The 47,249-nt window shown below is 37.2% G+C and carries 47 protein-coding genes and 3 riboswitches; of the genes, 31 read left to right on the top strand and 16 right to left on the bottom strand.

Annotated features, from left to right (window positions below; translation table 11 throughout):
• Positions 1-134: 134 nt before the first annotated feature.
• From ACQKIH_RS19840 to ACQKIH_RS19815, 6 genes are all read right to left on the bottom strand, one after another.
• Positions 135-845: a hypothetical protein gene (locus ACQKIH_RS19840; protein WP_427768377.1), complete on the bottom strand. Its 711-nt coding sequence runs from the start codon at positions 843-845 to the stop codon at positions 135-137.
• 187 nt (positions 846-1,032) lie between these two features.
• Positions 1,033-1,800 (bottom strand): IclR family transcriptional regulator, encoded by a 768-nt coding sequence (locus tag ACQKIH_RS19835; RefSeq protein ID WP_057981994.1) that lies wholly within the window; start codon positions 1,798-1,800, stop codon positions 1,033-1,035.
• Positions 1,801-1,845: 45 nt separating this feature from the next.
• On the bottom strand, positions 1,846-2,988 hold the full coding sequence (locus tag ACQKIH_RS19830) for a CaiB/BaiF CoA transferase family protein (RefSeq protein ID WP_427768375.1): 1,143 nt from the start codon (positions 2,986-2,988) through the stop codon (positions 1,846-1,848).
• Positions 2,989-3,006: 18 nt separating this feature from the next.
• Positions 3,007-3,816, bottom strand: a complete 810-nt coding sequence (locus ACQKIH_RS19825; RefSeq protein WP_427768373.1) for an enoyl-CoA hydratase/isomerase family protein — start codon at positions 3,814-3,816, stop codon at positions 3,007-3,009.
• A gap of 11 nt (positions 3,817-3,827) precedes the next feature.
• Positions 3,828-4,892 (bottom strand): acyl-CoA dehydrogenase family protein, encoded by a 1,065-nt coding sequence (locus ACQKIH_RS19820; protein ID WP_427768371.1) that lies wholly within the window; start codon positions 4,890-4,892, stop codon positions 3,828-3,830.
• Positions 4,889-6,043, bottom strand: a complete 1,155-nt coding sequence (locus tag ACQKIH_RS19815; protein WP_427768369.1) for an acyl-CoA dehydrogenase family protein — start codon at positions 6,041-6,043, stop codon at positions 4,889-4,891. Before ACQKIH_RS19815 ends, ACQKIH_RS19820 begins: the two co-directional genes overlap by 4 nt.
• A gap of 178 nt (positions 6,044-6,221) precedes the next feature.
• On the opposite strand from ACQKIH_RS19815, the gene rpoN reads away from it, so the two are divergent.
• From rpoN to ACQKIH_RS19790, 5 genes are all read left to right on the top strand, one after another.
• Positions 6,222-7,574, top strand: coding sequence for an RNA polymerase factor sigma-54 (rpoN, locus tag ACQKIH_RS19810; RefSeq protein ID WP_427768368.1), 1,353 nt, complete (start codon positions 6,222-6,224; stop codon positions 7,572-7,574).
• Positions 7,575-7,861: 287 nt separating this feature from the next.
• Positions 7,862-9,286 (top strand): amino acid permease, encoded by a 1,425-nt coding sequence (locus ACQKIH_RS19805; RefSeq protein ID WP_427768366.1) that lies wholly within the window; start codon positions 7,862-7,864, stop codon positions 9,284-9,286.
• Positions 9,287-9,367: 81 nt separating this feature from the next.
• Positions 9,368-11,014 (top strand): sigma-54 interaction domain-containing protein, encoded by a 1,647-nt coding sequence (locus ACQKIH_RS19800; RefSeq protein WP_427768364.1) that lies wholly within the window; start codon positions 9,368-9,370, stop codon positions 11,012-11,014.
• 233 nt (positions 11,015-11,247) lie between these two features.
• Positions 11,248-12,573, top strand: coding sequence for an aminotransferase family protein (locus ACQKIH_RS19795; protein WP_427768363.1), 1,326 nt, complete (start codon positions 11,248-11,250; stop codon positions 12,571-12,573).
• Positions 12,574-12,607: 34 nt separating this feature from the next.
• Entirely contained in the window at positions 12,608-13,999 is a 1,392-nt protein-coding gene (locus ACQKIH_RS19790) for an aldehyde dehydrogenase family protein (RefSeq protein ID WP_427768362.1), read from the top strand.
• 257 nt (positions 14,000-14,256) lie between these two features.
• Here ACQKIH_RS19790 and ACQKIH_RS19785 read toward each other — a convergent pair whose 3' ends face one another.
• From ACQKIH_RS19785 to ACQKIH_RS19775, 3 genes are read right to left on the bottom strand one after another with little or no spacing between them, the layout of a single operon-like run.
• Positions 14,257-15,018, bottom strand: a complete 762-nt coding sequence (locus tag ACQKIH_RS19785; RefSeq protein WP_427768360.1) for an ABC transporter ATP-binding protein — start codon at positions 15,016-15,018, stop codon at positions 14,257-14,259.
• A gap of 5 nt (positions 15,019-15,023) precedes the next feature.
• On the bottom strand, positions 15,024-16,091 hold the full coding sequence (locus ACQKIH_RS19780) for a FecCD family ABC transporter permease (RefSeq protein ID WP_427768359.1): 1,068 nt from the start codon (positions 16,089-16,091) through the stop codon (positions 15,024-15,026).
• Positions 16,063-17,217 carry an ABC transporter substrate-binding protein gene (locus ACQKIH_RS19775; protein ID WP_427768358.1) on the bottom strand — a complete coding sequence of 385 codons (1,155 nt, stop codon included), beginning with the start codon at positions 17,215-17,217 and terminating at the stop codon, positions 16,063-16,065. The genes ACQKIH_RS19780 and ACQKIH_RS19775 overlap by 29 nt, the downstream gene beginning before the upstream one ends.
• A gap of 167 nt (positions 17,218-17,384) precedes the next feature.
• Positions 17,385-17,570: riboswitch (cobalamin riboswitch) on the bottom strand.
• A gap of 216 nt (positions 17,571-17,786) precedes the next feature.
• A riboswitch (cobalamin riboswitch) is annotated at positions 17,787-17,964 on the top strand.
• Positions 17,965-18,085: 121 nt separating this feature from the next.
• Here ACQKIH_RS19775 and ACQKIH_RS19770 point away from each other — a divergent pair.
• The 8 genes from ACQKIH_RS19770 to ACQKIH_RS19735 all read left to right on the top strand — a co-directional run bounded on the left by ACQKIH_RS19770 (position 18,086) and on the right by ACQKIH_RS19735 (position 24,077).
• Positions 18,086-18,829, top strand: coding sequence for an energy-coupling factor ABC transporter permease (locus ACQKIH_RS19770; RefSeq protein ID WP_057982021.1), 744 nt, complete (start codon positions 18,086-18,088; stop codon positions 18,827-18,829).
• Position 18,830: 1 nt separating this feature from the next.
• A complete protein-coding gene (locus ACQKIH_RS19765) occupies positions 18,831-19,118 on the top strand; it encodes an energy-coupling factor ABC transporter substrate-binding protein (RefSeq protein ID WP_057982023.1) in 288 nt (95 codons plus the stop codon).
• Positions 19,105-19,884 carry a cobalt ECF transporter T component CbiQ gene (gene cbiQ, locus ACQKIH_RS19760; RefSeq protein WP_427768357.1) on the top strand — a complete coding sequence of 260 codons (780 nt, stop codon included), beginning with the start codon at positions 19,105-19,107 and terminating at the stop codon, positions 19,882-19,884. The genes ACQKIH_RS19765 and cbiQ overlap by 14 nt, the downstream gene beginning before the upstream one ends.
• A 13-nt stretch (positions 19,885-19,897) precedes the next feature.
• Positions 19,898-20,782, top strand: a complete 885-nt coding sequence (locus ACQKIH_RS19755) for an energy-coupling factor ABC transporter ATP-binding protein (protein ID WP_057982027.1) — start codon at positions 19,898-19,900, stop codon at positions 20,780-20,782.
• Positions 20,757-20,897 (top strand): hypothetical protein, encoded by a 141-nt coding sequence (locus ACQKIH_RS19750; protein ID WP_160320425.1) that lies wholly within the window; start codon positions 20,757-20,759, stop codon positions 20,895-20,897. Before ACQKIH_RS19755 ends, ACQKIH_RS19750 begins: the two co-directional genes overlap by 26 nt.
• 341 nt (positions 20,898-21,238) lie before the next feature.
• Positions 21,239-21,481, top strand: a complete 243-nt coding sequence (locus ACQKIH_RS19745; RefSeq protein WP_057982029.1) for a hypothetical protein — start codon at positions 21,239-21,241, stop codon at positions 21,479-21,481.
• A gap of 532 nt (positions 21,482-22,013) precedes the next feature.
• Positions 22,014-23,432, top strand: a complete 1,419-nt coding sequence (gene dacB, locus ACQKIH_RS19740; protein WP_427768356.1) for a D-alanyl-D-alanine carboxypeptidase/D-alanyl-D-alanine endopeptidase — start codon at positions 22,014-22,016, stop codon at positions 23,430-23,432.
• Between the two features lie 21 nt (positions 23,433-23,453).
• The gene (locus tag ACQKIH_RS19735; protein ID WP_427768355.1) at positions 23,454-24,077 is read left to right on the top strand and encodes a pyroglutamyl-peptidase I; all 624 of its coding nucleotides are present in this window, start codon (positions 23,454-23,456) and stop codon (positions 24,075-24,077) included.
• 89 nt (positions 24,078-24,166) lie between these two features.
• Here ACQKIH_RS19735 and ACQKIH_RS19730 read toward each other — a convergent pair whose 3' ends face one another.
• Positions 24,167-24,406 (bottom strand): hypothetical protein, encoded by a 240-nt coding sequence (locus tag ACQKIH_RS19730; protein WP_057982035.1) that lies wholly within the window; start codon positions 24,404-24,406, stop codon positions 24,167-24,169.
• 105 nt (positions 24,407-24,511) lie between these two features.
• Between ACQKIH_RS19730 and ACQKIH_RS19725 the strand changes: the two genes are divergently transcribed.
• The 14 genes from ACQKIH_RS19725 (at position 24,512) to ACQKIH_RS19660 (ending at position 35,710) form a co-directional block, all read left to right on the top strand.
• Positions 24,512-25,258 carry a metal ABC transporter ATP-binding protein gene (locus ACQKIH_RS19725; protein ID WP_427768354.1) on the top strand — a complete coding sequence of 249 codons (747 nt, stop codon included), beginning with the start codon at positions 24,512-24,514 and terminating at the stop codon, positions 25,256-25,258.
• 13 nt (positions 25,259-25,271) lie between these two features.
• Positions 25,272-26,138: a metal ABC transporter permease gene (locus ACQKIH_RS19720; protein ID WP_057982040.1), complete on the top strand. Its 867-nt coding sequence runs from the start codon at positions 25,272-25,274 to the stop codon at positions 26,136-26,138.
• A complete protein-coding gene (locus tag ACQKIH_RS19715) occupies positions 26,135-26,551 on the top strand; it encodes a Fur family transcriptional regulator (protein ID WP_427768352.1) in 417 nt (138 codons plus the stop codon). Before ACQKIH_RS19720 ends, ACQKIH_RS19715 begins: the two co-directional genes overlap by 4 nt.
• 377 nt (positions 26,552-26,928) lie before the next feature.
• Positions 26,929-27,417 (top strand): P-loop nucleotide/nucleoside kinase family protein, encoded by a 489-nt coding sequence (locus tag ACQKIH_RS19710; protein WP_427768351.1) that lies wholly within the window; start codon positions 26,929-26,931, stop codon positions 27,415-27,417.
• Between the two features lie 552 nt (positions 27,418-27,969).
• Positions 27,970-28,692: a glycine-rich domain-containing protein gene (locus tag ACQKIH_RS19705; protein WP_427768350.1), complete on the top strand. Its 723-nt coding sequence runs from the start codon at positions 27,970-27,972 to the stop codon at positions 28,690-28,692.
• 170 nt (positions 28,693-28,862) lie between these two features.
• Positions 28,863-29,044, top strand: a riboswitch (cobalamin riboswitch).
• A gap of 330 nt (positions 29,045-29,374) precedes the next feature.
• The gene (locus ACQKIH_RS19700; protein WP_057982047.1) at positions 29,375-29,923 is read left to right on the top strand and encodes a hypothetical protein; all 549 of its coding nucleotides are present in this window, start codon (positions 29,375-29,377) and stop codon (positions 29,921-29,923) included.
• Entirely contained in the window at positions 29,920-30,876 is a 957-nt protein-coding gene (locus tag ACQKIH_RS19695; RefSeq protein ID WP_057982049.1) for an ABC transporter substrate-binding protein, read from the top strand. The genes ACQKIH_RS19700 and ACQKIH_RS19695 overlap by 4 nt, the downstream gene beginning before the upstream one ends.
• A 67-nt stretch (positions 30,877-30,943) precedes the next feature.
• The gene (locus ACQKIH_RS19690; RefSeq protein WP_427768349.1) at positions 30,944-31,486 is read left to right on the top strand and encodes a bifunctional adenosylcobinamide kinase/adenosylcobinamide-phosphate guanylyltransferase; all 543 of its coding nucleotides are present in this window, start codon (positions 30,944-30,946) and stop codon (positions 31,484-31,486) included.
• 12 nt (positions 31,487-31,498) lie between these two features.
• Positions 31,499-32,272: an adenosylcobinamide-GDP ribazoletransferase gene (locus ACQKIH_RS19685; protein ID WP_427768348.1), complete on the top strand. Its 774-nt coding sequence runs from the start codon at positions 31,499-31,501 to the stop codon at positions 32,270-32,272.
• Positions 32,245-32,841 carry a histidine phosphatase family protein gene (locus tag ACQKIH_RS19680; protein WP_057982055.1) on the top strand — a complete coding sequence of 199 codons (597 nt, stop codon included), beginning with the start codon at positions 32,245-32,247 and terminating at the stop codon, positions 32,839-32,841. The genes ACQKIH_RS19685 and ACQKIH_RS19680 overlap by 28 nt, the downstream gene beginning before the upstream one ends.
• Complete coding sequence (locus ACQKIH_RS19675) at positions 32,793-33,218, top strand: bifunctional adenosylcobinamide kinase/adenosylcobinamide-phosphate guanylyltransferase (RefSeq protein WP_427768347.1); 426 nt, start codon at positions 32,793-32,795, stop codon at positions 33,216-33,218. The genes ACQKIH_RS19680 and ACQKIH_RS19675 overlap by 49 nt, the downstream gene beginning before the upstream one ends.
• Complete coding sequence (locus ACQKIH_RS19670) at positions 33,211-33,702, top strand: ECF transporter S component (protein WP_427768346.1); 492 nt, start codon at positions 33,211-33,213, stop codon at positions 33,700-33,702. Before ACQKIH_RS19675 ends, ACQKIH_RS19670 begins: the two co-directional genes overlap by 8 nt.
• The gene (locus tag ACQKIH_RS19665; protein ID WP_427768345.1) at positions 33,699-34,367 is read left to right on the top strand and encodes a hypothetical protein; all 669 of its coding nucleotides are present in this window, start codon (positions 33,699-33,701) and stop codon (positions 34,365-34,367) included. Before ACQKIH_RS19670 ends, ACQKIH_RS19665 begins: the two co-directional genes overlap by 4 nt.
• 272 nt (positions 34,368-34,639) lie before the next feature.
• Positions 34,640-35,710: a branched-chain amino acid aminotransferase gene (locus tag ACQKIH_RS19660; protein WP_427768344.1), complete on the top strand. Its 1,071-nt coding sequence runs from the start codon at positions 34,640-34,642 to the stop codon at positions 35,708-35,710.
• An 89-nt stretch (positions 35,711-35,799) separates the two neighbouring features.
• On the opposite strand, the gene ACQKIH_RS19655 is transcribed toward ACQKIH_RS19660, so the two are convergent.
• The 4 genes from ACQKIH_RS19655 to ACQKIH_RS19640 form a co-directional block, all read right to left on the bottom strand.
• Positions 35,800-36,624, bottom strand: a complete 825-nt coding sequence (locus tag ACQKIH_RS19655; RefSeq protein ID WP_427768343.1) for a pentapeptide repeat-containing protein — start codon at positions 36,622-36,624, stop codon at positions 35,800-35,802.
• 285 nt (positions 36,625-36,909) lie between these two features.
• A complete protein-coding gene (gene floT, locus ACQKIH_RS19650; protein ID WP_427768342.1) occupies positions 36,910-38,460 on the bottom strand; it encodes a flotillin lipid rafts scaffold protein FloT in 1,551 nt (516 codons plus the stop codon).
• Between the two features lie 24 nt (positions 38,461-38,484).
• Complete coding sequence (locus ACQKIH_RS19645; protein WP_427768341.1) at positions 38,485-39,012, bottom strand: NfeD family membrane protein; 528 nt, start codon at positions 39,010-39,012, stop codon at positions 38,485-38,487.
• A 129-nt stretch (positions 39,013-39,141) separates the two neighbouring features.
• Positions 39,142-40,587 (bottom strand): bifunctional metallophosphatase/5'-nucleotidase, encoded by a 1,446-nt coding sequence (locus ACQKIH_RS19640; protein WP_427768340.1) that lies wholly within the window; start codon positions 40,585-40,587, stop codon positions 39,142-39,144.
• Between the two features lie 277 nt (positions 40,588-40,864).
• Between ACQKIH_RS19640 and ACQKIH_RS19635 the strand changes: the two genes are divergently transcribed.
• Entirely contained in the window at positions 40,865-41,191 is a 327-nt protein-coding gene (locus ACQKIH_RS19635) for a heme oxygenase (protein WP_427768339.1), read from the top strand.
• Between the two features lie 24 nt (positions 41,192-41,215).
• Here ACQKIH_RS19635 and ACQKIH_RS19630 read toward each other — a convergent pair whose 3' ends face one another.
• Positions 41,216-41,845 carry a hypothetical protein gene (locus ACQKIH_RS19630; protein ID WP_427768337.1) on the bottom strand — a complete coding sequence of 210 codons (630 nt, stop codon included), beginning with the start codon at positions 41,843-41,845 and terminating at the stop codon, positions 41,216-41,218.
• Positions 41,846-42,202: 357 nt separating this feature from the next.
• Between ACQKIH_RS19630 and ACQKIH_RS19625 the strand changes: the two genes are divergently transcribed.
• Positions 42,203-42,904: a tetratricopeptide repeat protein gene (locus ACQKIH_RS19625; protein WP_427768336.1), complete on the top strand. Its 702-nt coding sequence runs from the start codon at positions 42,203-42,205 to the stop codon at positions 42,902-42,904.
• 171 nt (positions 42,905-43,075) lie between these two features.
• Here ACQKIH_RS19625 and ACQKIH_RS19620 read toward each other — a convergent pair whose 3' ends face one another.
• Positions 43,076-43,849: a glucose 1-dehydrogenase gene (locus ACQKIH_RS19620; RefSeq protein WP_057982079.1), complete on the bottom strand. Its 774-nt coding sequence runs from the start codon at positions 43,847-43,849 to the stop codon at positions 43,076-43,078.
• A gap of 865 nt (positions 43,850-44,714) precedes the next feature.
• On the opposite strand from ACQKIH_RS19620, the gene ACQKIH_RS19615 reads away from it, so the two are divergent.
• Entirely contained in the window at positions 44,715-46,031 is a 1,317-nt protein-coding gene (locus ACQKIH_RS19615; protein ID WP_427768335.1) for a hemolysin family protein, read from the top strand.
• A gap of 43 nt (positions 46,032-46,074) precedes the next feature.
• Positions 46,075-47,133, top strand: a complete 1,059-nt coding sequence (locus ACQKIH_RS19610) for a hemolysin family protein (RefSeq protein ID WP_427768334.1) — start codon at positions 46,075-46,077, stop codon at positions 47,131-47,133.
• Positions 47,134-47,249: the final 116 nt, after the last annotated feature.

The raw sequence follows: 47,249 nt of genomic DNA, 5'->3' as shown, positions 1-47,249 counted from the left end.
AAGCGAAATTAAACAACCAGTCGCCGGTTCAATACCGACAACTGGTTGGATAAATGCTTTTTTGACCTCTGTCTTATATACGGGGGTCAGTCCCATGAAGGGTTAGAAGCTTTTTATTATGTTACAGGAAAATTTCAACACATGTAGGGACATTTAAATAAATAAAAAAACTGCTGGACAATAGCTGAAGCAATCATATCCGACATAGCCAATGCCTCGGCTTCAATTTCATCAAAAACAGCAACATCTTCCTTGTACTTTTGTTGAATCATTGTGACAGCTTCAATTTTTGTTAACTCTAAATGTTTATAAAGCATTTTTTGTAAAGCTTCATAAGATAAGTATGGATTAATGCTGCTCAAAAATAAGGCAATGTCATCTGCATTTTTATACCATGCTTTTTCTTTGACCTCTGCTGTAATTGCATCGCCTTTTGCAGCTGCTGTCACGAGCTCGGCTGCAATGACTAAATGTTCATGAATCAACTTTGCATAATGATCTGCAATTTGGTCGCCATAAAAAGGACGGAGACAATTGCCTAAATCGGTTGCATTTTGTAAAAGGCGTTGCTCTACAAATGGCAAATCGGGCAACTGGAAGACAATGCTAGTAATCGTCATTCGGGTCCAGTTAACATGCTCCAGCCACAGTAACCGATTCATCGCCATATAATCGGCTTCGGTTTGACTTATACAACGCTGCTGATTGTAGCTTGGTTGTTGGGTCATAAAATGCCGAATCGGTGCAGTATATTGCGTGTATGGTTGTCGGTAAGAAGCGCTTAGTGGATTCGCGAAAGAGTTATTTGTGTAATAAGGATACACTTTTCCATCATTCCTTTTCATGCCTCATTGTATAACAGCTTGCAATAAAATAGGCGTTTTTACTAGCATATTCAATAACGTTACTTAATGTGCAAATTGGAAAAGTTCAAAATGATCTTTAGTGAATCACGAAAAATTTACTATGTATTATGGATAGAAAAAACAGCACAAATACTCTAAGTAAGAGATTTGTGCTGTAATTGCGTCATTAATACAATTGATTTTCAATTTCCAATGCTGTGCGTGTAATGCTATCGATTAATTGTTGTTCGTCATAATCAGCGTACCGTACTTCCGGAATGAGAATGGTTACGGAGGCGATGATTTGATGAGAAGCATTTAAAATAGGTGCCGTAACAGAGCATGCACCTCGGACACGTTCGCCATTACTTTTGGCGTAGCGTAAAGAACGAATTTGTTGTAATTCTGAAATCAGTAAGTCTTTAGAAAGGATTGTCTGATTTGTAATTGGTTCAAGCACTATATTTTCTAAATATTGTTCAAGATGTGGCATAAATGCGAGCAATATTTTAGAAGACGCACCTGCATAAAGAGGGGAAGTGTCTCCAACAAACATTTTCGTGGATAGTGGATAGGTTGAATCATAGTTTAAAATGCACCGTCTCTCTAATCCATCGATAATACTCATAGAAACACTTTCGCCGATTTCTTCATTTAGCTTTTTTAGTAACGGGTCAGCTACAATGATTAGACTCGATTCTTGCTTGACTAAGTTACCTAAGTACAGCAGGGAATGCCCTAATTGATAGCGTTTCGTAAGCTCTTCTTTATGCAAAAATCCCTCGTATACAAAGGTGGAAACGAAGCGTTGCAAACTGGAAATACTAATGCCCGTCTTTTTACTTAGCTCAGTTAAAGAAAGGCTTGGTTCTTCTTTCGTAAATGCCTTTAAAACTTTGATCGCTTTGTGCAGCGACGACATGGTGTAGTTTTTTTCGAAAGTCTCTTGATTCAATACGTCACCTACTCAAATGATAAATTACTTATAGTATATCGCACTTTATTTTGAAAGAGTGGATTTCTGGAAAGTTTTCGTATGTTCTCCTAAAGTAGGAGGGGCTAAATTATATTGAATATTTAAGTCAGAAAACTGTAACGGATTTTTGACGAACTTGATTTTACCATATTGTTCGTGCTCTAATTCGCCAATCATATCACGTGCGAGAATTTGAGGCTGTTCTAGTGCTTCAGCAATCGTATTCACACGGCCACCAGGAATCTTATATTGTTGTAATAATTCGAGCCATTCATCTCGCGTTTTCTTTATCGTCAATTCAGCAATCATCTCAACAAGCTCCGTCTCGTGCTGTTTACGTAACGTATTTGTTACAAATCGCGTATCATTTGCCCATTCTTGACGGTCTAATATGGTGCAAAGCTTTTGGAACTGACCGTCTGATCCAGCGCATATCATTAATGGACCATCTGAACAGTTAAATACTTGATAAGGTGCTACATTATTATGGCGATTACCTAAACGCTCGGAAGAAAAGCCTGTATTTAAATAAGCACTCGCCACATTCGCCAAGCTACTCATTTGCACATCAAGTAGAGATAAATCAATAAATTGCCCTTCATTTGTTTGATCACGCATGCGCAGTGCAGCTAAAATACTAATGACCACGTAATTAGAAGTTAAAATATCGGCAATAGGGACACCCACTTTTGTTGCTTCACCATCAGATGAGCCAGTTACACTCATTAGCCCGCTCATTGCTTGAATGACAGGGTCAAATCCTGGTTCATAAGCAAGGGGGCCTGTTTGACCAAAACCAGTTACCGCGCAGTGAATAATGCGCGGGTTTATTTTCTTTAACTCGCCATAACTTAGTCCCATGCGCGCCATATCGCCGGTTTTAAAGTTTTCGAGTACGATATCTGCATCTTTGACAAGTTCCTTAAATTGGACTTTGCCTGCTTCCGTTTTTAAATCTAGCACGATCGATTTTTTATTGCGATTCGCACATAAATAATACGTGCTTTGGTCATTCAAAAACGGACCCCAGTCACGCATACTATCTGAGCCGACGGGATGTTCTACGCGAATTACTTCTGCGCCTAAATCTGCTAGCATCATTGAGCCAGCGGGGGCAGCATAGACACGAGATAAATCTAACACTCGAATATTTTCAAGAGGTTGCATCTGTTCTTCCTCCTTTGCTCATCTATTATAAGTAGGTTTGCGTTTTTCTACGACCGCACTAACGCCTTCTTTAAAATCATCTAACTCGGTTACAATAGCCATTTGTGAAGAAATATAGTCAAGAGCAGAACGTAAATCCATCTTTTGACTTTGGTAGACAGCACGCTTAATAAATTGTAATGTCGTTGTAGGACGGCTTGCTAAATCTTTTGCATAATTGAGTGTGTATGCCTCTAGTTCATCGTCTTCCACAACAAATGTAACGACACCTTTATCTTTCGCTTCATCAGCAGTTAAGACACGAGCAGTCCAAAACATGTCTAATGCTTGGTCGATCCCGATTAATTTCGGTAAATAGTAAGCACCACCGTCACCTGGCACGATCGCCACATTAATGTAACTTTCTGAAATCTTCGTTGACTTTGCTGTAATGCGAATATCACACATTAACGCCATATCCAAACCCGCACCCATAGCAAAGCCGTGAACTTGTGCAATGACAGGCTTATCAATTTCTTCAAGAAGAAGGGGAATACGTTGAATCTTTTTCCACAGTGAATTTTTTCGTGCTAAGCCAGTAGAAGAAATGTCCTCTTCACTTTTGAAGAAACCTTCACCTGCTTGCATCGCTTTAATATCGCCACCTGCACAAAATGATTTGCCGTTACCTTTTACGATAACGACACGAATATCATCCGAATCACGAACCGTTTCGAGTGCTTTAATCCATTCTGCAATCATTTCTTCACTGAAGGCATTATACGCTTCCGGTCGGTTTAACGTAATTGTTGCAATATGATCTTTCACTTCAAATAGTAAATCAGCCATTGTAATTCCCCCTATAATTTAATTACCGTATTTTTTGTATCAGTTAAGTAGTCCCATAAACGATCACCGCTATTTTCTAAAAGCTGTGTTGCCACAACATCCGTCCAATAGGAAGTGTTCGCGCCCTCATCGCGCCATGCCCAAAGTCTACGTGTATATTGATGCAGGGCATGTTCGTGTGTCGTACCAATTGCAGCATGTACTTGATGTGAAATCGTTGCTACTGCTTGAATAGCTTCTTCAAAACGAATACGTGCATAAGCTACTTCGTTATTTTGATGATTGTTCAGAAGTGCATCCGTAATGTTATTAAATGCTGCTAAAGCAATCGCCGTTTCACCTGCTAAGTTCACAATATGTTGCTGAACGAGCTGGAAACGATGAATCGGGCGCCCGAATTGTTCGCGTTCTTTCGTATATTGAACGGTTAAGTCGTTGATTTTATCAATGGCACCCGTCATGCTTGCTAATTGAAAGGCAGTTTCAAGAGTTGTCATCGTACCAATTTCATCAAAGGATAACGTGGCAGATACTTGTGAAACAATCGCATTCTGAAACTTTACCGTATCACGTGGTTCGCCCGCTAAGTTCGCATAATGAGTAATTTCAGCTTGCCCTAAATCGATTTCTACCAAATGGATGCCATCCACACTATTGGCTAATGTTACGAAATGCTTTGTATGACGCGCCCAAGGTACATGAATCGCTTCACCCGATAATTTGCCGTCTTCTAATACAAATGCTTGAGTATTAGAAAGCATATACGTCGCTAAACCATTCGCCACATGTAAGTTCGTTTGTTCAAGTAAATAGTTAGCGAATGTTGTTTCTGAAAATGGAATAGGGGCAGCATATTTTCCTGTTAACCGCACGATATTTAGTAAATCTTCCAAATCACCACCTGCACCGCCGTTCGCTTCAGAAGTGGCAACCATCGTCATACCGTTTTCTTCTAATAAACCCCATAAGTTTGATGCCCATTTGCCTTGCTCAATTATATCTACTAAATCTTTATCCACATTTTCTTTTAACATACGTTCTACAACATCTAAAATCATATCTTTCATTTCACTCATTGTGTTACAACCCCTTTCGCTACTACACCATAAAGTACTTCCGAAGTTCCACCGCGAATTGTAAAGCCAGGTGCATGTAAAATGGACTCTGCCATGAAGCGATCAATTTTCCGCGTGGCATCTAGCGTTGGATACGTTTGCACTAAAAGCCGCGTGATTTCAGGAATGCTTTGCTCGAATTTCGTACCAAGTGCTTTTACAAGGGCAGCAGGAATGGCCACGTTCTCACTGTCACCTGATTCTAATAATTGTGCTACTCCAATCGATAGGTTACGAAGCGCCCATAATCTTGAAACAACTTTAGATGCTTGCTTTAACCCTTCAGAATTGTTTTGGCGTTTTAGCTCTTGAATGAGCTCATCAATTAATGGAAATGTGCTTAAAATACGTTCTGGACCACTACGCTCATAGGCTAGTTCGGCAAGACCTTGTGTCCACCCGTTACCTATTTCTCCTACAACCATATTGTCAGGTACAAAAACATTGTCAAAGAACACTTCATTGTAATGGGATTCGCCTGTTAAAAATTTAATTGGCACAATCGTAATACCATCTGCATGTAAATCGACGATGAGCTGACTAAGTCCAGCATGTTTACTTTTTCCATCAAAAGGACTTGTTCGCACTAAAGTGACCATATAGTTACAAATGTGCGCGTTACTCGTCCATATCTTTTGTCCATTTACAAGCCAGCCGCCTTCCACTTTTTCAGCGCGTGTACTGACGGAGGCGAGGTCAGAGCCACTATTTGGTTCACTTAAACCAATTCCAAAGTAGCAATCACCTTTAATGATTTGCGGTAAGAACAATTCTCGCTGCTCTTCTGTCCCATAACGTAAAAGAAGAGGGCCGGTTTGACGATCAGCAAACCAATGAGCTGCAACAGGTGCACCACTAGCTAAAAATTCCTCAGTTAAAATGTAACGGTCGATTGTACTGCGCTCTTGCCCACCATATTTCTTTGGCCAAGTAATACCAATCCAACCTTTTTGCCCGATTAATCTTGAAAATGATGGGTCATCCCCGCTTAACCATGAATCACATTTTGGTATGAATGTACCCTTTGCGATTTCTTCTTGTAAAAATTCGCGAACTTCTAAGCGAAATTGTTCTTGCTCTTTTGTAAACTGTACAGTTGGTAATTGAAACATAAAATTAACCCTCCTATTTTACCGTATTGTAATAACTATTATTATATATGTGTATTTTAATCGCATATTCCACAATTAGTCAATTGTTTTTTGAATATTAAAATAGTTTTATTAAAATTGGTAAATTAGAGAATAAAAGTGTTAATATGTAGAAAAAAAGGTTTCTGGGGGTGTGGGTATGCAAATGACAATTAATACTACACAAAAAGTAACACAAATATTGACGACACAAATATTGACGACACAACTTGTGCAACATTTAGAAATACTACAATATTCAATTAATGAACTAGAACAATATATTTATGAAAAAGCAAATGAAAACCCATTATTAGTCGTGACAGATGCAAAAGCTAAAAGTCAATATGAGGAAATCATGAAATTAGCCGGTTGTGATTTCAAAGCATTTTCACCACAACATTCGGCATCTAAAAATGAAGATTTCAATATGATTGAGATGAAGCTTGCTCAAAAAGAAAGCTACGAGCAATATTTATTAGAACAAGTGCCGATGCATAAAAACCTATCTGTGATTGATTTAAGAATTTTAAAATTTTTAATTCAATCTTTAGATAATCGATTATTTTTAGATGTTCCATTAGAAGTCGTAGCGGAAAAATTTAAAACGACCCTATTTCATGTAGAGGTGATATTGGATTTACTGCAAACTTTTGAGCCAGTTGGGGTAGGTGCACGTAGTTATCAAGAGTATTTACTAATACAAATAGATTTTGACTTATTTGCACCTAAAATGGCCTCACAATTTATACTTTCGGATTTAGAGTTAGTAGCTGCGCAAGCCATGAAACAACTCAGTAAAAAATATAAAATGCCTCTAGCAGAAGTGAAGGAAACGATTCAATATATTAAAAAACTAAAACCTGTGATGCCTGGAAATCAATTCGAAACGACGCCATATGTCATTCCGGATATAGAAATAAAGGAAATGAGTGGGGAGTGGATTGTTAAATTAAATCGTCACTATTTACCCGCTATTTCAATTGATGAAGAATATGTAGCATTGCTCAAAAATGATTCAGATTATAAAGAGTACTATCAAAAGACAATGAACGATGCGCTTGTGTTACTACAAGGAATCGAACAACGTGATAAAACACTTTACGGATTAGCAAGATGGTTAATACAGCTGCAGGAGGATTTTTTTACAACGGGGCTAGAGGCAATAAAGCCGATGCGTTTAAAAGATCTAGCCGATGTGTTAGGAGTTCACGAATCAACTGTTAGTCGTGCGATTCGCGGGAAATTTGTACAAGTCCCACATGGTATTTATGCTTTACAATCTTTATTTACAAAAGGACTCGTGAATAGTTCTGGGAAAATCGATTCAATCATGCATATTAAAAAACGATTAAAACAACTGATTGAAACGGAAGACAAACACAAACCATTAGCTGATCAACAAATTACTAATATACTATGTGCGGAAGGTATTCAAATTTCAAGACGTACAGTGGCGAAGTATAGAGAAGAAATGAATATTGTAAGCTCATTCAATCGAGCTTACGGATAATGTGATGCATTTATAATTGTAGTGATGCAATTTTGAATCAAAAATGCTAAAATTCACCACGCCTATTAACGAGAAAGTAGACGTGAAATCTAAAAAGGCTAAACTTTCTCTTTTTTGTCACATTAATTTGGCTTTGGCATTAAAATTGCTTGATTAAGTTTTGAGGACATGGATTTTTAAGAGAGCTTTTCGACTAGGCTCAAAAAAATCTAACCATAATGACGCTGTTGCATATTGATTTGGAAGGGGCAAGTAATGTCAACAATCAAAACTTAAGGAGTGGTTGAATGGGAACTTTGCAAAAGTCACTAAAAACACGGCATATTACGATGATATCTATTGGAGGAGTTATTGGTACAGGGCTATTTGTTGGTACAGGGAAAAATATTTTAAGTACAGGTCCAGCAGCGGTTGTATCATATGCGATTGCCTGTTTACTCATCGTTTTAATCATGCAGATGGTTGGAGAAATGGCATCTGGAGAAATGGTTTTAGGAAGAAAATCTGGTAGTTCGGCTGAGCTCGGTTCTTTTGCTTCTTATGCGGAAAAATATATTGGGCCGTGGGCAGGCTTTACAGTAGGTTGGTTGTATTGGGCAAGCTGGGTATTTATTGTCGGATTAGAAGCTGCTCTTATTGGTGGCATGTTGCATAATTGGTTTCCATTCATCCCAGTTTGGGTTGGTGGTGTAGGTATTACATTATTAATGACGATTATTAATATTTATTCTGTTAAATCATTCGGTGAATTTGAATACTGGATATCATTTATTAAAGTAACCGCAATTATTGCATTTTTAGTTGTCGGTACAGCGATGGTTTTAGGAATTTGGCCAAACTATGAGCCAAAAGGATTTGGTATTCTAACAGAGTTTGGTGCCTTTGCGCCAAATGGTATTATTCCGATATTTACAGCAATTGTATTTGTAATCTTTTCTATTTGTGGTGCTGAAGTTGCAGCTATTGCAGCAGCAGAGTCTGAAAACCCAGCGAAAAATATTGTTCGTGCGATCAAAAATGTCGTATTCCGACTGGGATTATTTTTCGTTGGTTCGGTAGCAATCATGATCATGATTTTACCGTGGAACGATTCAACAATGCTCGCAGCGCCGTATGCAAATATATTATCGATGGCTGGGCTTCCAATTGCAGCTCAAATTATTCAAATCGTCATTTTTGTATCCCTTATTTCGGTGTTGAATTCGGCACTTTATACGAGTTCACGGATGTTACTTGAAATGTCACGCCAAGGTAACGCACCAAAAGTATTCTCACAAATTAAAAATCGACGGGGAGCACCAGTGCCGGCTATTCTTGGCAGTACGGTAGTCGCATATGTTTGTTCTTTACTATACTTTGTCTCACCTGAAGTTATTTTCTACTTTTTAGGGAACTGTGTGGGAGGCTTAATGATTGTTGTTTATATTTTTATCGCCATTTCACAAATTCGATTCCGCCGTTCTTATGATTTACAAACGACTGAGCCATTAGCGATAAAAATGTGGTTATTCCCAGGTTTATCGTATATAACAATTGGCATTTTAGTCCTCATTTATTTCTGCCAAGTATTAATTGAATCTTTACGTACACAGTTCTACTTAAGTTCGATTGTAGTAGTGGGCTCTATTTTGTTGTTCTTTATTCTAGGTAAATTAGCTTCAAAAAAGACAGAGCAAATCGAGCGAATAGAGGAAAAATTCGCATCGGAGTAGAACTGTAAATAGAATGAGGAATACCCTTAGATAGCATCATGCTATCTAAGGGTATTTAAGTTTTGAGAGGAGGCGATCTATATGTCGACAAAAGTACAATATAAAGAAGAACAATTTTTTGTTGTCAAAAATCAGGAGTTAATTGTAAAAAGCGACCTACCAAACGAACTAATTGAAAAAATAGTAAACGAGTATCGTAAGGGGAAAGAAACATTTGAAGTAAATGGCAATTTTGTGCATGTATTAGAATCGATGCAAGAGAACTTATTTTATGTAAGACCAATGAAGCAATTTAGCGATATTGATTTTATGAACCCGTTATCGTCTAAAGTTTTAAACTCCATTTCAGATGGCATTACGATTTGTGACGGTCAAGGCAAAATCTTATTTCAAAATGAAATAGATATTGAAATAGTCGGTATGGATTTAATGGGAAGATACGCAAAAGACGTTATCAATGAAGGGTTAATGAGTGATTCTATATCGATGAAAGTAATCGAATCACAAGAAAAAGTAACGATTTTGCAAACATTCATTAACGGGAAATGCCTGTTAGTTACAGGAAATCCGATTTTTGATGAAGATTTTCAGTTGCAATATGTAGTAGCGATTACACGCGATATGACGCAACTAAATCGCTTAGAAAAAGAAGTAAAAAAATTAGAAGTTCAAAATAAAAATTTTAAAAGTAAACTGCAAACGTTGCAAACTGAAGAGTTTATAAAAAGTAGTTTAATAGCCGTGTCGCCTGCTATGAGACAAGTCGTGGAACGTGTTATGAGAATTGCAGAAGTAGATTCTACTGTATTGATTGGTGGCGAATCGGGCGTAGGGAAGGAAGAAATTACAAAGCTTATTCATGCATATAGTAGACGTAGCCATAAGCAAATATTAACGATTAACTGTAGTGCTATTCCAGAAACATTACTAGAATCAGAGCTTTTTGGCTATGAGGCAGGGGCATTTACAGGAGCGGTAAAAGGTGGAAAAGCTGGACTCTTTGAAATTGCATCGGGGGGAACTGTTTTTTTAGATGAAATTGGTGAAATGCCATTGCTCATGCAGGCGAAATTATTGCGCGTGCTACAAGAATCCGAAGTGCAACGTATCGGGAGCGGTAAGCCGATTGCCATTGATGTTCGTATTATTGCAGCGACGAATCGAAATTTAGCAGAAATGGTTCGACAAGGTAGTTTTCGTGAGGATTTATATTACCGTTTAAATATTATTCCGATTGAAATCCCGTCATTAAGGCAACGACGCGAAGACATTATTCCGATGGTCAATCATTTTTTAACTTTAATTGAAGAGAAGTATGGAATCTATCGGACAATTGAATCATCTGCCTTGAAATTATTAGAAAGATACGATTGGCCAGGCAATGTTCGCCAAATAAAAAATACGGTGGAGCGTATGTGCCTATTAACAACTCAACCTGAAATAACAATAAATAACGTGCAAGAGGAATTAGATAGTAATCCTGTTATGGTGAAAAATTCGGAGCAGATTGATTTTGAACCCTCTTTACGAGAACCCACAGTGTCGCCGTTTTCAAGCGGTACATTGAAGGAGCAAGTAGAAGCATTTGAAAAGTTAATGATTAAGCAAGCCTTGTCTGAACATACAAGTATACGCCAAGCCGCAAAAACACTAGGCTGTAATCAATCGACTTTAGTAAGGAAAATACAAAAATATCAATTAACACGCCACGTTACATACGAGGATTAATGATGCGATTTTGCATCAATTGTGCGTTTATGCATGAGAGTTGCGAAAGTGAAATGCACATGGCTTTGGAAAAGATTCTAAAATAATTGAAATGACTAAATGCATTAGCCTTTAGATCGAAAGAAGAAACAACTTTAAATAAAAGTGTTTCTTTTTTTGTTTTCTTAGTAGTTGGCACGGAAATTGCTTTTAATAAAGTGTATAAAACTATTAAGGGAAAGAGGTTGGTATTTATGACAATTAAACTAAAAGAAGAGCTAAAGGTATTAGATCAGAAGCATTTTCTACATCCAACTACATCCATTGAACAGCAACAAACACAAGGACCTGCTGCGATTTTCACAGAAGGTAAAGGGATTTATTTAAAAGACATTGAAGGCAATACATATATTGACGGTATGTCTTCTTTATGGAATGTAAACGTCGGTCATGGTCGTGAAGAAATTGCGGAAGTAGCCAAAGAACAAATGGCTAAATTAGCATTCAGTTCATGTTTTGCGACATTTAGCAACGAACCAGCAATTCGTTTAGCGACTAAAATTGCTTCTTTAGCTCCTGGCGATTTAAATTCAGTATTTTTCACTTCAGGTGGTTCAGAATCAAACGATACAGCGATTAAATTGGCACGTCACTATTGGTTACTAAAAGGGCAACCAAAGCGCCAAAAAATTATTTCACGTACGCAATCTTACCACGGTGTAGCCATGGGTGCTACAAGTGCGACAGGTTTACAAGCGTTTCGTGACTTTACGAACTCGCATGCACCCGATTTCCACTATGTATACAATCAATCCGCGCGTAATTTACGTGAAACGATTGAAGCGCTGGGACCAGAAACAGTAGCAGCCTTTGTGTCAGAGCCAATTCAAGGTGCCGGTGGTGTGAACATCCCACAACAAGGCTATTTTAAAGAAGTGCGTGAAATTTGTGATGAGTACGGTATTTTATTCATTGCAGATGAAGTGATTACAGGCTTTGGTCGTACAGGTAAATTTTTCGGTATGGAGCATTATGATGTGGTACCGGATATGATGTCGTTTGCTAAAGGTGTATCAAGTGGCTATGCACAGCTTGGTGGTGTAGTAATCTCAGAAAAGCTTCATCAAGATTTCTGTACTTTATCAAAAGGTACATTAATGCACGGTTATACGTACAGTGGACACGCACTGGCCTGTCAAGTTGGGCTGAAAAATATTGAAATAATCGAGCGTGAAAACCTTGTAGAAAACGCTGCAAAAATGGGTGAAGCGTTGTTAGAAGGCTTTAGAGCGCTACAATCAAAATATAGCTTTATCGGTTGCGTTCGTACGATAGGTTTACTCGGCGCGATTGAATTAGTAAAGAGCCGTGAAACAGGGGAATTATTCGAGACACCATTAAGCCCAATTTTCGTACAAGAAACGATGAAACGCGGTTTAATTTTACGAACGGTCACGTATGATCAAGATACAGTTGTATTCTCACCACCTCTAATTTTATCGAAAGCAGAATTAGATGAAATGTTACGCATTTTAGATGAAACATTTGAATATGTACGTAAAACAATTGTAGAGAAATAGGGTTGAAAATAGTATCAATATAAGGAGGGGTTTTATGGCAATCATTACAAGAGCAATCCGAGAGCAATTTAATCCAGCAAAGCCATCTGAATGTGTCGGTCAGATAGAGCTGATAACGACTGATGAAACAAAAGCGGTTGTTGTAGCAGCACATGCCTCATTTGAAAATTGGAAAAATACATCTCCGGTAGCGCGTGGAGAAATATTACGTGTCACGGCAGATTTACTTGAACAAAATATCGATATCGTGGCTGAAACGGCTTCACGTGAAATGGGTAAAACTAAAAACGAAATGATTGGTGAAGTGAAACGTGGTGCTTCCATTTTACGTTATTTCGCACAAGAAGGAATGCGTGCCACGGGTGAAGTATTACCTTCTGCGAGTGAAACAAAAATATTGTACTCCATGCGCGTACCACTTGGTGTTGTCGCAGCGATTACGCCATGGAACTTCCCTGTTGCTATCCCATTGTGGAAAATAGCACCAGCATTAGTGTATGGCAATACCGTTGTTTGGAAACCTTCTATTGAAGCAGCTTTAACAGGAAAGCTCATTGGTGAACTGTTTGAACAAGCAGGCATGCCGAAAAATGTATTAAATATTGTGCAAGGGCGAGGCTCAAGTGTGGGACAAGTTTTACTTGAAGCTCCTGAAGTTAAAGCGATTACATTCACTGGTTCTAATGGTGTAGGGCAAAATATTTTAAATACAGCAGGTCATACGAATAAAAAAATCCAACTAGAGCTAGGTGGAAAAAATGCGGCCATTATTTTGGCGGACGCGGATTTAAATATAGCAGCCAAGTTGACAATTGAAGGTGCGATGAAACAAACAGGCCAGCGTTGTACTGCTACTAGTCGAGTATACGTTGAAGAAGCTGTTTATGAAAAAGTTTTAGAGCAATTAATTGTAGAAGCACAAAAAATTGAAGTTGGTGTTACGATGGGTCCTGTTTCATCTAAAGGGCAATATGACAATATTTTAGCTGCTATTGAAAAAGCAAAAACTGATGGGGCACAACTAGTGTTTGGCGGTGGTCCTACAGAGGGGCAGTCGGAAGGATACTTCATTGATCCAACGATTTTCACAAATGTAACGCATGACATGGCGATTGCACACGAAGAAGTTTTTGGACCAGTTTTAGCTGTCATAAAGGTAAAAGATTATGAGGAAGCCCTTCAATTATCGAATGATTCACAGTTTGGTTTAAGTGCCTCTATTTATACAAGTAATATTCAAAAAGCATTTGATTTTATCAACCGTAGTGAGGTAGGCCTTGTTCAAGTAAATGATGAAACAGGTGGAGCAGAGCCTCAAGCGCCATTTGGTGGCGTGAAAAATTCAAGTACTGGCGCCCGTGAACAAGGTCAGGCTGCAAAAGAGTTTTTCACAACAATGAAGACCGTGACGATTAATACAAAGTAAAATGTTCAGATGAGAAGTTAGGCAACGTGTCCATTATGTTGCACAGTAAGACATGATTTTTATATCGAACTAATGAGAATATGGATCAAAATGACAAGTGTCTAATGTTATTTTGATTCATATTTTTATTTGACTGCTTTTACCATAATTAATTGCTATTCTCCTTGTCCAACACTAAGTCCGTATAAAGTTCCAATTGTTCTTCTTTAAAATAAAAGCCCTGAACCACAAAATTTGCAGTACAGGACATTTCAGTTTTAAACGGCTTCTATCACTGTAATAGATAGCCCAAATTCGGTTGGATGAACTTTTGCATGCACATCATAAACATCACGTAAACTTTGTTTAGTAATGACTTCAGAAGGACTACCTACTTTATAAATTTTACCTTGATTCATTAATACGACATAATCTGAATACCTAGACGCCAGTTCCAAATCATGCAGTACGACAATGACTAAACGATTTTCATTTGCCAATTGTTTGATTGAATTTAATACTTGAATTTGATGTTTGATATCTAATGCAGAAATTGGTTCATCAAGCATTAAAATAGTTGGTTGTTGCACTAATGCACGGGCTATCGATGTTCTTTGGCGCTCTCCGCCACTCAATTCATCGACATAATTCTGTTGTAAACTCTCTAACTTTAAATACTGTAACGTCTCATTCACCACTTGTTGATCTAAATCCGTGACATTCCATTTAATATACGGCTTTCGCCCAAGCATGACGTATTCTTGAACCGTCATCGGAAAGCTTTGTAAAAAATGTTGTGGGACGTATCCAATTTTTTTTGCACGATCCTCACCCTTCAAGTAATTTAAAAGAACACCGTCAATTGAAATCGTGCCAGATGTAGGCTTTGTTACAGCTGCTAAACATTTAAGAAACGTTGATTTTCCGGCACCATTTGGTCCAATAATCGCCACAAATTTTCCATGTGATAATGTTAAATTCAAGTCATGTAAAATTTGCTTTTTCCCCGCAGAGAATGATAGATTTTGTACGTGTAACAACGATTTTACCCCCAATAATCCTTTTTCTTTTGTAATAGAATATAGATGAAAAATGGCGCACCAATACAAGATGTTATAATTCCAACTGGGATCTCAATCGGAGCAAGTATAGTTCTTGCTACCGTATCACTTACTAGTAATATCAAAGCACCTAGTAGACTAGAAACCGGAATTAAAAAACGATAGTCTACACCAACGAGTATGCGACCTATATGCGGTGCAACTAAGCCAATAAACCCAATAATACCAACAAAGGCAATAGAACTTGAAGCGAGTAATGTAACGAGTAATAAACTGCCGATTTTTAGTACCTTTACATTAACACCTAACGTCTTTGCTACTTCATCACCTGCATTAAGAGAATTAAAACTCCAACTTAAACGAAGTAAAATCAATAAGCCAATTGTTAATAAGGGAGCAAGTATATAAACGACTTCCCAGCTTGCCCCCCAAAAACCGCCCATAAGCCAAACGACTAGATTTTTTAATGCTTCGTTATCTGAAAAATATTTCATTGCTGAAACGCCCGCTGAGAATAAATTGCCGATTGCCACACCTGCTAATAATAAAACGGTCGTTGATCCATTTTTAATTGTGGCGATTCCATAAACGATAAAAACAGAGATACATCCAAAGAAAAAGGCGTTAAATGCAATGAGCCATTTACCTGAGGCAACTAAATCCATACCGAAAATACTCGTTCCTAAAACAATGGCTAACGCAGCTCCAAAAGAGGCACCACTTGAAACCCCTAATGTAAACGGACTAGCTAATGGATTTTTCAATAACACCTGCATAACAACCCCTGCAACGGCTAAAGACATACCTGTTATAATTGCTAGTAAAATTCGGGGCATTCGAATTTCTTTGATTATGTATCGATTGATTTCATCCGTCATCGGTTCAAGACCTATTAACTGCTTAACCGGGATATTTGCACTGCCTGATAACAAGGCATAGCATACGGCAACAGCTAATAAAACGATTAATAAACTTAATACGATCCAAGCTTTTGGAGAAGTCAATTTGCCTTGTTTCAACCAACTATTTTGCACCATGGAACCAAATTCCACTTGCTGTAACCCCTAACCAGTTTTCAAAATACTCTTTAATGTAATCTTCTACAATAATATCTTCAAATCTATCTGGATATAAATATTTTCCTAATTGTAAACGACCAATAAATCCTTTATCAGAACCGAAGAAATTCGTATAGAACATATAAACATCTTTATTTTTTCCGGCTGTCATTTGGCTAACCGCTGTATTAGTAACAACATTGTCTAATAATCCAGTAAAGCTTGTTGCATCCTTTGCATCATAGCCCCCAAAGAAATTACCATGTAACGTAATGACATCTGGATTTGCCGTTAAGACAAATTCTTCTTCAACGTTTACAGTTGTAGACGACTTTGTAGACTCCCATAAAATATCTGGCGTCGGATCAATACCACCTGCTAAAATAGTGGCAAAACCTTCCCCTGGACCAGCTTGTCCATCTAGTGTTGCCGTTGGATAAATATTATATTTTCCATTTGTATTGAGTGCACCAGCAGATAATGCTAATACGGATTTCTTTTGGTCTGTTGGAATATCTTTTGTACGTTGTGTTAATATTTGTTCAATATTTTGCTTCCACGTAATGTACTCTTCAGCGCGATCTTCTTTTCCGAAAATTTTTGCTAATATACGTAGTTCCTCATCCATTTGATCTGCTAAATAGTTATTTAAACGAACCACTTTAATTCCTACAGGTTCTAATTTTTCCTCAAGCGTATTATCTGGACGATTTGTAAATGTAAAGACAACTTCAGGTTTTAAAGATAAAATCGATTCAATATTTAGTTCGTCTGTTTTCCCCACATCTGGTAAATCATTTAACCCTAAATAGCCGTTATTTTTAATTGTATTGTCACCTGTTGCGATAATCGCGTCTTGTGCACCCAGTAATGTAATAGCTTCTGCTGTATTACGGTTAATAACAACAGCCTTTGTTACTGGTAAAGATAGTGTAATTTCTTTTCCTGTTGTATCTGTGAAAGTAATCTCATTTGCCTCTTCATTCACATTTTCATTTGCTTGTGATGTTCCAGTCGATTCTTTATTTGCATTTACCTCAGCAGGTTCTTCACTAGAGCAACCTACAAGTAAAAAAGTTAATAAAAAACCGTAAACTAGAGTTTTTACATAGTTTTTCACTAAATAACTCTCCTTCAAAATGTTTTATTAAGTGCTAACACACGAAATACCCCTAAACAAAAAAAGCCTATTTCCAGTAAGAACTAGAAATAGGCTTAGGCATCCTAAAAAATATGTAATGGAATACAAAAAACTGTATTTGTCGCCGCCCTTCTCCCACCGAAAAGTCATGTTGCTGTAACAAAGCAGGTTTCCTGGCTAAAGCGTCATTTTACTTTTACATCTTCCCATCAATTTGACAGTGATTGATTGTAATTTCATCAGCTATTACAGTTGCGGGGGCAGCATTAGATTTTAACTAATTTCCCTTTTACCTCTTACAAAATAAGAGCACTTTACTACATTCATTATGAAATTAACGTAACTTTATCATTTTATTTCCATTTTTACAATAACAATTAATTAAAAATTATCACTATTCAGAAGAGAAAAGCGTTTATGGGAGAACATACTTCTCAAATTTGACAAGTAAATTACCAATTTTCTTATTTCATTCAATTTATTTAAAGAATAATCAAAAAATTAATGATGACAAATATTAGTTACAGTGATACTATTTTTCACATGATGAAAATTGAATGATTTTTGGTGCTTTTTAAGCTTAATAGGGAAACCAGTGAGATTCTGGTGCTGTCCCGCAACTGTAACTTGGAGTATTACATATTACGTCACTGCATTTTTTTATGTGGGAAGGCATGGAATACGTTGAAGAGAAGTCAGGATACCTACCAAAAATTTATTGATTCAGACCTACGAGGATAGGTGCGTGAAACAAGCAATAAGCGCTTGTTTTTGTGATGCACTTTTACTCTTAAAAAGTGTATTTTTTTATGCACTTTTTCATCAAATATGAAAAAGGAGTAAAAACATGAAACAATTATTACCAAAACTTGCTTACTTCGGTATCGTTTTATTATTTATACCAAAGCAAGCGCATGCCATGCACATTATGGAAGGATTTTTACCGATAGGTTGGGCTATCTTCTGGTTTGCACTATGCCTACCGTTTCTTATGAAGGGGCTTCAAGTCATTCGCATAGTCGTAAAAGAAAACCCAGAAAGCAAACTACTACTTGCTTTATCAGGTGCATTTACATTTGTTTTATCCGCATTAAAAATTCCATCGGTAACAGGTAGCTGTTCCCATCCAACTGGGGTTGGATTAGGTTCTATTTTATTTGGACCATTTGTTATGAGTGTACTTGGATCAATCGTTTTACTATTTCAATCGATTCTACTTGCACATGGAGGTCTTACAACATTAGGTGCGAACATTTTCTCAATGGCGATAGTTGGACCATTTATTGCCGTTGGAGTTTTTAAATTAGCAACAAAATGGGGATTATCATTTAGCGTAGCTGTATTTTTAGCGGCGATGCTTGGTGATTTTGGTACATATGTCATGACATCTGTTCAATTAGCATTAGCGTTCCCTTCTGAAGTTGGTGGTATTTTAGGTTCATTCCAAAAATTCGCAAGCATCTTTGCATTAACGCAAATTCCGTTAGCAATTAGTGAAGGGTTATTAACTGTGATGATTATGAACTTCTTACAAAAATATAATATGAAAGAATTAGTTCAACTACGTATTTTAAAGCCAAAGGAGAGCTAACATGTTTAAGAAAAATTTACTTTTACTGATTGGCGTTGTCATTTTAGCCATTTTACCACTCTTATTTTTACAAGATGCAGAATTTGGCGGTGCTGATGGTGAGGCTGAAGAAGCAATTACAGAAATCGCAGCAGATTATGAGCCTTGGTTTAGTGCAATTTGGGAACCACCAAGTGGTGAAATCGAAAGCTTATTATTCGTTTTACAAGGTGTCATTGGCGCGCTAATTATAGGCTATTTCATCGGCTTTATGCGTGGAAAGCATACGAAAGAACATGCTAAAAATTGATTTTATTGCGAGCCATAATGCGATACAAAAAGTAGCAGCTAGCCAAAAGATGGCGTTTAGTTTCATTACGTTATTGTTAGCAACACTATTACGAAATAATAATTATTCGGTTTGGACACTGTTCTTTATGAGTGGTGCCATTATCTTTTATGCAAAAATCCCTTGGAAAACATATATCATATTACTTCTTGCGCCAATTGGTTTTATTTCGGCTGGGATGGTCGCCATTGTGCTATCTATTACATTTACACAGGATGTTCCTACATCAGTTTTATGGCAAGGTTCGCTTTTTACGATGCAACTATTTATTTTACCAAACGATGGAATACGTGCAATTACGATATTTTGTACTTCGATTAGTGCGACCAGTTGCTTATATTTTTTAATATTAACAACACCGATGTATGAAATTAGCCCGGTACTTGCGAGATTAAAAGTGCCAACGATTATTATTGAATTAATCGAGCTCATGTATCGCTTTATTTTTTTGTTTTTAGAAATGGTCGCGCAGATTTATACAGCGCAGCACGCTCGTTTAGGGTACAGAACATACAAAAAAGGCTTTCAATCATTAAGCTTACTCATTAACGCTCTATTTCGATCAATTTTTTTCCGTTATCAAGCGATGTCGTATGCGATGGCCGCACGAAATATTGAACAATTCATTATTCCACAACAATTTTTAATCGACAAAGAATGGGATCAAAAGTTAACATGGCTAGCGATTATTTTTATCGTAGTTGGTATAGCGATACTTGTTTTGTAAGGAGGTCTTGATTATGACAGAAAGCTTTTTTAGATTTGATCATGTCTCATTCCAATATAGCAATGGTACAAAGGCATTACATGAACTTTCACTATCTATTCCAAAAGGAAAAAAAGTTGCTATTCTCGGTGAAAATGGTTCAGGCAAATCAACATTTTTTAAGTTACTCATCGGACTTGAAAAACCAACTAATGGCGAAATTCAATTTTTAAATGAAACCTTACATTATTCAAAAAAACAATTAATTAACTTGCGAGAGCGTGTTGGCTTTATTTTTCAAGAGGCGGATAATCAGTTATTTGCCTCTACTGTCAAACAAGATATTTTATATGGACCTATTAATTTAAAATGGCCATATGAAAAAATTGAGCACAATGTTTCAAGCGCCATACAGTTAACAGAACTTGAAGACTTAACCGAGCGCCCTATTCATTTTTTAAGTGGTGGACAAAAGAAGCGTGTAACGATTGCAGGCGTTTATGCGATGGATCCAAAAATTTATATTTTAGATGAGCCAACGAGCAGTTTAGATTACTATTTTTCAAATCAACTTACGACGTATTTAGATGAACTTGATGATGGAGAGCGAACATTTTTATATTCCACGCACCAAGTCAATTTAATTTATGAATGGGCCGATCATTTTATCGTCTTTCATAAAGGACAATTACTTTATTCAGGACAACGAGATGCGCTATTTTCAAATGACGCACTGTTAGTAAAAGCGCATATTGAAAAGCCATGGCTCGTAAAATGTTATGAAACAATGTTACATGAGGGGTTAATTCAACAACAGTCATTACTTCCCCGCTCAATGGGAGAATTAATGGATCTTGTGAAAGGGCGTAACTATACAACCGCGGAGGCAATCGATGAAAAACGACTTAGAACAACCTAACGAAATACAAGGATTAAACATTCATGTTGAAGATGATATTGATATAGACTCAGAAACATGTTTTCTTCAATATGTAATGGGCACCTTTTTCAATGAATCTAATCAACCAAAATAAAAAGCTGAGTTTGCAGACTCAGCTTTTTTAATACTTTAGCTTTTGCAACATTGCTGATTAAGGTTTTATAGTTGAATCATAAAATGCCAAAGATGTGCAGTATTTTGAGCGTATAAATTTTGGTAGGAAGTACAAAGTGAATATGTGAAAAAATGTTTGGGTGATAAAGATACACTTTTCAATCATTCCTTTCGATATCTGATTGGCAGTTGAAACCCTAGGATTTTTCTAACTGTGCAAATTATGAGAACTTCAAAAATGTCCATATTTACCTTCGTATAAATTAAATAAAGCAAAACAAACTAATGAAGCAATTCAAAATAATTATGGAGGGGAAACAAATGGACAATCAAAAAATACAAAAAATGAGTAGCAAAGCGAATAATGCACTTAGTGTTGGCAGGATGATTAAAAATACGAAAGCAAATATGGAAGAGGCTGAAATTGGCATGGAGTTCGCGATGCCTGAAGAACTGGAACACTTACAAGAAAAAAATGCACGGCGAAAACGTTCAGTCGAAATTATGGAAAAACAAATGAGGGATGAAGCAGCGTTTAAAGCGAGAAAAAAGAGTTTTGAATAAGGAAGTTTAATGACAATCCTCCTGCAAATTTTAATGCAGGGGGATTGTTTTGGGTAATTATGGTATTTCGTACGGGGAAGGGACATAAAATGGTGGTACTGTTAAAGACTTCTGGATATTTGTAATGAAATAAACTGTCTTTTTTAATTAAAATGTTGTTAATAGACAAATTACTTAGGGTAATAGACAATTTCCCTTTAATAATCGCCATTTGACTAGCATTAATAGACAAAATACTTCGGCTATTAGACAAATTGATACAGTTAATAGACAAACTAAGTTTTAATAGACAATTTTACTCATTTAATAGACATTTCCGCGACCTCACCCCGCTCTACTTGCCATCCCAAACATAATTTTTAAGTGATATAACGACAGCATGCAAGACCACATAAATTTATTACAAGGGGAAATTTAGTGGTTGACCAACCCTTTTTTGCGCGCCTTCATGTAAAATTTCAATCTCTGTTTGCTATAATTGAATTAAAATGAATATACTGAAAACTATACAAGTTAAAACGGAGGGGAAAGTTTGAAAAAAATTGTTTCATTGATTGTGCTTATCACATTATGCATGGCGTTTCCACTGCAATCTTTCGCTTCTATTGATGAGGTGATTACACAAGGTTTAGGGAATAATCAAGCAGCTGTGACAATACGAGATATGCAAACAGGGGCAATTATTTATGAACATAATGGCGAAAAATTGATGCGCCCAGCTTCTAATATGAAATTACTAACAGGTGCAGCCGCGCTTGCTGTTTTAGGGGGAGATTATCGCTTTACAACAGATGTATATATTGACGGAGTAATCATTAATAAAGAACTAAATGGCAATCTATACATAAAAGGAACGGGGGATCCAACGTTAAATAACGATGATTTTCTAGCATTTGCAAACGCATTGAAAAATCAAGGCATTCAAAAAGTTAATGGCGATATCGTGGGAGATGATACGTACTTTTCTGGAAATACATTGCCACCGGGTGTTGATAAAATCGATGAAACGTACTACTTCGGTGCGAGGACATCAGCCATTACGATGTCACAAAACCAAGACTTTGATGCAAGTACAGTTATTATTACAGCAACAGCGGGAAAAGTGGGAGTAAAGCCAAGTTATGAAATTATTCCGAATCTAAGTGGAATGACGATTACTAATCAAGCAAAAACAGTTGCAAAAGGCCAAAAAAATACGATGAAAATAGAACGCTCCTATAATACAAACCGCATTATTATTTCGGGTGATTTACCACAGGGAAGTAGCAAAAAAGAATGGGTAACCTTGCAACAGCCAACCAAAAATACACTACAAGCAATGCAACTAACACTTCAAAGGGCGGGTATTCAATTCTCGAAGAATAGTGAAATTATTACAGCACCAATACCAGCGGATGCCAAATTTATTCATATGAAAAAATCTCGTGCATTGTCTGCGATTTTGCCTGCTTTTATGAAGCTCAGCAATAATAGTATTGCGGATATATTGGTGAAATCAATGGGACAACAACAAAAAGCGAAGGGTAATTTAGCGGCGGGGTTACGAGTGATGGAGGAATATGGGGAGTCGCTGAATATCCCAATGGATGCCTGGATATTGGCGGACAGCTCAGGCTTATCCGATCGCAACCGTCTAACAGCGAATGGTTTGTCTTCATTATTATATGAGGTGCAGCAAAAATCGTATTTTCAAACATTTTATCAATCCCTTCCCGTCGCAGGTTATGACGAGCGTCTCGTTGGTGGGACGTTGCGCAAACGCTTTACAACAAGCGATGTAAAGGGAAAAATAACTGCGAAAACGGGTTATATTACGAATGTGTATACATTGGCAGGTTATGTAACGGGGGATAGTGGAAAAACGTATATTTTTACTGTTTTATTGGAAAGTAAAACCAATGGGATAATGTTGATAGACCGCACAATGACAGCTCTTATTAAAGATTTATAAACGAACAAGGAGGAACTATAAATGAAAAAAATATTATTAACAGGGTTCGAACCATTTTTATCGAACCCAATCAATCCAACAATGGAAATTGTAAAGGCACTACATGAAAAGGTGTTTTCGGATTACCAAGTGGAAGGACGCATTTTAAGTGTAGACTTTGAAAAATCACCGGTACAATTTTTAAAGTACTTAGAAGAAGTGCAACCGAGTCTTATTATTTCTCTTGGGCTAGCAGCAGGACGTACGAAAATTACACCAGAAAGAATAGCGATTAATATAAAGGACGGGGAACCGGATAATGCAGGGGTAGCTCTTGTAGATGAACCGATTCATGCGGGTGAAGATGCGGCTTATTTTTCAACATTGCCAATACGCGCCATGGTAAATCTCTTAAATGAAGCTGGTTTGCCAGCGACCATTTCAGATACGGCGGGTACGTATTTGTGTAATAATATTATGTATGAAGGATTACGCTATGCCAGCAAGGAAGAAAATGTGCAGGCAGGATTTATTCATATCCCAGCGTCATTCGAACTCGCTATTGCACATAGAAAGATACCAGGTTGGGCTCAGCGGGATTTGCTAGCAAGTGTTGAGCTTTGTATCGAAGAATGTGTGAAAAGCGAAAATAAATCTATCGAGTAATAATTTAAATAGAACGAACAATAGAATAAGAGTATGGAAAACGTACTTAATCGTTTTCCATACTCTTTTTCAATGGACAAAAAAATCAATCATAGCCCAATGACTTTTCTTAATTTTTTCAACCGTTTTTCGCCAATGAGGGACTCTGTTTTCTTTAATTCAGCAGCAGGGATACCCGAAAAAAGCCAAGTCAATGAAGCATTTTGAAAGATGAGACGAAGCTGTTGAATTTCCTCAATCGAAAACTTTAAGTCCTCTTTTTTAGCGAATTTCCGTAGTTCATGATCATCCATATGTTGAAAATTCTCAAACCATTCTAATTTATTCATAACATGCATTCCTTTCAAGTTTATTTCCTTTACATCTTGTGGAAAGTAAATTATACTAACACCTTGTAAATCGTAATGATTTTGAATTAGAAAGAAGCGAAGAAAATGAAAAAACCTTTAATCGAAATGAAAAATGTGTCGTTTCAATATGAATATACGCAAGTGTTAAAAAACATCTCATTGCGCGTGGAAGAAGGCGACTTTCTAGCATTACTTGGTCAAAATGGCTCGGGAAAGTCGACGTTATTAAAACTAATATTAGGATTATTAAAACCAATGACGGGTGAAATTGAACTGTTTGGTGAAAATGCGAATCACTTTAAACATCGTGAATGGATTGGCTATGTTTCACAAAAATCCAACGCGTTTAACTCAGGATTTCCAGCGACTGTACAAGAAGTTGTGAAAAGTGGTTTAGCAAAAAAAACAGGTTTATTTAAAAGTTTACCGAAAAATGCAGATGAACTTGTATATCATGCACTCGCCGACGTCGGAATGGAGTCCTTTGCGAAACGAAACATTGGGCAACTATCAGGTGGTCAACAACAACGGGTCTTTATTGCACGTGCACTCGTAGCGCAGCCAAAGCTATTAATTTTGGATGAGCCAACTGTTGGAATTGATCACGAAAACGTGCAGGCTTTTTATGATATGCTCGCTCATTTAAATGTTCAACACCAAATCACAATGATTTTAGTTACACATGATGTAGATATTGTGTCAGACCGCATTAGCCATGTCGCGTGTTTAAATCAAACAATTCATTTCCATGGTTATAAAAACGATTTTGATACGATTTCGCAAGAGCAGATAGATGCATGGTACGGCCACTCTGTGCGAAAGATTCATTAAGAGGAGTGGGCAGATGATTGAAGCAATTTTAAACTATGAATTTTTACAAAATGCCTTTTTCTCAGGGCTAATTATTGGGATTATTGCGCCATTACTTGGTGTATTTATCGTTGTACGAAGGCTATCCCTTATTGCCGATGCGCTTTCACATGTGACGCTTGCAGGAATTGCAGGCAGTCTATATTTAAGTCAGTCAGTCGCGGCATTTGCGTTACTAAATCCGATTTATTTGGGTATTGTGGCATCGGTGAGTGGATCGATATTAATTGAGCGTTTACGTCGCGTATATAAGCATTATGAAGAGCTGGCGATTCCTATCATCATGTCGGGTGGTATTGGGATAAGCGCAATTTTCATTTCACTTGCGAGCGGCTTTAGCACGGATTTAATGAGTTATTTATTCGGTTCGGTGTCGGCTGTATCACGCCAAGACTTGTATGTTGTGTTGGCTATTGCGATTATTGTTGTGCTATTTTTACGCTTATTTTTCAAGGAATTATTTGTGCTGTCATTTGATGAAGAATATGCGAAGGCAAGCGGTTTGCCTGCAAAGTGGGTGCACTTGTTATTTATGGTAGTTGTCGCACTTGTTATTGCGGCAAGTATGCGTATTGTCGGTATATTGCTCGTTTCTAGCTTGATGACATTACCAGTGGCAGCGGCTATGCGAATAGCGCGCGGCTTTAAAGAAGCGATTATTTACTCAATTATATTTGGTGAATTAGCTGTCATTATTGGGTTAGTATCAGCGTTCTATTTAAATTTAGCACCAGGTGGGACAATTGTGGTCACATCCATTTTCATTTTATTAATCGTCATTATGTTGAAGAAATTGACTTTAAAAATGGCAACGAAGTCGAAAGGGGAAGAAGTATTGTGAATGAAACGCGCGCGTGGGAAATATTAAAGGACAATGGCTATAAAAAGACAGATAAACGAGCATTAATCTTGGATATGTTTGCAGCTACGGACAAATATTTGACTGCCCGTGATTTGTTGGCAGTATTAAAAAAAGACTCCCCCGGAATGAGTTTTGACACGATTTATCGCAACTTAGCTACATTTGTAGAGTTAGATATTTTAGAAGAGACCGAGCTCAATGGCGAACGAAATTTCCGCATGCACTGTGAGTCGGATCACCATCATCACCATTTCATTTGCCGTGATTGTGGCAATGTAAAGGAACTGGCAGTATGCCCAATGGAACTGCTCGGTGAAAAGCTTCCAGGCTATGAAGTGGAAGCCCATAAGTTTGAGATTTATGGGAAGTGTCCGCAGTGTTTAATATCGTAAAACCTTCCGGTGAAACCTCTAACCTGAAATTTGTATAGCTGCTAATGATTCATCCCGTATGAAAGATGATGTGGTAACGAAATTTCATAGGAGGGTGTTATGGGCGGCATGATTTAATAAGTCGCTTAAACCATTGATATGACTGGTCTTGTATGGAAGTGGAATGCTAACGTTTTCTAACATAGAGGATTAAAATCGAGGCTTCTCATGAGTTGTGTAAACTTTTGGGAAGTTTTTTTCATTCTTCCATTTCAATTTAATCCTTTTCTTGTACTATCAGAATATCCATAGTTGCTACTAATAATAATCTGGGTAGTAAGTTATAATTTTACAAGGTGGGGCAACAACCAATAAAAATAAGCTCGGGGGATAAAAATATGAATAACATAGGAACTCTATACTTCTTCTGTGGAAAAATGGGAGCAGGGAAATCAACTAAATCAAAACAATTGGCTATAGAAAAACAGGCAGTACTGTTATCTGAGGATGACTGGCTTGAATCTCTTTATCCCAATCAGATTACATCATTTGAGGATTACCTAAAATTCTCAGCACAACTCAAGCCGATGGTGAAAAAGCATGTCCAAAACATATTAAGTGTTGGTACAGATGTAGTGATGGATTTTCCAGGTAACACTCAAAAACAGCGCAAATGGTTTTTGGATATAGCGTCAGAGGTCAATGCAAACCATCAACTAATTTTCCTTAATTTAAATAATGAGCAATGCTTACGCCAAATTGCACAAAGGCGTAACGAACAACCCGAAAGAGCAACTTTTGACACGGAAGAGACGTTTATTCATGTTACTAAATTTTTTGAAGCACCAGAAGCATCCGAGGGTTTAAATATTTTAGAGTTTAGTTGACTAAAAAATTGCTTGAAGATAAATAAAAAAGGCTAGGTTCTGCTTTTATAGGGATAAATCCAATCACCGACAACGCTTGTATGTATGGTGACTAACATAAAGGATTATAATTGAGGTTTCTCATGAGTTGTGTAAACTTTTGGGAAGCTTCTTTTTTCATACCTCTTGTTACGCGGAGATAGACTTTTTGGGTGATTGTATGCTTTGGTGGTCTTTGTTAAAGGTACCATGGTAAGATTATGGGATATATACAAGGGGCTAGCTCAATGCATAATAATTTTGGGGAAATTCAATGGACTAGTTACATGCCTTGGCGTACTTGATAACAACCGTCTTGTAATGAATGAACACTATTAAAATATATTCAAATAGGAATGGGGGAATTAGATGGGATGGTTACTCCTGCTTGTTGTTTTTATTTGGTTAATTTTATTTATACGTAAAAAACGGTCATTTAAATTTAGCTTATCTCCAACAGTACTGGATATAAAGTCAATTAAAGGATTAAAAAAGCTAAGTGACAACTTGGAGCAATCCCTTAGTAAAGGTTATATGGAAAATGTAGCAGATAGGGTAAGTAGACAAAATAAGTTAAAGGAAAATGAGTATGGGTGGCGTCTTCTGGATTTAAAACGTTATTTTATTTTGACCTCTCTATTAAAAGAATCGCCAATGTTTAGCGAAAAAGTCGATGAATTGTGGCATGAGATGCTCATGTTTACCCGTGAGTATGAGGACTTTTCGAAGAAGTATTTAGGGGCAACACTTCATCATAATCCAAATGTAAATGTAGAGCCGGATCCTGATTTGCGTGGATTTTTTGATTGGCTATATGCGGAGATTTTTTTCATAAGAAGGGAGAACATCCATCTTTATAAAGGTTTTTTCAGATTTCCTGTACATCCAAATATTATTGATGAATTTATAGATTTACAAGAAAATGAACTAATAGAAAGATATTTTAAGAGTGATAGCAAGTCTATGCCGGTTGTCCTCTCACTGATTGCTTCCATGAAAAAAACAGCAAATAAAGTAAAAGATTATGATAAAAATGATATACGTGAAATGATGAAAAAAGGAAAGAGTCAGCAAAATTACAATGCAATGCTCGTTCCTTTCCTATCGGTTTCTTATTTTCATTATGATGAATTTTTTAGTTATATGAAAGAAAGCAGCAACAGTTCAGCTAGTTGTACGAGTTGCGGGTCGGGAAGCTCAGAAAGTAGTTGCTCGTCTGGTAGTTCTTGCTCAAGCTGCGGTGGGGGTGGAGATTAATAAAAGATACTTTTAGTCTTCCAACTCAACGCTAATCTACACGAGAATACTCTTTTTTTATCGGTTTTTCACAGAAAAGTTGGTAAATCAACAGATGTGTTAAAAAATTAGTATTACTAAAAATTCATTTGCATGTGAACTTTCGTATGGTACAGTATGTTTATAAATTTAATAAGTTTGCAGGAAAAAGTGCTATAAGCATAAATTGGGAATTCGGTGTAAATCCGAAGCTATATCCGTAACTGTGAGCGCTGATGAACATGGATGAAAACAGACTGCTAAAAAGCGGGAATATTTTCACGTGTATGATAAGCGCAAAGCCAAGACACCAAGCTTTTTCTGATCGTAACAAATACTCTTCGGATTTAAAGAGAATGTGCGGCAGGAATATTCGTAGTTTTCTATTATGATATTTATGATGCCATCCATTTCCTTGGGGGGCATTTTTTTTATCTTCATTCAGCAGAAGACGCTCACCTTTATGAGTAGCGAGATGAACGCAAGTATACCTTTTCTCATAGGACGTCCAAATGCCGGCTGAATGAAGATAATGCCCCTGGCGGATGTCAAGGATTTTGAAAGGAATTAATTGTGCGAGCACAATTCAAAATCCTGACGCAATTACGCCAAGGCGTAATTGATTTCTGTTAAAAAAAATTAGAAAGCAAGTGAGGTACTTTCATTGAAAAAGGATATTCGTTATTCATGCTATCCGTTTATGCGTGAGAAAATTTCTTTAGTGGATTATGAAATCCGAACAGATTCGCTGACGACCAGGATTGGTGCTGTCTTACCGACATTAGTGGAGGATGATAAAGGCGCTATTGTTTTAGAAGACTTGCAAATTATTCAGCCACTTGCTTATCATGTAAATGGTTCTGTGCGAGGGAAACTAGCTATTACTGAAGATGATTTAAATTGGTTGAGTGGTCGCTATGATTTTTATGTCAGTCATGTTGAAGAAGTTATTCGACAATTTTTATTACCACAGGGAATAGAAAGTGCTGCAAGGCTTCATATTTGCCGAAGTGAAGCGAAAAAATCATATCGCGCTTTACATAAAGTTAGTGAAGAACGAGAGGTACCGGAAATTTTATTTGATTTCTTAGGGCTTTTAGCGAATGTATTTTTCGTCATGGCTGTTTATATGAACAAACAGCATTCTTACAATGAAATTCCATTCATTAGTAAATCTTATCCGGTTAAAAAAAGAAAAGAGGAACAAAGATGAAAATTACAATGAAATGGGTTGCACCATTCGCAGCCGCACTTTTATTAACAGCATGCTCAACGAATGAAAAAATAGCTAGTCAGCCAAAAGACGAAGCGAATCAAGAACAGCAGGGTTCTAACACGAATGAACCATATAAAGTTGTTGATGATCGAGGTGTAGAAGTAACATTTGATACTGTACCTAATACAATTGTTTCACTACAACCAAGCAATACGGAGATTTTATTTGAATTAGGTGTTGGAGATAAAATTGTTGGTGCAACCGATTTTGATACGTATCCAGAAGCTGCCCAAAATATTGAGCGTGTTTCAACATCTACAGCTATCAATGCAGAACGTATTTTAGAATTAAATCCAGACGTTGTTGTTGCTTATACAGTTGGTGATGAAGCACAAATTAGTCAGCTTGAAGATGTTGGATTAAAAGTTTTCGTTATCAAATCTGCCGCTAATTTTGATGATGTATATTCGGATATTATCCAATTATCTGAAGTAATGGGCGTGGAGCCAACTGGGGAAAAAATCGTAAAAGATATTCAAGCACAAATTAAAGAAGTACAAGATAAAACGGCTAAACTTGAAACAAAGAAAAAAGTATTTTATGAAATTTCTCCGTCTCCAGATATTTGGACAACAGGTAGCGAAACATTCCAACAAGAAATAATGGATGCAGCTGGTATAGATAATGTTTTTGCAGATCAAAAAAGTTGGATAAGCGTGACAGAGGAAGACGTCATTATACGTAATCCGGAAGTCATTGTAACAACGAATAATTACATTGACGATCCAACAGGAGAAATTATGTCACGTGCTGGTTGGGATAAAATTAGTGCATTGACTAATAAGCAAGTATTTTTAGTAAATGGAGATATTATGTCACGTCCTGCACCACGAATTGGTCAAGCTGTTCAAATAATGGCAGAAACAGTCTATCCAGAGTTATTTAAATAGAATTATAATAAGAGAACAAGCTTATACAACTGCTTGTTCTTTTATTGCATTAAAGGATGGGATATAGATGATTTTTATAACAGGTGGCGTGAGAAGTGGGAAAAGTGCCTTTGCCGAGCGACTTGTTCAGCAATATGGACAGGATTTGCACTATCATTATATCGCTACAGGAGTCGCATTTGACCGAGAAATGGAAGCGCGCATTACACGTCATCAGCTGGATCGTGAACAACAAGGATTGCACTGGAAAACAATTGAAATGCAAGTAGAAATACCAGATGCCATTAAGCGATTAAGTGATCAGCATGTGCTATTGTTTGAATGCGTCACAACGTGGTTGGCCAATGTGCTGTATTATACAGAAACGCTTGAAAATCGTGAACACCGGATTGCAGATTATGTAGTGGTCTTTCAAAACCAGCTTCTCGCATGGCAGCAACAAGGGGTGCGTGTCGTCATTGTATCGAATGAAATATTGGATGAACCGAGCGCAAGTAATGATGAAGTAGAATTGTACCGAGCGCTTATCGGCAAGCTCCATCAATGGATAGTTGCACATTGTAAATCAGCGTATGAAGTACAATACCAACTTGTACAGCAATGGAAGTAAGGAGTGAACAAGTTGAAAAATAGTGCAATTGGATTTTTATTAGCGTGGCAATTTTTCTCGGCCATTCCTGTGAAAAGGTCGTTTGAGATGAACGCTAAAACCGTTACATGGATGTATGCTTTTTTACCGATTATCGGAGTAATAATGGGCGGCATATATGCAACAACGGCTTATGGATTAATGACATATAGTGATATTTCACCGCTACTACTCACAATTGTACTCGTTGTCGGAACGATTGTTGTAACAGGTGGCTTGCATTTGGACGGTTGGATTGATATGAGTGATGCTTATTTTTCATACGGAGACAAAGAAAAGCGTTTAGCCATTTTAGATGATCCGCGAACAGGTGCATTCGGTGTCATTAGTGTGATGTGCTTGCTGTTGTTGAAAATAGGTTTTGTTTATGAAGCTATTGTGCAAGGACACGTAGCGATTATTCCATTTTTATTATGTATTCCATTTCTTGCGCGGATCGGTGTGTTGACTGTGTTTTTAACGACTGAAACGTCAAAGCAAACAGGATTGGCAGCGTATTTTAAAGGAATCATCCTAAAAAAACAGCTTTCTATCAGTGTCGTGCTTTTATGTGTAAGCTACATCGTCATTTGTATTGCGCTCGCCAATTATAGTTTATTGTTTCTTTTGTTCGCCGTGTTTATAGGTGTAAACTTGTACCGTAAGTGGATTATAAATAACTTCGGGGGCGTAAGTGGAGATTTACTTGGCGCGCATTGTGAAGGGATGGAGGTACTATTATGGCTCGTGGTGTTACTGTTCATTTAATTCGGCATGAAAAAACGCAAGCTAATATTGAACGAAAATACATCGGCTGGACAGATGAACCGATTTTACAGGAAGTATCTGCACGGTTGCCCATTGCACCAACTGTCGTTTATGGCAGTGATTTACTACGCTGTCAGCAAACCGCAGCATGCTATTTCCCTAATGTAACTTATAATGGGATACAGCAGTTACGTGAAAGTAATTTTGGTGATTTTGAAATGCGTACATATGAACAATTAAAGAACAAACCGATGTATCGCGCTTGGATTGATGATCCTTATGAAGTGACACCACCAAATGGTGAATCTTTGGGTGCATTTGAACAGCGTGTTTTGCAAGCATTTCAACAACAAATCAAGCAACAAGGTTCCTATACGTTTGTTGTGCACGGTGGAGTCATTCGGCTATTGCTCGCGCATTATAGACAACCGCAGCAATCGTTTCAAAATATGCTTGCTAAGCATCGTGTCCTGTATACATTACACTGGGAACAACTAGAACAATTTTTAGGAGGGGCAGCATGTACGTCATTCTCGGAGGCGCCTATAATGGTAAACGAAACTATGTAGAAATAATGTTACAAAAACGAGGAAACGTTGCTGTGCATGATATTGCAGGTGAAATACCAGACATCACAGCTATTTCAGAAAAAGATGTTGTCGTTATTAGTGAATTTGAAACAATTGTTCAAGCGATGTTAGCACAACCAGAAGAGACAGTCGCGATGGAAATTGTAGAGCAACTATGTGAACTCAATAAGCATGCGCAAGTGATTTGTATTTGTACAGATATGAGTCGCGGGGTCGTTCCACTTGAAAAAGAAGTACGGCAAATGCGTGACACATGTGGCAGAATATTTCAAAAACTGTGTAAAGAGGCTGATACGGTTATCCGTGTTTGGTACGGGCTACCACAAATTTTAAAAGGAGAGATCAATCATGGATAAAAATAAATTACGTTTAATGGTGTTAACCGCTCTTATTGCGGCAATTTGTGTCATTGGAAGTTTTATAAAAGTACCTGGGCCTATTACAACGGCTGCACTTGATTCCGCACCGGCATTCATCAGTGCTGTGTTTTTACCACCTCTTTTTGCAGGAGTTGCAGGAGCGCTTGGACATATTGCCACAGGTTTGACTTCGGGGATGCCGCTTGGTATTTTCCATGTTCTTATCGCGGTTGAAATGTTCTTCATCGTTTATATTTTTACCGTACTGCACCGGAATGGTTTTCATATGTCGAAATGGATTTTTGCCATTATTGCCAATGGAGTTATTGCACCATTGCCGTTTTATTTTTTAATTTCAGCTGAATTTTATATGGCTTCAATTGTTACATTGTCTATTGCAACGGTCATTAATGTTATTGTCGCAATGCTTGTTATGCCTGTATTGAAAGTGGTTGTTCAACGACAAGGTACGCAAATATGAGAAATGCAATCCAAGTAGGTGCGCTCATTGTTACGATTGATAATTCAGGCTGTATTGGCGAAAAATCGCACGATGAAGTACAAGTACCGCATCAAATGACGGGCTACTTTACGGCAAGAACAGCGATTTTAGAACAATGGTGTGCGTGGGCAATGCCGATACAATTAGTAGTCGCAAACTTTTCAGGTGATGATGCTTGGCAGCCGTACATAAATGGATTCCAACAAGTTTTTAGTGAAATAAATGAGCCTATGCCACCAATTACCGGCTCAAGTGAAACGAACTTCCAAGCACTTCAATCAGCTGTTTCATTGACGATGCTTGGAGAAAAAGCATTTGTTAGTAACGATACTAATTGCCGTTATTTTGTTGTGGGCGAGCCGTTAGTAGGAGAAGAAGTGGTTAATAATCCGAAAAAAATTGCTGCGTTAGGCGAACTTTATACCGGATTAAAGGAAGGCATTATTCAAGCACTTTGGCCAACTGGATCAAAAGGCATTGGCATAGAAATCGAACGTTTTACGGGCAGTGATACGTATGAAATTAACCTACCATTACAAAAATCAGCAGGTCCATCTTGCGCGGTGTTAGCTGCCGTGAATGAACAAAATATCCCGCGCTTTTTTGAAATAATGACCGCACCAATAACTGAAATTAAAAGGTAGGAATCGCACGTACTGTAAAGTGTTTTTTCAGAGACTAGGAAATGGAATCGAGCAAATTATTTCCTAGGCAATAATTGCATTTCTATTTGTAAATTGTAGCGACTACCTCGTCAGTTTACAAAAAAACATATGTATTAGAAAGCTTAATAAAAGTCCGGTTGTGCTAATTTAATAAAAAAATTGAATAAATAATGAAAAATTATAAATTTTCTAAAAATAAAGTGGTATGATAGATTGTAAATATTTTAATTTTTAATTAAGGAGCAATAGACATGACAACATACCAAATTACAACAGAGCTAGGAGCAAATAAAAAGGATAAAATAGAAGCTGATCAGCTAGGCTTCGGGCAAGTGTTTACAGATCATATGTTTGTAATGGATTATGAAGAAGGTAAGGGCTGGCACAATGCGAAAATTACAGCATATCAGCCACTAGAGCTAAGCCCAGCTGCGATGGTATTCCATTATGGCCAGGCCGTATTTGAAGGGTTAAAAGCCTATGCAACAGCTTCAGGCGAGGTGAATTTATTCCGTCCAGATCGTAACTTCAAACGTTTAAATGCATCTAATGATCGCCTTTGTATTCCTAAAATTGATGAGGCGTTTGCGTTGGAGGCATTGAAGGAATTGGTTCGTTTAGATCGTGATTGGATTCCGACTGCACCAGGTACATCTTTATATATTCGTCCATTTATTATTGCGACAGAGCCATACTTAGGTGTAAATCCTTCGAAGCAATATAAATTTATGATTATTATGTCTCCGGTAGGCTCATATTATAAAGAGGGCATTAACCCTGTGAAAATTTTAGTGGAGCAACAATATGTACGCGCGGTTGTTGGGGGGACAGGTGAGGCAAAAACGGCTGGAAACTATGCAAGTAGCTTAAAAGGATCAGAGCTTGCGAGTCAACAAGGCTACTCTCAAACATTATGGTTAGATGGAAAAGAGAATAAGTATGTTGAAGAAGTGGGGAGTATGAATATCTTCTTTAAAATTGCAGGGAAGGTTGTTACACCAGCACTTAATGGTAGTATTTTATCAGGAATTACACGCGATTCGATGATTAATGTATTAAAATCAAAAAATATTCCAATCGAAGAACGCGCAATTGAGTTTGCCGAAATTGTAGAAGCTGCGAAAAATGGGACGTTAGAAGAAGCATTCGGAACAGGTACAGCTGCAGTTATCTCGCCAGTTGGAGAATTTAAATGGCTAGAGGAAGTCCTAACAATTAATGATGGGCAAATCGGTGAAGTAACACAAATGCTTTATGATACATTAACGAGCATCCAATATGGCACAATGGAAGATCCATTTGGTTGGACAATTAAACTATAGCCTATTGTAGCGGTATAAGAAGCAAGCAGGTGGCAATGACTACCTGCTTGCTTCTTTGATATGTACAGACAAAAAGTTTAACCCCAACATTAAACTAACCAATGTTTAGGTATACTTAAGGTCGGTGGTAATACGGTATTTCGGTCGCCATTAGCAGCGTTTATTTGTGCTTGTGTGAGAAAAATACTCCCTAAAAGATTAGCACCACTTAAATTCACATCACGTAGATCCGCCCCGATAAAATCGACAACTCTCATATCACAATTTCGGAGGTCAGCAGCTATGAGCAAAGCGCCCCTTAAATTCATTCCTCTAAGGTCATTTCCTTTTAATTTAGCACCAATAAAGTCTGTTCGCTTCATGTGTTTAGCTGGGTTTTTATTGTTTTTAACATTTGCCCGAACGCGTTCACTTGCCTGTAAAAGTAATGGATTAACCCTTTCTCTATGAGCGGAAATATTCAGTTGCAATAGTAGCTGTGGACTTAAATTTGTGAGCTGTTCGGTTTGTGCGATCGCATCCTGTAAATCTTTGTACAGAGGCTGCGCTTCTTTCAAACTAAGTGCTTCATATAAATAGTAAAGCATTTCGTGAAGCTGTTGCATAATAGGAAATACATCAAACATTTCGTTTGCTAATGACGGGTTATTTCTCCAGCTATTTTGCTTGTACGTTATTTGGGAAACCTTTTGTCCAGCGCCAAAGCATTCATAAACAGTACATCCTCGTAAGCCTTCATTTCTTAATTTTTGATGGATATTGCAACGATAATCGGCGTTTAAGTTTTTACAAGGTGTCCCGCCGTCCTTATTAAAAGCAAAATCAGCAGACTTAGCATAGGGGAGGGCGACACAACATAAACCGTAACAATTGCTACAGTCAGCGCGTAAGTTTTTCAATTCTTGAGTAGACACGAATTACACATCCTTTATGAACGCCTAGTGAGAGGAGCTTGCTACAATAGCTTTATAAGCACTAGTCGTAAAAATAAAAAACAAGTAGGTAGTGGAAGAAACTACCTGCTTGTTTTATTATAAACACTATATAATTAGGGTGCTAGAAATAAATTGGACTTTTCTGAAATTAGTTTTTCGTGATGTTTGTTTCTATATACGATTCAATTCGAATTTTCACGTCAATGAATAAAGATCTTTGTAGTGTGGACATCAAATTCATCGCATAGGTAGTCGCTATTTCAACTATTGCTCGACTGTCTCTTTTATTTCTTCAACCGTTACAGGAGGTTGCTTTTTCTCTAGACCTGCAGCAATTTGCTCTAGTTCTGGACGTAGCGTATGTTTGCCTGCGTAGCTTTCAATTAGCTCTTTCACATCTAGCCCAGATGTTTCTTTCAGCGTTTCTTGCAATGTTGCCATGAGGTTCGTTGCGTAAGACGTCACTTTGTTGGCACCGCCACCGCCTTCACCACTACCTGTATCAATTACTGTAATTTTATCGATATTGGCTAGTGGGCTAGCAATCTCTTTTGCGTATTCAGGCATCATTTTCACAACCATATCTAAAATCGCTGCTTGACCGTATTGATCGAATGCTTCTGCAATTTTTTGTTTTGCTTCGGCTTCTGCAAGACCACGTAAGCGAATAATTTCCGCTTCCGCTGTACCTTGTGCGCGCTCTGCATCGGCTTTGGCGATACCATCTAAACGAATACGCTCTGCCTGTGCTTGTGCTTGTGTCTCCACACGATATTTCTCGGCATCTGCCTCTGCAAATTGCTTCATTTTTTCTGCGCTGGCACGTTGTTCAACCGCATAGCGCTCCGCATCTGCTTTTTTCTTTACTTCAGAATCATATTGCTTTTCACGACGTAAAATTTCACGTTCTTCTAATTCAATTTGCTTTTGACGTTCAATAATTTGAACTTGCATTTCTTGCTCCGTTACTTCCTGTTTCGCGCGTGCCGATTCGAGTTCATATGCTTGGTCAGCACGTGCTTTGGCGATATCTTGCTCGCGACGGTATTCCGCAACTTTTAATTGGTTATCTTTTTCAGCCTCTGCAATTTGAGTAGCACGTTCTAGTTCGGCTTGTTGCGCCTCTTGAGCTGCTTGCGCACGTTTAATACGTGTTTCCTTATCTGCTTCGGCAGTGGCGATATCCGCATCACGTTTTACTTGCGCAATACGAGGCTTTCCGAGTGACTCTAAGTAGCCATTTTTATCACGGACATCTTTAATCGTAAAGGAAACGATAATTAAGCCCATTTTTGCTAAGTCTTGAGATGCAACTCGTTGAACTTCTTGGGAGAATTTATCACGATTTTTATAAATTTCTTCTACTGTCATTGAGCCTAAAATCGAACGCAGGTGACCTTCTAAAACTTCACGTGCTTCACCTTCACGCTCTTGTTTTGCTTTTCCTAAAAACTGTTCCGCGGCAGTGGCAATTTCAGAGATCGAGCCACCGATTTTAATAATGGCTGTTCCATCTGCCATTACCGGAACGCCTTGTTCTGTATACACTTCTGGAGTTGTCACATCGAGCTTACTAGATAGTAAACTTAATGGCTGAGCTTGTTGGAACACAGGATAGATGAATGCACCACCACCGCGAATAATTTTAATGCGGTTACCGGATTCGTCGGTATGTACATTTTTTGAACCTAAGTAGCTCCCTGTCACAATTAATGCCTCATCCGGTCCTGCAGTACGATATTTTGTTACATAAACAGCAATGATTGCTAAAATTAAAAATACAACAACGCCAACTACAATGAATAAACCGTTCATTAAAAATCCCCCTTTAATCTAAAGTTAAAAATCCTCTTTTTCATAAATTGCTACAAAAGCTGTGCCATCCTTCATTTCAATAATTAATACTTGCGTGTCATAAGGAATTTCAACGCCATGATAGCTAGCTGTACGCTTTGAAATAATACCATTCACCGTTTCAATAACCATTTCACCGAAACCGTTTAGTGGAACAGGCACAATGACTTTCCCAACTTGCCCTTCTAATGACTCATCTGTATAGGCAAGGGAAACTTCTGCAGCGCGTAGTGGAACGAGTAAAAAATAGTAAATTAGTGCGGTAAAGATACACGCAATGATAATTGAAATGATGAGATTCACTACGCTAGTAAATGACAAGAAGCGTTCAAATATATAACCTGAAGCGGATGTGAATGTGATAAAGGATAAAATAACAGCGGGATCCAAAAAGGGTATACCATCAACCGCGCCATCCGCCATGTCCGCAAAAAGTAAATAAACAACTGTGAGACAGCCAATCCCGATTAAAATGGTCAAATAAATGAGCTCTATTGAAAATCCAAATAGCATGTAAACACCCCCTTATTTTGTATGTACTAACATTTACGGATGAAATTGTAAAAGGTTTCGGAAAAGTTGGAATTTGTTTAAAAAAGGTATTGTTTCAACTTGAAACAACACCTTTATAACCATCATCCACTATTTTCGAACTTGAAAAGAGCTCGTCAGCGTAATATTTAATGGGCTTTGCTCTTGAATATAGCGCATCATCAATTGCGGAATAATCGTAGGGACTTCTCGAATCGCCTTTTTTTGCAGCATTGTAAATTGATGTGAACCCGTGGCGCGGTAACTATTAACAGCTACTTCAAATACATCATCTGGCTGAATTTCTCGTCCTTGATAATGCAGTTTTGTTACACGCTGACCGACAGCTTGAGAAATGGTTAATTCATAATCGAGGCCACCCCAGCAATCATATGTGTACGGCTGTGGCTCGGGGTAATGAACCGTCGAACTAAAATCAATTTCATATGCATCATTTATTGCAAATACTGCGGCACATAGTTCCAGTGCCTCTCGAATTTCTGAACCGGTTAATGCAAGTACTTTTAAATGGTTGGCGCGTGGTAAATTATGAAGCACATCACCGTAATAGATATTTTTCGAGAATCCACCAGTGGCATGATAGGGGAGCTCCGTCACGGAAAGCTGCGCACCAGTATAATGCAACTGCATTTGATGAATGAGCTGTGTATACGGTATGCTTTGGAACCTAGGGGAGAAGAAATCGGAATACGAAAAATCGATTTCACTTTCACCAATCCAAGTATGTTTCCATTGATATAATTCATCAAAATTTTGCGGTTGAATGGAATTATCCACATAGACGAGTTCAGGTGAATGCGTTATTTCATCAACCTCAATTGTCACCGTAATTTGAGCAAAACAATGGGCATTTGCACCAGGCTGCACGACCGAAACTCCATTCACTGTAGTAGCAATTTCTAAATGCTGATGCCCCGTAATGAAAATATCAATGCCGTCTATTTGTTGCAGCATGGCATAGCCTTGATTTTCGCCATCTTCTAAATCGATTCGATGTCCCGTATGTAGATCCTGTTCAAAGCCCCCGTGGTAACTCAAAATAACGAGTTGTACATTTTCATGTGAACGAACATGCTGTACCGTTCTTTTGGCACTCGCTAACGCATCTTCAAAAAATAATGAAGTCGTATAATCATCTTCATCCCATTGGGGGACAAAATGTGTCACAACCCCAATGACAGCAATTCGGATACCATGTGTTTCTTTAATGAAGTAAGGGTGTGCAAAATCTTGAATATTTGCCGCAATCCATGGGAAATGACACGCATTCCTCATGTGGGCAATCTCATTTAACGGATAATTAAATTCATGATTGCCAAAAATTGCAACATCATATTGAAGTTCATTTGCCAGTGCGATTTGGGGGTGTGTGCCTTTTTTTACTTGTTCATAGTAATAACTTAAATGACTGCCTTGTAAAAAATCACCGTTATCTATTAATAAAGCTGGCTTTTCCTTTTGAATCATTTTGGCCAGCTGTGAAAAACGTTCGGTATGTCCGTGAATATCACTTGTCGCAATAATTGAAAATTCCATCTTAAACTCCTTCGTACAAAACGTAATAGCGTTATTATACCGTGTTCTTGAAAGGGGAGGGGTATTGTAAGATGATTGCGAATAGTTATTAATTGCAAGTATGCAATGAAAATGATTAAATGAAATTGTTTAGTAGGTTTTAAGTTTTTTGAGCAAGCTCGAAAATCACCTCTAAAATTTTGCGACATTCGCCTAAGATGAGGTATGACGTTGCGTAAATGGCTACATAATGTATTTTCTAAATGAGTTAAATTTATATTAAAAGGGAGATGGCAAGATGATTACTGTAACAAACCGTATAAGAGTAAAAAAGGGCATGGCTATGAAACTAGCGCCAAACTTTACAAAACCAGGTCCATTGCAACAATTTGAAGGATTTGAAAAAGTTGAAGTATTAGTTTCAACACAGTTTGAAGAGCATGATGAAATGAGTGTTGTCATGTACTGGGCATCAAAAGAAAACTTTGAAGCTTGGCGTGAGAGTGATGCCTTTAAAGAAACACATAAACGACCTGCTGCTAGTGCACAAGGTGAGCAAGCAGAGTCGCCAATGCTGGGATCTCAAATTGTAGTTGCTGAAGTGGCTGCATCTGTTTCAAAATAAAGTGTAAAAGCCTGCTATGAAGTGTCATAGCAGGCTTTTACTTTTGATTGAATGAATGAATTGCTCGTTTTGAAATGTATCTTTATAAATGAATTGTGCATTATCACAAGCATTTTTGATTATGCGTTCGAATGTATTGGTATGTGATAATTCATAGACTAAAACTTTTACAACACGGGCTTGATCATTAATAAACAAGTTAATGGCATCCTCTTCGCCAAGATGGGATTCGAAATAATTTTGATGTAGCATGCGTTCAGCAATGTCATTTAGATGATTGTCTGTTAGTAATTTCAAATACCAACTATTTAAGGCCATTGTTAAAAGGATAGTTGAAATATAAATAAGTTCAGGAGTCGATTTTGGATGTGTGCGTATAAAATTAAATTGATAGTCATTTGTTAGAGCGGTAATGATGATATGGTTGGTTGAATAGTATAAAGTTTTATCAAAAGATTCGATAATAAGCTCATCATCTGGTTGCAATAATACCCAAATATTAAACGCCGTTAGCCATGTTTCTTCAAGGTTTAATGCGCCAGTTTTCGATAGGGTGATGAAACCTGCCATCTTCTCCGCCATTTCCTTGAAATTCTCGACATGATGTTCCTTAACAAAGAAAAGGCTACGTTTTGCTGTTACTGAATGATACATACGAACCACCTCTTTTATTTGTAGTAAAAAAAAAGGGAACTCATTGTGCAAATTTTGACATAAAATAGATTTATATTAAAAATCTATGATATTAGTGTACTCCAATATTGGAAATAATCAAAGGAAAAACCAGTAAATTTAATAGAGTTATCATCCTAAGTGAGAAATTTTCAACGCAGTCGATTTGGAGGAGATGGATAAGCAAGTCCATAACTATTTGTGGGGACGGGGATTAATTTAATTTGGGTGAATTTTTCGTTAATTATAGCCCTTTTTGCTATGACAATGGAAGGAAGCATGATTTTACAATAATAAATCATGTATAATACGTAATGTAAAAGGTAAAGGGGAGTCGAAATGTCAAAAATTGAAAAATATTTTTATAATGGTCAGTTTTTAGCTTGCTATGTAGCAGCAAAAGAAAATGAAGATGAACAAGAAAGTCAAATTGCCGAACAATTACTTCAATTATTTGCGCAGTATGAATATGAAAAATTCCCAAATGTGGTGAAACAAATAGCGCAAAGTGTTGAGCGTAGCAATGAATCGTACGAAGAGTTTGACGAAGTTGAGGAAATCCGCTCGATTAAAGAGGAAGAGCCATTTTCACTGCGTATTAAACAGCTTGAAAAGGATGCGACAGAAGCGGAAGATGAGCGAAAAGCACAGTCCTTTTTTGTACAAGGACAGCTATTTCTAATGGCCCATCATTATGATGAAAGTGTGCATTGTTTTATTCAAGCAGTAAAGCATAATCCGAATAAAGCGGTATTTTACGGTATTGCAGGACAAACAATGAACCGATTTAATTGGTCACCGTTTGAAGCGATGATTTACATAGAACGTGCGATTGAGCTTGATCCTGAAAATGCGCGTTGGTACTGGAATAAGGCGCTTATTTTAACGCAGCTGTATAAAGATTTACAGAAGGAGCCATTTTTAGAAAGTGCACTCATTGCTTTGGAAAAAGCAGAAAAATACTGCCGAGCTGATCAAAAATCCTTGAAAAATGGTATTGATACGACTGTCGAAAATATGAAGGAATATTTATTTGACTAACCTTTATTAAAATTTACTTAATCGTGTAGGGAAAGAGGGCAATACATAAAGCCAATTTCATGGAAAAATTTTTCGATAAAGCCCTTGGCAGATGTCACAGATTTTTGTTATTAAAAAACTCCAACACCTCCAACACCATTCAGTGTAGGAAGTATTGGAGTTAATAATTAATTATTGTAGTGGTAATTTTCCTGCTGTGTATCCACCATCGATTGGTAATACTACGCCACTAACTTGTTTTGCTAGGTCTGAGCATAAGAATAATACTGCATTCCCTTGGTCTTCAGCTTGAGTCATTTCACCTGAAGGCATAGCTTTTAATACTGCATTAAATTGTTCTGGTGCAGTCTTTGCCCAACCTTCGATAGCTGGTGTCATTGTAGAACCTGGTGCAATCGCATTGACACGGATTTTATCTTTACCATATTCTAATGCAGCTGCTTTTGTTAATCCAACTACAGCATGCTTAGATGATACATAAGCAGCCATTTTTACAGCGCCTTCCATACCAGCACCAGAAGCAGTGTTAACGATAGAGCCACCGCCAGTTTTTAGCATAGCATTTACTTGGTGCTTAATAGAATAGAACGTACCATACAAATTAACTTTGATTGTTTTATCCCATGCAGCTGAATCAGCTTCACCGATTTTTGTTTGTTGTGCATTTATGCCAGCGTTATTGTGTGCAAAGTCTAATTTCCCGAATTTATTTACTGTTTCGTCAACAAGTGCGATTACTTCTTCTTCATTACTAGCATCACACTTGAAGAAATGAGCTTCGCCACCGATTTCTTGAATCAATTTAACTGTTTCAAGACCACCGTCTACATTTACATCTGAAACCATTACTTTTGCGCCTGCTTTTGCTAAAGCTAGTGCACTAGCTCGTCCAATTCCTGATCCTGCAGCTGTTACTAAACCAGCTTTACCTTCCATTAACATCATAAAATGTCATCTCCTCAACATGTTTTTACTTGAAAAAAATATCTTTAATTGAAAATGTTTAGCGCTAAACTATATTTATAATATACAACAGACTTTTCCGATGGTCAAAGAATTTGTTCTTAATTTTGACATAATTGATAGGGAATTCGTTCAAGAGTATTTAATTAAATTTTCTGGTTTCTACTGGTAGAGCGATCAAGAAATGTGTAGCGCAAAATCGTATTATGAGTAAGTTCGTAAAATTTTATACAATGTATGTCTTCAAAAAAGTTTACGAATTTATTTTACTAACGATATTTAAACTCTCAAAAGTGCATTTGTCAAAAACGACAATTCGAATAATTGCGGTAAATTTAAGTGGCAATTGAAATTTCTAAATTAAAAAAAGAGAAGCGTGGAACGGGTAGTTTTTGGAGATGAAATGTATGCAGCAGTAAAAATGGCAAGGCGTTCGTTATGATAGGGGAAAAGATATGATGTGGTGAATGTTATAAGAGGAGAGAAATATGTTTGTTTTATACGTTGTTTCCAGCTATTTTTAATTGATTTTTGATGAATAATTATCATTTATTTATCGAGCAACAGAAATTAATAATTAGGCTTTTATGAAAATAGTTGTAGAGCATTGTATTAAGTGAGTAGAGTGGTTATTAAAAGGCAATAATAACTTACAAAAAGGCATTTTATTTTTGGTTAAGTTTGTCACCTTTGTGGTAAATAGTAAAGAAAGGTGATAATAGATGATTTTTGTGAAACCATCACGTACTAGTTTTCGTATATATTGTATGTAATTATTTAGATGATTAAAGAGATAAATTTTTTGAGGAAAAAAACGGAGGTGAATCCCTCAATGTGAGGGAACATATTGGACTCGAGTATATTAAATATCATTTTATTAATTATCTTTTTAGGATTGACAGCATTTTTTGTAGCAGCTGAGTTTGCAGTCGTTAAAATCCGCAAATCAAGGATTGATCAACTCATTGATGAAGGCAATAAAAAAGCAGTCATTGCCAAGAAAGTAGTAAGTGACCTTGATTATTATTTGTCAGCTTGTCAATTAGGTATTACCATCACAGCAATTGGTTTAGGTGCTTTTACAAAACCTTATATTAAACATTTAATGTATCCAGTATTTGAATGGTTAAATACCCCAGAAACAGTAATGAATATTTTATCTTATGGTATTGCACTTGCAGTAGTGAGTTATTTACACGTGGTCATTGGAGAAATGGCACCAAAAACATTAGCGATTCAGTTTTCTGAAAAGACGACATTACTTTTAGCACCGTCACTCTATTATTTTGGAAAAGTAATGTCTCCGTTTATTAAAGCACTAAATGGTACATCTCGCTTGCTGTTACGTGCAGTTGGTGTAAAGTCGGCTAGTGAAGATCAAGCGTATTCAGAAGAAGAATTGAAAATCATTATGGCGCAAAGTTTCCAAGGTGGGAAAATTGATAAGCAAGAATTAGAATATATGGAAAATGTATTTACATTTGATGAGCATGTTGTAAAAGATATAATGGTGCCCCGTACAGAAATCATTGCAATTGATCAAGATATGGAAACAAAGCAAATTGTCTCGATTTTAGATGAGCATAATTATACCCGTTATCCAGTTGTTGAAGAAAATGATAAAGATAAAATTATCGGCTTTGTGAACGCTAATAAATTATTAAGTCGCATTGTAATGAATCGTCAAGCGAATTTGACAGATTTTGTCCGCACAATACCATTTGTATTTGAACAAACTCCGATACAAAATGCATTGTTGAAAATGCAAGAAGAACGTGTGCATATCGCTGTTGTTATTGATGAGTATGGCGGGACTGCGGGTATTTTAACGATGGAAGATATTTTAGAAGAGCTTGTGGGAGAAATTCGTGATGAGTTTGATGCGGATGAAGTAGATGATATCCGTAAGACAGGCGACAATGAATATACGATTAATAGCCGTGTTTTGTTAGAAGATTTAGAAGATCGCTTCGGTATCGAATTCGAGGGTAGTGAAGAGATTGATACAATTGGTGGGTGGGCACTTCAATCAGGTTTAGCCATTGAATCAGAAGTAATACAAGGTGTCGAAATACAACACGGTAATCATGTATGGGTGATTGGTGAAGTGGACAACTATCATATTAAAGAAGTAGTCTTTAAGCAAAATTTTCTTAAACAATAACAGGTTATTAATGGAGGTGAATCCCTTTAACTAAGGGAATCTATTGGACAGTATAATTATTATAAACTTAGCATTAATCGCATTATTTATTTTACTAACGGCATTTTTTGTCGGTGCAGAGTTTGCGATTTTAAAAGTACGTATGTCACGTATTGATCAGCTTATATCTGAAGGGAATAAAAAAGCAATTATTGCAAAGAAAGTTACAGCAAATCTTGACTATTACTTATCAGCATGTCAATTAGGAATTACCGTTACAGCCCTTATTTTAGGTGCGCTTGGTGAGCCGACTGTTGAAAAAATATTAGCACCTATTTTTGATTTTTTAAACTTAGGTGAAACCGTTTCTACAGCTTTGTCTTATGCAATTGCATTATCAGTTGTCACATTTTTACATGTAGTTCTTGGCGAATTAATCCCGAAAACATTAGCCATTCAATATGCAGATAAAATGACACTTCTGTTAGCGCCTCCACTTTATTGGTTCGGACAAGTGTCCAAGCCTTTTATTGCAGTGTTAAATGGTTCAGCGCAACTTTTATTAAAAGGATTTGGTGTAAAGCCAGCGGGGCATGATGAAGTGTATTCAGAAGAGGAATTAAAGATGATTGTGACGCAAAGCTATGAAGGCGGCGAGATTAATAAAACGGAGCTTGCTTATTTAGAAAATATTTTTGCTTTTGATTCACGTCAATTAGAGGATATTATGATTCCTCGCTCAAAGATGGTGATGCTAGAAAAACAACAAACATTAGAGCAAATGATAGCAATGATCGAAGAATTTGAATATACACGATATCCGATTATTGATAGTACGAAAAAGAAGAATGATGTGATTGGATGTATTAACACAAAAGAAATGTTAACGGATATTGCAGCAGGTCGCTCGAATAATAGTACGGCATTTATTCATGACATTCTACGCTTTAAACATTCGATACCAATTAAAGAGGTTTTCTTAAAAATGCAGCAAACGCATAAACACATGGGCGTTGTAACAGACGGCAAAGGTTCCATCATCGGGCTTGTGACAATGGAAGATATTTTATCGGAAATCGTTGGTGAAATTCAAGATGATGGAGATATTGTTTTTAAGACATAAAAAAGGCACTTAAACAGGAGAGGGACTGACCCCCAAAGTATAGACAAATAAAAAAAGCATCTTCGATTGAATTCGGGTTTAGATACCTAAAATTCAATTAGGAGGTGTTTTTTTAT

Source organism: Solibacillus cecembensis (genome assembly GCF_050272495.1).
Lineage (GTDB): Bacteria > Bacillota > Bacilli > Bacillales_A > Planococcaceae > Solibacillus > Solibacillus cecembensis.
This window is presented reverse-complemented; position numbering and strand designations above follow the sequence as displayed.

What these genes read in the sequence shown, in the direction of transcription:
- ACQKIH_RS19790 (WP_427768362.1), top strand. Translation starts at nt 12,608, where the DNA reads ATGGCAATCATTACAAGAGCAATCCGAGAGCAATTTAATCCAGCAAAG.
- ACQKIH_RS19660 (WP_427768344.1), top strand. Translation starts at nt 34,640, where the DNA reads ATGACAACATACCAAATTACAACAGAGCTAGGAGCAAATAAAAAGGAT.
- ACQKIH_RS19805 (WP_427768366.1), top strand. Translation starts at nt 7,862, where the DNA reads ATGGGAACTTTGCAAAAGTCACTAAAAACACGGCATATTACGATGATA.
- ACQKIH_RS19825 (WP_427768373.1), bottom strand. Translation starts at nt 3,816, where the DNA reads ATGGCTGATTTACTATTTGAAGTGAAAGATCATATTGCAACAATTACG.
- ACQKIH_RS19725 (WP_427768354.1), top strand. Translation starts at nt 24,512, where the DNA reads ATGAAAAAACCTTTAATCGAAATGAAAAATGTGTCGTTTCAATATGAA.
- rpoN (WP_427768368.1), top strand. Translation starts at nt 6,222, where the DNA reads ATGCAAATGACAATTAATACTACACAAAAAGTAACACAAATATTGACG.
- ACQKIH_RS19670 (WP_427768346.1), top strand. Translation starts at nt 33,211, where the DNA reads ATGGATAAAAATAAATTACGTTTAATGGTGTTAACCGCTCTTATTGCG.
- ACQKIH_RS19735 (WP_427768355.1), top strand. Translation starts at nt 23,454, where the DNA reads ATGAAAAAAATATTATTAACAGGGTTCGAACCATTTTTATCGAACCCA.
- ACQKIH_RS19680 (WP_057982055.1), top strand. Translation starts at nt 32,245, where the DNA reads ATGGCTCGTGGTGTTACTGTTCATTTAATTCGGCATGAAAAAACGCAA.
- ACQKIH_RS19690 (WP_427768349.1), top strand. Translation starts at nt 30,944, where the DNA reads ATGATTTTTATAACAGGTGGCGTGAGAAGTGGGAAAAGTGCCTTTGCC.
- ACQKIH_RS19820 (WP_427768371.1), bottom strand. Translation starts at nt 4,892, where the DNA reads ATGAGTGAAATGAAAGATATGATTTTAGATGTTGTAGAACGTATGTTA.
- ACQKIH_RS19800 (WP_427768364.1), top strand. Translation starts at nt 9,368, where the DNA reads ATGTCGACAAAAGTACAATATAAAGAAGAACAATTTTTTGTTGTCAAA.
- ACQKIH_RS19635 (WP_427768339.1), top strand. Translation starts at nt 40,865, where the DNA reads ATGATTACTGTAACAAACCGTATAAGAGTAAAAAAGGGCATGGCTATG.
- ACQKIH_RS19620 (WP_057982079.1), bottom strand. Translation starts at nt 43,849, where the DNA reads ATGATGTTAATGGAAGGTAAAGCTGGTTTAGTAACAGCTGCAGGATCA.
- cbiQ (WP_427768357.1), top strand. Translation starts at nt 19,105, where the DNA reads ATGCTAAAAATTGATTTTATTGCGAGCCATAATGCGATACAAAAAGTA.
- ACQKIH_RS19755 (WP_057982027.1), top strand. Translation starts at nt 19,898, where the DNA reads ATGACAGAAAGCTTTTTTAGATTTGATCATGTCTCATTCCAATATAGC.
- ACQKIH_RS19750 (WP_160320425.1), top strand. Translation starts at nt 20,757, where the DNA reads ATGAAAAACGACTTAGAACAACCTAACGAAATACAAGGATTAAACATT.
- ACQKIH_RS19645 (WP_427768341.1), bottom strand. Translation starts at nt 39,012, where the DNA reads ATGCTATTTGGATTTTCAATAGAGCTCATTTATTTGACCATTTTAATC.
- ACQKIH_RS19675 (WP_427768347.1), top strand. Translation starts at nt 32,793, where the DNA reads ATGTACGTCATTCTCGGAGGCGCCTATAATGGTAAACGAAACTATGTA.
- ACQKIH_RS19770 (WP_057982021.1), top strand. Translation starts at nt 18,086, where the DNA reads ATGAAACAATTATTACCAAAACTTGCTTACTTCGGTATCGTTTTATTA.
- ACQKIH_RS19765 (WP_057982023.1), top strand. Translation starts at nt 18,831, where the DNA reads ATGTTTAAGAAAAATTTACTTTTACTGATTGGCGTTGTCATTTTAGCC.
- ACQKIH_RS19630 (WP_427768337.1), bottom strand. Translation starts at nt 41,845, where the DNA reads ATGTATCATTCAGTAACAGCAAAACGTAGCCTTTTCTTTGTTAAGGAA.
- ACQKIH_RS19625 (WP_427768336.1), top strand. Translation starts at nt 42,203, where the DNA reads ATGTCAAAAATTGAAAAATATTTTTATAATGGTCAGTTTTTAGCTTGC.
- ACQKIH_RS19745 (WP_057982029.1), top strand. Translation starts at nt 21,239, where the DNA reads ATGGACAATCAAAAAATACAAAAAATGAGTAGCAAAGCGAATAATGCA.
- ACQKIH_RS19815 (WP_427768369.1), bottom strand. Translation starts at nt 6,043, where the DNA reads ATGTTTCAATTACCAACTGTACAGTTTACAAAAGAGCAAGAACAATTT.
- ACQKIH_RS19720 (WP_057982040.1), top strand. Translation starts at nt 25,272, where the DNA reads ATGATTGAAGCAATTTTAAACTATGAATTTTTACAAAATGCCTTTTTC.
- ACQKIH_RS19710 (WP_427768351.1), top strand. Translation starts at nt 26,929, where the DNA reads ATGAATAACATAGGAACTCTATACTTCTTCTGTGGAAAAATGGGAGCA.
- ACQKIH_RS19830 (WP_427768375.1), bottom strand. Translation starts at nt 2,988, where the DNA reads ATGCAACCTCTTGAAAATATTCGAGTGTTAGATTTATCTCGTGTCTAT.
- ACQKIH_RS19695 (WP_057982049.1), top strand. Translation starts at nt 29,920, where the DNA reads ATGAAAATTACAATGAAATGGGTTGCACCATTCGCAGCCGCACTTTTA.
- ACQKIH_RS19730 (WP_057982035.1), bottom strand. Translation starts at nt 24,406, where the DNA reads ATGAATAAATTAGAATGGTTTGAGAATTTTCAACATATGGATGATCAT.
- ACQKIH_RS19795 (WP_427768363.1), top strand. Translation starts at nt 11,248, where the DNA reads ATGACAATTAAACTAAAAGAAGAGCTAAAGGTATTAGATCAGAAGCAT.
- floT (WP_427768342.1), bottom strand. Translation starts at nt 38,460, where the DNA reads ATGAACGGTTTATTCATTGTAGTTGGCGTTGTTGTATTTTTAATTTTA.
- ACQKIH_RS19840 (WP_427768377.1), bottom strand. Translation starts at nt 845, where the DNA reads ATGAAAAGGAATGATGGAAAAGTGTATCCTTATTACACAAATAACTCT.
- ACQKIH_RS19665 (WP_427768345.1), top strand. Translation starts at nt 33,699, where the DNA reads ATGAGAAATGCAATCCAAGTAGGTGCGCTCATTGTTACGATTGATAAT.
- ACQKIH_RS19705 (WP_427768350.1), top strand. Translation starts at nt 27,970, where the DNA reads ATGGAAAATGTAGCAGATAGGGTAAGTAGACAAAATAAGTTAAAGGAA.
- ACQKIH_RS19640 (WP_427768340.1), bottom strand. Translation starts at nt 40,587, where the DNA reads ATGGAATTTTCAATTATTGCGACAAGTGATATTCACGGACATACCGAA.